Raw genomic sequence first — 57671 nt, forward strand, 5'->3', positions numbered from 1 at the left:
GTGAAATCCCACTCACTCGTTGTTCAGTTTTCAAAGATCAAGCTCGTTGTTGGCTTATATTATCTCGTCACCAGCAACTCTTATAATATATCACGTTCGTTCGAGCAATGCAAGCTTTTTTTGAAACGATTTATTCAATCGTTTCTCATTTACTCAGCTGCGCTCCAACAACGCTTATTTATAATACCCCATAGTCATATAGAAAAGCAACCCTTTAGAAAAAGAAAGATAACCCACTTAATATTTAAACGGGTTATCTCCAAAAAACTATTGTTGATCGTATATTCACTCTTCTTAGTAGAATTTCGCTGCAGAGTATTTGCTTGCTACTTTAATTAATCCGGCATCTTTGTTATTCTTGCCCAAACCGGCATCAACTGTAGTGTCGATAGTCACCCATTTACCATCAAGCAGAACTTCGTTCCAAGCATGGTATGAAGTCACATAGCTGGTATTCCCCATCACCAATTTGGCAGGTATGCCTTGACTGCGGAGCATGGTTGCAAACAATGAAGCATAATCGTAGCAAATCCCCTTCTTGGTGGCCAGTGTATTGTCATTGTTGGGAATGTAGTCAGTCGTTACACTGGAAGCCAAGCTATAATCATATTTCACATTAGAAACGATGTAGTTGTAAATTGCTTTTACCTTTTGTTCATCAGTGGTCATCCCCTGTGTGAGCTGAGCAGCTTTTAGAACCGATTTATCAGAAGAACTCCATTTCACATTCTGTACGGAGCTCAAGTATACGGCGTTTGCATCGCTCAAACTGAGGTCTACGGTTTCGGAGGATATCACTTTGTATTTGTTGCCGGTAGTATTCTCCAGAACAGAAACTTTATAAGATCCGTTACCTTGCTGCAGCGGGAAGGTTTCATTGGGCTTAGCGGCATAGAGGTTATATGTGTAGCTGTTGTTGTCCTTAGTGATCATGAGCTTAATACGCTTGTCCTTAGGAACTTCATAGGAAACAGCAACAACACCCTGATTCAATTGCGATGTATTCAACCAGCCTGTGCCGGTACTGGCAGCTTCGGCTGAGCCTGTCTGAACAGAAGTGGCAACTACAAACAAAGTTAACAACGTAAAAAAGAACTTCTTCATGGATAAAACCCCTTTCGGTAGCTGGCTGCCATCCGTATCGGGGAAGGCCCTTTAGCTTTGCGTCCCTACCTTTCGATAGGTTTGCCGTTATCGTATAAGCTTTATCTGTTCTTACTTCTAGAGTGATTTGATAGATTCATATCTAAGAACAAACAAAAAAAGCCTCTTCATTCGGTAGCTGGCTGCCATCCATAGCGGGAAGGCCCTTTAGCTTTGCGTCCCTACCTTTCGATAGGTTTGCCGTTATCGTGCTTAGCTTTTATAGTTATATAGTATCATATTTATATCTATATTCAAGACCCAAACTACTAGATTCCTGCTACTTTTTAATAAAATTTTAATATACTTTACTTTTAGCCACAGCTAATTGGAACTAAGACAATCTGGCATGAATAATCAGGCGGTGAGTGGGATTGACCAATGGATCACAGGTAATCAGAGTGAGTATCTTATCATCGTTATGTCCATTTAATACGGAAACATCCGTAGGCTCTACGATTGAAATATCATACACTACGTATTGGTAATCCTGTTCCTTGGTTTGTACGGATATAGTATCACCAATCTCAACTTCATTAAGTCTGTTAAAAAGCCTCCCTGCAGTTCTTGATCTGTGTGCGGCAATCGCAGCATTGCCAACCTGCCCGATAGCCGCGGTCTCCTTCATATGGGCGGCGGCATGCTTCATGTTGGCTTTGGTCGCCCCCTCCAGTACGGGCAGCTTCAAATTGATTTTGTCGATCTGGATAATGCCTATGATTTTGCCGCCCAGCTCGATTTCAGGGGCTGGCGGTTCAGTCGCTTTTGCCTGTTCATCCTCAGAGGATTCTTCTGCAAGAAGCTGGGTGACTTCAGCATATTGCTTGCGCAGATCTGACTGCGGAGACGGTGAAGGCGAAATCTCACTGTACGCCTGTTCAGCTTCCTCCAGCAGCTTCTGCTGCTGCCAGTCGTTATACCACTCATTTGCTTTCGGGTACAGCATCAGCAGAATCCCGGCAAGAATAATTAAGTAAGAGAACTTGCGCATGAAATCACCTCCGTAAGTTAAGATATTTACATTAGGGACTTCGTCGGGACTACGGAGAATGTTTGGACTTCCGGCCGCTGTTGTCTGCAGATTTCTTGATTGTTACCGCTGTTCGCGGTGGAAATCCGCAGACAAAGGCGGACGCATTTGCTCCTACAGTTCCAAACTTCCCCTCCATCCCTTTTCCCTTTTGTTAGTTTTTCAGGTTTACTTTATCTAGTGCTTATTTTTTCAAAACACCCACTTCCGGCTTCCAAAAAAATTGATCACTACGGTTACTACGGTAACCAGCACTTTGGCAATCAGCACCTGAATGCCAAAGCGGCCGGTTAGCAAATGCATAAGCAGCACTGATATGCCCAGCACAACCAGGTTCAGCACAATAAACCTTACCAGCTGCATCCGGTCAAAGCCATCCTTGCTTCCCCGGTCCTGATCCCGAAAGGTCACCTTCTTGTTCCAAATGAAACTGTTGGCAGTACCAGCGCTGTAGGAGATGATTTGTGCCGGGGTATTCATCATCCCCAGTGAGTGCAGGAGAGTAAATATGGCAAAATCAATCAAGGTGTTCAGCACACCTACTGCATTGAATTTCAAAAACTGGATGAATCCTGCGTTAAGTTTCTTATCTGACATAATCGCTTTCCTTCCGCACGCCCGCATTCTCTTTGCCACTTTCTGCATCGCGGTAGCCCCTAGTCTCGCGCACGATATACAGCGGTCTATCCTTGGATTCATCATAAATCCGCCCAATGTATTCACCGATTACACCAAGCAGCATCAGCACAATACCATTAAAGAGCAGGTTCACACCCACGATAGAAGCCCAGCCGGGTACAGTCCATGAGGTGAACACCTTCTGGAACAAAACAAAGAACAGATAAAGAAAGCTCGAGAAGGACAGAAAGAAGCCAATATATGAGGCTATCTTCAGCGGTTTGTGGGAAAAGGAGGTTATGCCGTCCAGCGCAAACCGGATCATTTTTTTCAGCGGATATTTGGTTTCACCGGCAAAACGCTCTTCACGCACGTATTCAACCATGGTCTGGCGAAAGCCCACCCAGCTTACCAGCCCGCGGACGTAGCGGTTCTTCTCCTTCAGACCGCGAAGCACATCGCACACCTTACGGTCAATCAACCGGAAATCACCCGTGTCCGTAGGAATCTCCACACTGGTCATGCTGCTTAGCAGACGATAGAACATCTTCGCTGTTGCTTTTTTGAAGAGAGTCTCTCCCTGTCGCTTAAGCCGTTTGGCATAGACTACCTCATAGCCCTCTTTCCATTTCGCGATCATCTGCAGAATCACCTCAGGCGGGTCCTGAAGATCTGCATCAATAACCACGACTGCCTCGCCTTCAGCATAATCCATCCCCGCCGTAATCGCCACCTGATGGCCAAAATTGCGCGAGAAATCAATCAGCTTGACATGCTCGTCGCGGCTGCTGACCTCACGCATCATCTCAGCTGTACGATCCCGGCTCCCGTCGTTAACGAAGACAAGCTCGTAAGAATCGCCGCAGCCGTCCATGACCTTTTTGAGACGTTCATACGTATGCTGAATGACTTCTTCCTCATTGAACATGGGGACAATTACACTATATCTGGCTTTCACCTTGGGTTCCTCCTAAAATTGTGTAACTGCTGTGTAGCATTCGCCACTTCACTAGAACACCCAGGAAGGGAACCAGCGCAGCACAACGTCCACATATTCTTTACTAACCTGCATGCCTGACAGCACAGGATAAAACATTACAAAAAGCAGTGCGGCAATAGCCGCATAAGCATAACGCAAATACCGGGCCTCAGGGTATTTACTGTCGATCAGCTTCATGATGTACACAATGGCAAGAATCATGAACGGCACCATGGCAAAGTAGTGGTAAAGGAATGTCTCACGCGGCACCAGCATCCATGGAACATACTGGGAGAAAAACCCGATCCAGATCATGTACAGGTTCTTATCCTTGCGTTTGACTGTAAACCAGACCGAAGCCAGCATTGCAAAGATTCCGGTCCACCAGATCAGCGGGTTCCCCATGGTCACAATGCTGCTCACCTGTCCTTCCGGCAGTCCTTCACCGCCGCTGAAAAACCATACCGGCCGTTTCATGAAGGGCCATTCCCACCAGGAAGAAGCGAAGGGGTGGGTGGCAACAAGCTGGCTGTGGTAATTGTACATGTTCTTTTGCGCATCAATCAGACCTTTGAAGGTGTAGCCATCTGCCGAGACAGACAGAACCGGGATAAAGGACAGGCTGTAAATCACGCCTGGAATAATGACAAAAAACAGCACACAGCTAAGCAAAGTAACTATGGTATTCTTCCAAAACGATCCTTCCGCGGTGCTGCAGGCGGCCTTGAGCTCCTGATCCCCCACTCTGCCCTCCGCCAGCAAACGTCCCGCCGCTTTGTATTCCCTGTAGCGTTCAAACAGGGCAAGCGCCAGCATGATGGCAAGGCCCGCTCCTCCGTAGATTACAATCCACTTGGAGGCGACGCCGATCCCAAAAAACAGCCCCGACCAGAACAGAGGCACCAGCGTCCGGCACAGCGGAACGCGATAGAAGCTCATCGTGAAATACCGCTGCATGAAATAGAACATCAGCATGATGAAAAATACACCGTAGACGTCGATGGTCGAGATGCGCGTCTGGGTGAAATGCATGAAATCCAGTGCGAATAATCCGGCGGCAAGAGCGGCGTAGAGGCTCTTTTTGAATAACCGCAAAGCCATTATATAGATCAGCGGCAGCATGGCGATCCCAAACAGGGTGCCGATAATCCGCCAGCCGAACGGATTGACGCCGAACAGCTCCATCCCCACAGAGATCAGCAGCTTGCCAAGAGGCGGGTGGGTATTCTCATACGGGACGATACCGTGGGTATACTCATATGCTGTACGGGCATGATAAATTTCATCGAAATAGGTGCTGTTCATAAACCCGGAATTCTCCGGAATGACCGATTGTTCATCAAACAGATTGGACGGCTGGCCCCTTTTGGGAGTTGCAGCATCAGGGGTAACGCTGGCGACCGGAAGCGGCGTTTTGCCTCCCCCCTGTTCATAGAAGGCCATTTCGTTCAATGTGAATCCTGGAGAAGTAACGGTCAGCTTCACATATCTTGCGGCAACGTTCAAAGGCTGGCTTTTCCAGATAAACACATTGCCGACATCCTCGTTGACATCCAGCGGGCCGCTCCAGGTATCCGGCGACTGGCTGAACTCCAGCTTGAATTTGCCGGTCCCGACACCGCCGAATATGTTCACCCGTTCCAGCTGTCTGCTCTGGCCAAGGTCCACAACAAAGCTCTCGCCGCTGGCTGCCGGTTCCCACAAGGTTTCCGGGGCTTTGGTTGAGCCCAGATGAAATAAAGCAAGCGCCGCATAGACGGCGGTAATGCCCAGCATCCAAATCCAGTCTTTGCGCTGCAGCTTAGGCAGCCCAATTCGGCTGGCGCTTTTGGGAAGAGGGCGCATCTCCTCGGCCAGTTCCAGGTCCGCGTCATATTTCTCCGCCGCCGCGGCCGGGGGAAGAACCGGCTTAATTTCTTTGCGGACATATACTGCATACCCTACATACAGCATGTACAACGCCAGAGCAATATTGGCAATTGCAGTCACCAGCACAATGCCGTCCGAAGGCGGATTATTGCCGGCGTTCAGATGGGCCAGCGTATATCCTACGTTAAGATACTGTGTCAAAGTAAATCCGAGGAACAACGTCAGGAAACGGCGGTCCCGGCTCTCGATATAGGTGAACAGGCATAGGAGCAATGCCGGGTACATGTATCGTTCATGCATTTTCGTCCCGAAGACAAACACGATTGTGATGAGAACCATGCCGATAAAAAAGGACTTCGAAAGCTCTTTGCGGTCTTTTTTGAAAGAGTAATACGCGGCTAGGGCAACGGCCACCAGGATGAAAATAAAACCCCAGGCACGATAAGTAATTCCCAGCCACATGGAATCAATTGAAGCCCATAACGGATCGGTCAGCGCATATAGATTAAAAGCATTCACCGTAGAATAGGGATAGGAGGATAAGGTTCCCTTATAAAGATCAATCAGCCCGGCAATTCCGCCGTTATTCCAGAAGAATGGAGCCGCCAGTACTGCAAAGATGCCAAGCCCGTAAAGGGCGCCAACCGCAAGCTGCTTCCAGGCACGGTGATGGTAGAAGGCAAACAGCAGTACAGGTGTGAAAATCAGCGCCTGCGGCTTAACCAGCGTAGCCAGGGCAAAGAAGATGGCCGAGCGCACAAAGCGTTGTTCTGATGCGCCCAGAATACTCAGCAGCAGAAATACTAAAAAGAAAGAGTCCGCCTGCCCCCAAGCGGCAGAATCCATCAGCACCGCCGGATTGAACAGGAACAGGAGCATCAGGCCGATGGCCGTGCCGGAACCCAGTTTCGCACGTCCTGCACGGTAAATCAGCCAGCCGAGCACCAGATCGGAAATGATGGCCGGCAGCTTGAAGAGCAGCGTTTCTCCCCCCGAGCCGTGCGCAAATCCGAACAGTCCGCGAATAAGGCTCAGCACATACAATATGTACAAATAACCTGGAGGATAATCGGCAAAATACCCCTCCTCATAGAACTTGCCCGGCCCCAGGTCCACAAGCCGCTGGCCCCAGGCGATAAAGGTATTCATGTCATTCTGATATCCCTGCGCGGTCAAGCCAATCCAGATCCGCAGGATTAATGCCGCGCCGAAAACCACATAGAGCCACCGGGTATAGACAGCATCCGGCTGCTTCAAAAGCCGTTCACTGCGGAACGCCCTATTATAGAAAAAAGCGAAAAAAACACTGAACACTGCTGACAGCAGCAACAGCTTGGCAGGTGATACCTTATGCGGGGTCTCCGCAGCCTGGCCGCCTCCGTTCTGGGCTGCTGCCGCTCCGCTGTCGAGCGAGATGACACCGGCTCCCGCAGGAGCGGCATCTACCTGTTCTACCGACAGATCATCAAAGTAGGCTTTGCCTTGAATCAGACTGGCATAGCCGCCCAAAGCTGCACCGATGCCAAGCTCTTTTTGCCCGGAGCCGGTTTGGCCGTAGAATTCAAGGTACTGCCAATCTCCGCCCGTATCCGTGGTAGCGGGATACCCCCCTCCAATGCCTACGGGGAAAATGTTTGCACCCAGTCCCTGGCCTGCGGTGCTGGCGATTTTGACGTAACCGGAGATCTTATAATAGCTGTTAGGCGAGACTGCAATCGTCTGCACCCATTTGAGGTGATTGGGTTCCAGATTCTCAATAACCGCTGCCCTGGTACCGGAATGGACTTCCTCAGACTGCACAGAGAGCAGCCCCGAGCTGTCCCCCGGAATCCACATGTCCTTGGTCCAGCCCGCAGGAGCACCTTCCTCCCCTTCCTCAAAGCCCGGATTCTGCAGTAAATTACCCGCTGCATAACTGCTTGTTACAGGAAGAATGAACAATAACAGCATTAAAACCAACATTGCGGCCGTGCGTGTACTCCTGATCATCGTTCCAACCTCACCTCGTCAATGTTAATCCAGCCATTCCCGCCGGTTATGTAAATCTCCGCCTGCTCGCCCTCCTTGAGGGACGCATCCGGAAGCGCAACAGGGTGATATGCGTCCCCTGCTGTCAGTTCAGCTTCCGCCCGCACAGAGCCGTTCACCCGGATGCCTATCCTTCCTCCTGAACCCCCGGCGCTCACCATGGCGGTTAGTTTGTAGGTCCCTGTCTGGGCACTAAAGGTCTGTTGAATGCTTTTGTCTGAACCTATGTCTAGATAGGCCTGGCTTGCTCCCGAGTATGGATGGTTACTTGCCACACCTGTTCCCGCAGAAAAGCTCCAGCCAGTGGTGCCCTCTTCAAACCCCCCATTAGGCACTTCCGCATGAACTCCTTCAACATTAGAAGCAGCATTACCTTCCGTGTTGTTATAAATAAGCACACTATAATTGGTAAATTTCTTAATCATGTACCCACTGCTCACAGCAGGCACGGGGTCGTTGTTCCCAAAGATATATGCCGCCTGTCCCGGCCCAATGCCCGGAGCGCCAAATTTATACCGCCCAAAGGAAGACACCATCTGAAAAGCATCACCGGGATTGATATATTTGACCGAATCCAGAAAGTCATGCGGATTGATTTTCTCATAAAAAAGCACATAAATATAGGGCATGTTAACTTTATCTGTGACATAGATATCGCCGCTGGCAGTTTCCGAAGCGTACTGTATCGCATCTCCCAGCGAATCATAGAAGGCCGGGCCAATCTCCTCAGGAAACTTGCCAAAATAGGCATTTGTAAAAAAACCGAACATCACAGCAAATACGGCTACCGCCAGCAGAGCGGCAAGCTTCAGCTTCTGATACAGCCAGAATACCGCTGTGGCAACCAGCATAATCAGCGGATAGAAAATGATATTGATCCGGTTGATGTTCACGTCAGTAATTAGAGCCATCAGGGTGGCGATGACCAGCCAGAGCAATACGGTTATAAACCCAAGCCCCTCACGCCTGCGCTGATACACCTCATATATCATAACAATTAGCCCAAGCAGAGCAAAGGGCAGCGCAATCGGGTAAGCATAACCGTATGGAGAAATGGCATTCCACGGCAGCCCGTCGTTCCCGCTGCGCATCAGTTCAATAAACCTGCTGAAGTTGCTGGAAGCTGTGTGCAGAAGTTCTCCGCTGAATACAGAGGAAATCTGCTCCACCCGGGGCATGGTTAATCTGGGAATCGTGAAGAGCCTGGTGGCTATCTCTTGAAACCCATAATGATTAATTACTATAAATAATAGTATAGGCAGAGCAAGGAGCACAAAGAAAACAAGGTTCCATACCAGCGTCCGGAATTTCAAGACTCTACTATACGATAGAAGAAATGCGGCACAGATAGCAAATACCGGTACAAAAAAGTAGGCTGTTCCGTACGCATATAGCGAAATGGCCATGATAACCGTAAAGCCGTAGGACCATTTGGGTGTCTTGAAGGATTTCAGCAGACAATAGACGGCAATCAGAATCAAGGTTGGGAACAAATTGGATTCCAGCGCCCAGCGGGACATCATAATATGCCAGGGATTGATGGCGATGAAGAACATGGCGAATATCCCGCCTGCCCGGGTTGGAAACAGCTGTCTCATAGTTAAGTAGAAAAAAATCATGCCAAGCAGACCCATCACCAGACTCAGCGCCCGGACAGACAGCGGCGTCAGCCCGAAGAGCCAGAGAAAAGGCATGGATAAATAGGCATACAGCGCATTCTGTCCGCTGCCCCAGGCGATAAGGTGAATAGGCAGATGGACACCGTTGCGGTCAATCCCGTAATGCAGGATTGCATAAGCATCATAGCCGATGGATGCCTCATCCTGATTAAGTCCTGCAGGAATAGATCCGAGATAGACTATCCGCACAATCGCACCCAGCACAAACAGCGCGAGCGGCCAAGGATTGTCTATACAGGACCGGTACACTCTTTTAAATAGGCCGGAAATAGGGATCACCTCTTCAACAATATAATCCAAATGCCGGATGATGAAAAGAGCGTGAGAAAAAAGCCCCGCCTAATATAGGCAGGGCTGCAGAAATAGAAAACTACTAGTTCTGGTGATTGACGATATCTAACTTAACCCTGGCTGCCAATCAGAACGTAGCGCAGCACAATCAGGACGGCGAGCACCCACATCATCCAGTGGATGTCGTATTTCTTCTTGCCGGCAAGATTGGCGACACAAGCCAGGATGACATAGGTTACAATACCGAACGAAATCCCGTTCGCAATATTGTAAGTGAAGGGCATGATGGCAAAGGTAAGGAACGCCGGAATGGCCAGAACCATATCCTGAAAATCAATTTGGCGGATGGATTGCGCCATAAGCACACCGACAATGATCAGCGCGGCTGCAGTAGCCGGACCTGGAATCAGCGCGACAACCGGAGCCAGGAATAGAGCCAACAGGAAGCAGACACCGGTAGTTACGGCAGTCAGACCAGTACGGCCGCCTTCGGCTACACCGGCAGCACTCTCTACGTAAGCGGTAGTGGTGGAGGTTCCCAACATCGCACCGCCCGCAACAGCTACTGCATCGACGAACATGGCATTTCCGACACGCTTCTTGCCTTCTTCTGGGTTCTTCATAATTCCGGCACGCTCAGCAGTACCAACAAGCGTACCAAAGGTGTCAAACAATTCTACGAAAGTAAATGTGGCAATCGCGGACACGATACCGGTGTGCATAATGCCCTCCCAGTCAAATTCCCAGAAGTTCAGCTGCGAGAAGTCAGGAACCCAAGGCGTCTGCGGATTCGACAGCGTGCTGAAGTCAACAGCGCCCATGAGAATGGCGACTACGGTCGTGCCCAGAATCCCGAACAGGATCGCGCCGCGCACGTGCAGCACCATCAGGATGGAGATCAGCAGCAGGCCGATAATCACCAATTGAACATTGGTATTCTCCAGGCTGCCCATATGAATAACCGTTTCAAAGGAGAGGACATCTGTGAACTTATTGGCGGCGATATCCTTCCCGGCTTCAACGCCGATCGTCATCAGTCCGCTGTTCTTAAGGCCGATAATGGTAATGAACAAGCCGATACCGACGGTAATGGCATGCTTCAGGCTGTCAGGAATCGCGGTAAGCAGAATCTGCCGGACCCGGGTGATTGTCAACAGGATGAAGATAATACCGGAAATAAATACGGCGGTCAGACCCATTTGCCAAGTGAATTCATGATCGGTGGTTGCCGAGGACAAAACCACGGATGCAAAGTATGCATTAAGGCCCATACCAGGCGCCAGAGCTACCGGGAAGTTGATGAACAGTCCCATGGCAATGGTGAAAATCCCTGCAGCCAAAGCTGTAGCCAGGAATACGGAGTACCAGCCCATGTCGATACGGCCAAAAGCGGTCAGCGTGCCGGGATTCACCGACAAAATATACGCCATTGCCATAAAAGTGGTCAGACCGGCCATAATCTCTGTGCGCACTGTGGTGCCGTTTTCTTTCAACTTGAAAAAGCGGTTCAAATTGTTCTCCCCCTAAGGTGTATGTTGTCTGAAAGCAACAAAAAGCCGGCATCTTGGGAGACACCGGCCCGAAAAAAGAGCAGCTTCGCATGTCCAATGGATAAAAATCCAAAGGATCGTGAAGGCCTTGCTCTTCTTAATCGTAGCCAGGTCATTACGGTGACCTCGTAGAGACTTCCGGGCCGATTCCCGGAATTATACGAATATTTATGCTGCTCTAACGCTTTATTATTTTAGGTGTACGTGACATGAATTGTCAATGGTAAATACGAACAATGAACGTTGTTTTTTTGTTATTGTTCGTAATTCAGACATTTCTTCGGATGTCCCTAGTTTCGGATATAGAAGTTCAATATTCCATATCCGCATCTGCGGATGTGTTAACGGATAATATTAAAAGGATCACCAGTATACAAAATTGACTGGAAAGGATTCAAAAACTTGATATTCTAGTCTAATTAGACTACACTAATTGATATAGTCTAATTAGACTAAATATCATGAAAAGAGGTCGTTTTTATGTTATTTATTACAGGAGCAACTGGAACCGTCGGACATCAGGTCGTCAAATTCCTTAATGAAAAAGATGTGGAATTTAAAGCGCTCACCCGGACTCCGGAAAAACTGTTGAAAGATAAAACAGATAAAATGAGCATTGTCGCTGGCGATATTAAAGATTGCTCTGCCTGGTCAAACAGCCTGGGTGATGTTGACACATTATTCTTAATCCTTTTGGACGATGCCAGAGAAATTTTACAGGCGGCAAAAACCAATGGAGTTCAAAATATCGTGTTCTTATCTTCAGCTTCGATTAATCGTTCCGATTCAGATCACAATGATAATGCAAAAAAACATAAAGAGGTTGAAGATCAAATCAAAGCGTTTGGTTTTAACTATGCTTTTATCAGAGCCGAGGCATTTATGCATAATGCCATTTACTGGAGGGATCTTTTTAGATACAATAAGGGCACTATAAAACTGCCAGCCTTAGATGCAAAATTGGCAAGCGTGCATGAAACAGATATTGCCGAAGTGATTAGTATTGTTTTAACCGGCTTTAACAAGTTTTCCGGGCAAGTATTGACGCTTACAGGAGCAAATATTCTTAGCCAACTGAACATACTGTCAGAAATTTCCAAGCAGCTGGGACAACAGATTGGCTTCGAGGAGCAAACCATTGATGAATTTCATTCATACATGAAAAATTACATCGCTGAAGAATATATTAACCTTAGAATCCAAGACTGGGAGTACACTTTAAAGCACGGTCTCAGCCTTACAAATACGGTCCTGACTATTCTTGGCCGGGAACCTCTTACGTACAGAGAGTGGGTTTCTGAGCATTTAAGTGCTTTCAAATTTTAAACAGAAAGAGGAATTCGCGATTATACCCTTATTGATACTTGGCTTACTGAAGGATTGCGGGCAATCAAGCGCTTATGAATTGTTAAATATATTTAAGGAGCGAAATTATAGGTACCTCGTACATGTTACGAAGGGATCGCTGTATTATAACTTGCAAAAGTTAGCTAATGAGGGTTTTGTACGGCTTGTTGAGGTCGTTAGCGTAAACAACTATCCCGAACAACATATCTACGAAATTACAGAACAAGGAAACGATTATTTCGATGCTTTAATGGCAAAACATTCCGTTCAGACCGATGACATTACTTTAGCCTTTTATATGACAACATTGTTTGCACATCAATATGATCCTGAACAATTTAAAAAAGCTGTATCTGTACAAATTGAAAAAACACAGAAAAAAATTGAAGAAATTGATTTTGTGCTAAATTCCAAAAAAGATATTATCTACGATACCGCAAAATCCATGATGAAAAATGTAAGGGCACACCATGAATTAAACTTGAAATGGTTTCATGAACTACTAGAACAATAAGCACGACACGGCCCCAGCGAATGCAACGGCCCGCAGTCCGATTGGAACTCGAAAGAGGCTCTGAACATGAAACGTCGAACCTTTAGCTACAACCTTGCCGCCAGATGCGGTAAGGTTGTTTTGTTTTTTTCGCTCCAGTTGATCTGCTCAAGCTCATGGACGAGTACAGAACCCTACGCAACAGCTTCATAATGTTCTTTTAGAATCTTGTTAATTCGTGAACGCCTGTTTACTTCTCTTCTTTCACACTGTTACATCCTCTATTTCAGTAACACCCGGCACTTTAGTTGTGAACCTTCTTGATTTTGGTCATAAAAAATACCCCCTTCTATTTGCTAAACAGCGCAGATAAAAGAGAGTAATTTTTTGCACTCTATAGTTACGGGTGAAAAGGAACTTTCAATGCCCTTTTATTCCCACTCAATCGTTGCCGGCGGTTTCGAGGTGATGTCGTAGACTACCCGGTTGACATTCTCAACCTCGTTAACGATACGTACTGAAATTTTCTCCAGCACCTCCCAAGGGATACGTGCCCAGTCGGCGGTCATGCCGTCGATGGAGGTAACCGCGCGGATGCCTACGGTGTACGAATACGTACGCTCGTCACCCATAACGCCCACACTCTTCATGTTAGGCAAGGCGGTGAAATACTGCCAGATCTCACGGTCGAGGCCAGCTTTGGCGATCTCTTCACGCAGGATGAAGTCGGAATTGCGCACGATCTCCAGCTTCTCTTCGGTAACCTCGCCCAGCACGCGGATAGCAAGTCCCGGACCCGGGAAAGGCTGGCGCCAGACGATGGCATGCGGCATTCCCAATTCTTCGCCCAGCTTGCGCACCTCATCCTTGAACAAGGTATTCAAAGGCTCGATCAGGCTGAATTTCATATCTTCCGGCAGTCCGCCGACATTATGATGCGATTTGATCGTCTGCGCCGTTGCCGTGCCGCTCTCCACAATATCAGTGTACAGCGTGCCTTGAGCAAGGAAGGAGAAGTCACCCAGCTTGGCCGATTCTTCGTCAAAGCAGTAGATGAACTCGTTGCCGATGATTTTGCGCTTCTGTTCGGGATCGGAGACACCTGCCAGCTTGCCCATGAAACGCTCGCGCGCATCAATCTTCACCACATGAATATCGAATTTGCCGACAAAGGTTTCCATTACGCTCTCAGCTTCGCCCTTGCGCAGAAGACCGTGATCGATGAACATACAGGTCAGCTGGTCGCCGATAGCCCGGTGAATCAGCATCGCAACTACCGAGGAGTCCACACCGCCGCTGAGGGCGCAGAGCACTTTTTTGTCACCGACTTTGGCCTGAATATCCTTGACGGCATCCTCAATAAACGATTCCATCGTCCATTTGCCTTCGCAGCCGCAAACCTCGTACAGGAAGTTCGAGATCATCTCATTCCCGTTCACGGAGTGGCGCACCTCCGGATGGAACTGCACCGCGAAGAATTTGCGGTCCGAATGGCTCATTGCTGCAATCGGAGCACTCTCTGTGCCGGCATCCAGCTTGAACCCGGCAGGAAGCTCCACCACATGGTCTCCGTGGCTCATCCATACCGTCTGGCCGCTTTCGAGGCCGGCAGCCAGCACAGCGTCCAATTCAAAATCAACGTTGGCCTTGCCGTATTCCCGCTTATCCGCACGTTCAACCTTCCCGCCCTGCTGATGAGCCATAAGCTGCATTCCATAGCAGATGCCGAAAATTGGCAGCCCCAAATCATAAATGGCCGGATCTACGTGAGGTGCATCCTCAGCGTAAACACTGCTTGGTCCCCCGGAGAACACGATCCCTTTTGGCGAAAGTGCCTTAATCTTCTCAATTGGCGTATTATACGGCAGAAGCTCGCTGTATACCCCCAGGTCACGGATTCTGCGCGCGATAAGTTGATTGTATTGTCCCCCGAAATCGAGAACGACGATTATTTCATTTGGCTTGTTCATTACGTGCCTCCCTTGATTATTGGATTCATTATACTCATGGTTAATTCTCACCGTCAAGGAAAGGAAGACACGTTGCCTCTATGGTTTTCCCCTTATCCAGTGAGCGAATACCCGCAGTTTGGCGGATGTTGACAGTATGGGGTTCTGCAAGATAAATCAGAGGGGATTTATGGTTGGCGCAGGGAGGGACATACCGGGATTATTTCAAAAACTAATCCAAGTGGAAAAAGGAAACTTAAATGACCGGATCCCGCGTCCCCGCAAGCATTAATTGGAAAAAGGATCACTAATTCGGCCGATACGCATCCTCAGCAGGAAATTCGCTTAATTTAACTCTACTTTTTCCCACTATCGCCTCTAAAAGAAGGCTCCTGCGTCCATTTAGATGTACTAATTCCACTTCGCTTTCCCGCAGATGGTAGCGATCCTACTCTTCTGTTTTTGTTCCCGGCCCCTCCTGCAAAGAAGAAGTCACAGGTTCAGCAGCACCATCAAAAGGAAATCATAGTTTCCTGTACAAGAACAAATTCACCCAGACGGGTAACTAAAAACTTGGATCTTTCGACGCCCGGATTGTTGTACAAAAGGGAATTAATCTCCTACACGATCAAAAAACAGGCCATTCTCTGCACGGGCAGCGATGGCCTGCTGATTAAGTCAGGCGAAAGGTGATCGCCAGACAGTTGCCGACAAAGGCCGCGGACTCTGCGTCGGCTTTTGGGACTAGAGCCGAGCCTCTTTGACGAGGCGGCAGGGTATCCCGGACTGCTGCTGACTGGTGCGGGGAGATGTCCGGGACCGCCGCTGACTGGGGCGGCGGGAGGCCCGGGAGCAGCGCTGGTTCACGCGCCGGGATGGCCGGGAAGCCGCGCCGGGTGGACAAGCACGGAGGTGCTGATGCCGCCGCGTGGCTGCTGTACGCCAGGGCTTCCCACTGGCGTATGAACTGCCGGACCGCGGCGCGGAGCCGCGCGTCCTCAATCGCCAGGGAGGCTGCGTACTCCCTGGCCGTTACCCCGGGCGGCGGCGGCCCGTACCGCGCAGTCAGCCCGCGCCAGGCCAGAGCGGCCGCGCGCAGCTGCCGCTCGCGGCTGACCCTGCCGGCGCGCCGCGCCGCCGGCAGCAGGGCCAGGCAACGCCGCCAGCGCCAGGCGGCGGCCAGCCCCAGCAGCGCCGCGGCAGCCGGCGCTGGCGGGTTCCCGCCCGCCTGCGGCAGGGCGGGCAGGGCGTCCGCGCCAAGCGAAGCGGACGCGGGGGTTCCCGGCGGCGCGGATGCAGCCGCCGCGGGGTCCGCCGCCGGGCCTGCGGCAGCGGCGAGGGCGGCAGCGGGCGTGGGGTCGAACGGGACCCAGCCCGTGCCGGGAAAATAGACCTCCACCCAGGCATGCGCATCGCCCTGGGTAACCTCATAGCGCGGCGGTACAGCATCTGCCGCCAGGGTCCCCGGCCCGTAGCCCTGGACATAACGGGCCGGAATGCCGGAGCTGCGCAGCAGCACAGTCATCGCTGTCGCAAAATGCACACAGTAGCCCTGCTTCGTGACGAACAGAAAATCATCCGTGAAATCAGACCCCTGTGGCGGTATCCGGGTCTTCAGCGTGTAGGTAAATCCGTTCTGCAGGTAATCCCGAACGGCGGAGACAGCGGCATAGCGCGTGTCCGCCGAAGCCGTGAGCCTCCCGGCCAGCTCAGCGACCCGGCGGGGCAGCTGAGCCGGCAGCTGCAGGTATGAATCGCGCACAGACACCGGGTCCATTCCGGCAGAAGCCCGCAGCACTGCCGGGTCGCTCTCCGGAAGTATCGATGCTACTGTGTATTCCGCAACTCTGACGGAACCGCCCGCCTCAGGAAGCCTGAAGCTGTTCTTCTGCGGATTAGCCAGCACATAGCCAAGCTGGCTGCCATCCGTCAGTGTGACATTTCCGATATCAGCCACCGTTCCGGCACTGAACAGCGGCAGTCCGCCTGAAGAGGGGACCGCGAATTGAATCCGCTGAACCAGCCTGCGGCTCTTTCCGGCCTCCTCTGCCTGGTTCTGCCCAAGACCCGGCAGAGCGGTTAGATTAAACGGCAGAAATGCTGCCCCGTCCCTGATCCAGCGGCGTCCATCATAGTAGGCAATGCTCTCTCCCCTCCAGTAGGAGGGCTGATTGGCCACAACACTGAAAACCGCTTCAGTACTGGAGGCCAGAGGAGCGCCAAGCTCTGCATCTCCAGAACCATAGCCTGTGCTCCCTGACCCGATCTGCTGCTGTTGTGAAGGTCCCTGCATTTGCCCTGCCGCCCAGTGCTGCATCTTGTCCAATATCGGCTGGAAGGTGATCGGCCCGCCTTGACGCGCTCCATACAGCTGCCCGCCTGTCCAGGCGGCCAACGTTATGATCAACGCTGCGGCCAGTGCCAGACCTCCCCAGCGCGTATAAGGGAGGGCAGCGCCCCCGGTGCCTTCTTTAAGCCGCAGCAGACGGTTCAAGGCTTGCAGCCAGAGAATCAGACCCAGAGCAACTATGACTTCCCCGGTTGTTTTCACCGTGAAGCCCATATCCAGCGCCAAAAGGTATACCATGGTCACTATAGTAAACAGCGTCGTGCTGCCTCTGTACAGCGCCAGCTGCTGCACAGAGCAAACCAGCAGCCCCCAGCCCAGCACCAGAATCAGCAAGCGGCTATTCTCGCTTAGCGCTGAGATATGTCCTGAGAAGAGCAGCGCCAGATCGTCTGGAACCTCTGAAGCATACAATCTTAGCCAGTGTCCCCCCTCATTGCCGTCACCTATATAGAACCAGGTCAGAGACATGATTATGAATTGAATCGAATATTGAACGAAAATAGGAAGCCGAAGGCTTCCCCACAACAGCAAGGCTGCGGCGCATAACAGCAGCGTGTGCAGCAGCCGCCGTGTATCCGGCTCCACGGCAATCCGGAGCAAGGGAAGCAGCCATTCCATGAATAGCCCCATAATGGCCAAAGAGAACAGCAGCCGATAATGCAGAGGACTGCTGTCCCTGCAATCAGCTTGACTGTCCTCCACATGATCCCGGATCTCCAAGGCTGCTGAGGTATCGGTCCGCAGCCTCCAGCGCTTCTTCCGCACGGGCAGCGGTCCGGCAAACTCTACTGCCGCTGCAGTCATCCTCCCCCTACCAAAGCGTTGACCGCTCTTGGAAACCATGGACTTCCACCCCCTTGTTTCCTTTGGACAGGGAACTGTCCCCAAGGCAATACAGGCAAGCTCCAAGTCTGGTCAAGCTGGCGCCGATTGTGGCTGCCGGGCTCCACTGGCTATTCACCGAACCGCCTGCCGGCCGCGGTGCGGGCTGATCCCAGACATAGTACAGTTCAACCTTCACGCCCTGCACCAGAAAACGGGCAAGCGTACGGGCGGATTCTTCCTCCAGCCTGCCGGTGATGACTACAGCTGTCATCCCGGGAATCCATCCCCGCGAAGCATCCTCCAGCAGCGCGCTTAGAGAACGCCCGCCGTCCGGGGCAATCTCGGTGAGCATATCCTGTATTCTGGACGGGATCTGCCCTAGTCCTTCATGTCTGGCCATGCCTTCCGGCCATCCGGCGCTGAAGAACTGCACATAGGAGCCGGTTCGCTCTGCAGCCAGCAATAGCCCCATTGCAGCGGAAACGGCCTGTTCAAATGGAGCAGGCGGGTCCCCGCGCTGCCCCCGCGGTGTCAGAGCTCCGCAAGGAATTTCATATTCCCCTGAGCTATTGGCAAGAACAATGCAGGACATGCGTCCTTCTTCCCGCTCCGGCACCCGGCTCTGCAGCGTTCCCTTCCGTGCACTGTTCTTCCAATGAATCCGGCTGAGCGGGTCACCCGGGGCATAATCGCGGATTTCACCGGCTTCGGCGCTGTAATTACGCGTTCGGCTGCTGCTTACCGTGTCACCCGGCTTTGCGCTGCTGTATTGCGCAGCTCTGCCTATATACAGGGGTCTTGGCCGGACTTTGAAGCTGTCGCCGCTCCCGGACTGACAGCCTCCGGTGAATAGGCCAAGCAAATCTCCCCAGCTGACACTGCACCCGTGAAGCCGGTGTACCCCGCGCTGCACCTCATGCAGCGAATAAGTATAGGCCAGCGAGCGCCGGAATCCGGGAAACAGCAGCTGCTGGTGCGTCCCGCCGCTCCATTGGTCGGCTATAACCATCCAGGGCAATGGAATCCGTGTCCTGAAGGTAACCTTCACGTCCACAGTCAGCGTATCCCCGGCTGTAGGATGGACAGCAGACAGGCTGCGGGTAACCGTCACTTTACGGGGACCCAAGAGCTGCAGCAGCAGCCCTCCAAGCATTAGAACTCCGCTGGCCGTTAAGAGAAACAGCAGTGTTTCCCCTCCACGCCAGGCATACAGCGCACCGATGACAGCCGCCACTGAGAGTATTCTTATCCATTCTCCCGCGATATTCCGGGCCCGGCGGACAGGCAGGCTTCCGGTCGTATTTAGGCTATTATGTTCTTTCCGGTCAAGCGGGTTCGGTTTCATTAAGGATGAAGAGGACAATTGGGCTACCCTTCCTTTGGCCATAGACTAGCTTCCTGCAGCCATCCTTAGGGGCATGGCTTAGAGGAGCCTGATAATGTCTATTCTTCCCACGAAAAAGAGTGCCCAGACCTCCGGCTTTGCTGCATTTCAAAGCGTTTTAACCCTGCGTTCCTCCGCAGTCACTGCTGCGGCCAGCGGCGGGTGTCCGGCAGCATCCAGCAGCCCGCGGAGGGAGACCCATAGCGAAGAGCCGATGAGCTGCACATCCGCACTGCGGACCTGCTGTCTGCCGTCCCCATCCGTTACGGTGAGCTGCTGATGCGCTGCATCCGCCAGAATGGTCCGGCCATTCCAGACCACCCTGCCGCTGCGGCTGGACACCTCCCAGCTGACCTTCCCCCCAAGCCTTTCGACTGCTGCACGCAGCGGCACCTTATATTGTCCCTCACTGATGGTGTACTCTCCGGGGAGCAGCTTGGTTTCCAGCAGGCCAACCTCCAGTGCCAGAGCCTTGCCCGGTGTGAACAGCTCACGGTTGGGAATGATATTCGCAGCAATCCACGCCTTGGAAGGCCGGGCATGACCCGCTCCGGCAGCGGAGGCAGATACTCTGAACTGGACTGGCTGCACCTCTCCGTCCAGCACGCCAAAGGCATATCCAGCTGCTTTATAGCGCTTGATAATCTCCGGCAGGGCCTTGGTGCTCTGCTCGTGGCCTCCTCCATCATGAAGCAGCAGGATCACCCGGGGAGCGGTCATATCGGCTACAGATTCCTGTACAATATCCTTTGCGGGCACCCCTTTCCGCCTGGAATCACCGCTATCTACCGTCCAGTCCATAACAGAATATCCGGCTTGGGCGAGGAGCTGGAAGTACGTCTTGTCGAAATGTCCGAACGTGCCGCCCGGTGCACGTACGAGCTGCGGGCGCACCCCTGTGATGTTTCGGACAATCTCCTCGGTTTGCTTGATTTGCGACCAAAACTCTGTAAATCTGCTATATAAATCATGGTAATTATGATTATACGTATGATTGCCGATGGCATGGCCTTGTTCCCATATGGCACGGATCAGCTCAGGCCGCAGTTTGGCCTGCTCCCCAAGTACAAAAAAGGTCGCCTTCACCCCCTGCTGGCGCAGAATATCCAGAACTTTTGGAGTGATTTTGCTGGGACCGTCGTCAAACGTTAAGTAGACTATTTTTTGTTTGGTCTGCGCAGGCAGGCGAGGTTTGGCAGGAGCTTTGGATACTGCGGCTCCACTCTTTACTGCAGCCTCTGCCCTTATTGCAGTCTTTGCTGTGGTTTGGGCGGCTGCCTGTGAAGGCGTAAGGCTCCTGGAAAACGCTGCGCCAGAAGTGAAGCTTGGCAGCGGTTGAAGCCGGCCGGCCTCAGGCGGCGCCAGAGGCACGCCTTGCATCAGGGCAGCCGGAAGATTATTCTTAAAGAGTATTGTGCGCCCCGCAAATGCAAGGACTAGAACCACCATAGTAAGCAAACCGCCGAGCACGATCCGGCGGACATTATTTTTTCGGCAACCCTTCATCTTCTCTACCTCCAGCTTCCTTTTGGCGCGTTTGCGTCTTTTGGTAGATTGTATGAAGACAAGCCCGGAAATAGAATTAGGCATGGAGCCCTTGGAGAGTGAAGACTTATGGAAATGCTGAATTGGATACAGGAATTATTCGCCAGTTATGGCTATAGTGTACTTTTTTTCGGACTTTTGCTGGAGTTCGTGGCTCTGCCTTTTCCCGGAGAAACCACCATGGCCTTTGCAGGCTTTCTCTCTTATACCGGCAAACTTGACTTCTTTGTGCTGATCGCTGTGGCTTTTGCCGGGACTACAGTTGGCATGACGGTGACTTATTTTATCGGGCTCAAGGCCGGACTTCCTTTTATTCAGCGTTATGGCAAATGGTTTCTGTTCTCAGAGAGCAAGCTGGAGAAAACGCAGCACTGGTTCGACCGTTATGGCAGCATTCTCGTTTCCATCGGCTACTTCATCCCTGGCGTACGTCATTTTACCGGCTACTTTTCGGGCATTACCGCTCTGCCGTTCCGTAAGTTTGCCCTCTACGCATACAGTGGCGCCTTGCTGTGGGTAGTGCTTTTTCTGGGAATCGGAAAAGTGTTCGGCCCCCAGTGGATGGGCATCTTCCATCTGATAGAGAAAAATGCAATCTGGATTGCCTCCGGCGTCGCAGCCGTCGCAGCAATTATCATCCTGTACCGCTACAGACACAAGATCGGGGCCCGGCTGCTCCGGCGCAAAACAGGCATTAACCTGGAAACCCAGGTGGTTAAGGTCAAAGAGCCTTCCAAGTGAAAAAATGGCGTATTTTTTCTTTTGTCACCGGTGCTGTTCCCTTGGTATCCTCTTCCGGTAATGGAGCAGCCATGCCAGCACTCCGAGCAGCAATGCCGCCCCTGCGAAGCCGGCACCGCCTGCGAAGCCCAACGTCCTTGGCTCCATGACCTCCAGCAGCCAGCCAGCGCTGAACATGGACAGCCCAATCAGTGAACCGCCCAGCGCTGATAATATCCCAAAAACAACCGGCTGCTGGGCGGCAGGCGTTTCCCGCATCACTAGCGTATCCAGACAGGCACTCCCAATTCCCCCGCATAACGACAGCAGAATATATAGCACAAAGGCCACCCCGAAATGCCTGCTGCCACTGATGCACATCAGCAGAATTCCCTCCAGCAGCAGACCGGCAAGCGCAATCCCGAGAAGCCTCCGCTTCAGCAGCCGTCCTGCAAAAAAACTGAGGCTAAGCCCGATGCCGAGTGCGGCATAGAAAGCTCCGACCCCCACATCCCCCGCATGAAACACTTGTACCGCATACACACTGATCAGCACATTGTCCCATCCATTAATCACCGGCACCAGCAATTCATAGGCCAGAATGATCTGCAGCACCTGACTGCCGCCAATCAGAATCTTAAGACTCTGCCAGCGGCCAGTCCTTTTCAGGTGGCTTCTTTCCAGAACCGGCTCTGCCGGGTTGACATCCCCAGTCCGGCCAGTGTCGCTGGCAAGGTCCGCTGGAAACGATATGCCCCAGACCAGAAGAGCAGCCATCAGGAACGAGGCGGCATTCGCTACAAAAGCCATTTCCGGCCCCCACCACAGCGACACCAGTCCGCCTGTAAATGCCCCCAGGATCAGCACACAGCCGGTCATCAGCTGCTCCAGGCTATTGATTTTGTGTAGTGAGTCAGGACCGGCCAGCAGCGGAATTGAGGATTTGCGCACCGGACTGTACAGAGCCTCGCCAGCCGCCATAATAAAGCTCCCGGCATACAGCAGCCAGAGCTTATCGGCTCCGTCTACCCAAAGAAAGGATAGGGCGACTGGCACACGCAGCAAGTCAACGGCCATCATGATGGTTTTGCGCGGCAGCCTGCCGGCCAGCATTCCGCCAAGCGGAGCCATGAACAGAAAAGGCAGCACCCTCATGCCTAGCGAGATCCCTACTGCCATCCCCGATCCGGTCACCTGCAGAATCAGTGCCAGCATGGCGACACTGCTGAACCGGTCCCCAATGCCGTTAACCAGGCCGGCCGCAAACAGCCGGGAATACCCCTTAGATTTCCGTTTCAGCGCTGCCGCGGCGCTATTTTTCGTTATATCCATGTTCACAACATAACCCTCGCATTCATTGATTATATAATAATCTAATTAGATACTATTCTAATAACAAAGAAATAGCAAGCCTTTATTCACTTTGATTCCGTGTGAGAATAAAGGATAATGAAATACGAATACTCTAGGGAAGAAGGAAGCCTGTGTGAAAATTGACCGTCTGCTCTCCATTGTCATTCTGCTGATGAACCGCCCGCTGATCCAGGCCAAGGAACTGGCCGATATGTTCGAGGTGTCTGTACGCACCATCTACCGCGATATCGACAGTATTAACGGAGCCGGCATTCCTGTCGTCACTTATCAAGGCGCAAATGGCGGCATTGGGCTTATGGAGGGATACCGGCTGGACCGCAATGTGCTTACGGAACGCGAGCTGGCCGATATTTTCACCGCCCTGCAGAGCGTATCTTCTTATGGAGGCGGAGAACACAACCTGCTAATGGAGAAAATCAGCAGCGTGATTCCTCCCTCCAAGTCGCATGCCTTCCGCAGCAAAACTACCCAGCTAATTGTCGACTTCTCCCCCTGGGGGCTGCAGGGTCCGCTGGAGGAGCGTCTGGCTCTGCTGAAGGAAGCGCTGGAGGAGAGCACTGCCGTGGCTTTTGATTATGTCAACGCAGACGGCCAGATCAGCCACCGGATGGTGGAGCCATATACGCTTGTACATAAGGGGGCGGGCTGGTATTTATACGGATTCTGCACAGAGCGCCAGGATTTCCGGCTGTTTAAGCTGCTGCGCATGAAGTCGCTGGTCAAGGAAGCCCGGAGCTTCGAACGGCTGGATATTCCCCTGCAGGATCTGCCCTGGACAGAGGGCTGGAAAGAACCGCAGAATACCCAGACCATTGTCCTGCATTTTTCGGCAGAGGGCAGACATCTGGCGGAGGACTACTTTGACTGCGAGGAGCTGGAGGCGGATGGAAACGGCGGGTATACCGTTAAAGTAGCTTATGCGGAGAACAACTGGCTGTACAGTTTTTTGCTGAGCTTCGGAACGGTTGTGGAGGTACTTGAGCCTGAACCGGTCCGCCGCAGACTGGCCGCGCTGGCCGCAGAAATTGCGGCAAAATATAACATTAGCACATTAAGCTGAAGACATGCCAGAATAGAACAAACGGCTACGCTGTCCTTTACTGGAAAATGCTCTATCATGAATCCTGCGGCAACTCTAAGTGGAAAAAGGTTAACTAATTTACTTGGGTACCCTGTTCTCCGCAGATTAAGTGGAAAGAGGATAACTAATTCAACTCTTTTCGCCCCTGACGGAGTAATCTGGCCCAATTAAGTTTCCTTTTTCCACTTCAAGCTCACGATTGTTGATTTTGGGGAGAAATAAGTTCCCTTTTTCCCACTGGTGCCTGCCCACCTGCTTCACCGCAAGCGCTAGTTGGAATCTTATCCATAAGAAAAGGAAATCACAATTTCCTGAAAAATCAAAAAAAGGACTATCCAAGCAGCCAGGTAAGGCTGACGGATAGTCCTTTTGGTTCAGACCATAATTTATGATGATGCAAATGATCTTATGCCTGCTGCGACTTCACCTTGGACGGCTGCACAGGTTCGGTCTCTTCCGTTTGCAGGAAGTCAGGCTGAGGTGAGGTCTTCTTGATGAACAAGGCCAGCACCAGTGCTACAACTGTCACCCAGGTAGCCACGGTAAATGCATGGGTAATCCCGTTGATCGTTGCGTCCTGTGTAAGCTTGAGCATAGCCGCCTTGTCGGTCTGGGATACAGACCCGCTCATCACGGCTTCTGTAATGTTGCTCTTCGTCCGGTTGGTCATCAGGCTGACGAACAGCGCCATGCCCAGTGCTCCCCCAACCGTCCGCAGGGTATTCGACATTGCCGTACCGTGTGAAGCCAGACGCTGCGGCAGCTGGTTCAGACCGGCGGTTACGATTGGCATCATCAGCATGGACATCCCGAACATCCGGGCCGTGTACGTCAGAATCAGGTGGGTATACGTAGTGGTATGGGTGATCTGGCTGAACTCCCAAGTAGTAATCGTTGTGATAATCAAGCCGATAACGGACAGCCATCTGGCGCCGATTTTATCAAAAATAATCCCCGTGATCGGAGACATTACGCCCATCAGGATTGCACCCGGCAGCAGCATCAGCCCCGATTCCATCGGTGTAAAGCCGCGGATTGTCTGCAGATAGATCGGCAGCAGGATCATCCCGGAATACAACGCCATCGTGACAATAATGTTGATAACAGTGGTCAATGAATACATATTGTACCGGAAAATGCGGAACTCCAGCAGCGGCTTGTCGGTTGTAAGCTCACGCCATACAAACAATGCCAAAGCTACAACACCCAGAATCAGGCAGGCATATACTGTCGCACTGTTCCAGCCGTCTGTTCCGGCATCACTGAAGCCGTACAGCAGTCCGCCAAAGCCAAGCGTGGACAGCACCACACCCATTTTATCCAGCCGGGGGGAAGTCAGCTTTCCGACATTCTGCATAGTCTTCATGCCAAGCAGGGTAGAAAAGATGGCCAGGGGAAGCACAATGTAGAACAGCACCCGCCAGGAATAGTTCTGAACCACCCAACCGGACAGCGTAGGTCCTACAGCCGGGGCGAAAATCATGGCGACCGCCATCAGCCCCATCGCTTTGCCGCGCTCTTCAATCGGGAAGATCCGCAGGAATACGATGTTCATCAGCGGCATCAGGATTCCTGCGCCGACAGCCTGAATCACTCTGCCGACCATAATCATTTCAAAGCCGGTCCCTATAGCACAGACCAGCGTTCCTATAGAAAATAGCATCATTGCGGTAGTAAATAATTGACGGGTAGTAAACTTCTCCACCAGATAGGCACTGATTGGAATAAGCACCCCGTTCACCAGCATAAATCCTGTTGTCAGCCATTGTGCCGTATTGGCGGCAATCTTGAGGTCCTCCATCATCTTGGGCAGTGCCACATTCATCAGTGTCTGATTCAGAAGCGCCACGAACGCGCCGATCAGGAGGGCCGCAATAATGGGACCTCTGCGTATCGTCTTCGACGGCGCAGCAGCGTTAGCAGTTATTGTGCTCATAGCTTGTTGTTCTCTCTCCCTTTTTCCAAAATTTTAATGATTTCCCGATGCAATCTAAGCAGTTCTTTGGCATCCTCCGCCGGAATGTTCGACAAGGGCTCCAGATGGCTTCGAAGCGATTGTTTGCTTCGCTCCCTGATCTCCCGGCCTTTGTCGGTCATGGCCAGCTTAAATATACGTCTGTCGCTCTCCGAGCGTTGTCTGGTTATCAGTCCAGCCTTCACCATCCGGTCAACCACACCGCTGGCAGCGCTGTTTCCCAAGTGCAGCAGATCCGCAAGCTCCGTAATTCCTACATCCGGGTGTACCTCCAACTTGCGCAAAACCATTAACTGCGTGGATGTAATGTTGAGCTTTTCTGCATCCTTCCACATAAGCTGCTGAAAATTATGGATTATGCAGCGGAATGAAGAAAAGATATCATCCAATTGCTGTTCCCTATCCTCCAACATTCATCGCCTCCACAAATTCCGTAAACTCATTAATACTTCGCATGCGAACTATTTTACTATTTACCTATTTATTCGTCAACCACTTGCTGAAACTTTCTGAAAAAATACTATGGCACCAAATCATATCCTTAGTGTGGGCCTCTGCCGTAAAACAGACACGCTTTAAAACCGACCAGCTTTGGGATTTTGTTATATAATTTAGGGCATAGCCTACATTAAAGCGGAAGCGGTGAGCCCTTTATGTCTCTTGACGCCCGGAAAATCTGGAACACCAACCACCAGCAATTGACGCGAATCATTACAAAGCCGGAAGAGCATGCTAATGCGGTGTCTCTTTTCCTGGAGCTGCATGACTGCCTGTACGCCTCGCACGGCGGCAACCCGGATCTGACCAATTATGAAGACGAGCTGCTAAAAAATCTCCGGGAGCAAACTATGCGCAGTTATCCGGTACATACGACTAACAGCAACAATTCGATCGTGTGGCACATATGGCACAGCGCCCGTATCGAGGATATTACGATGAATATCCTCACTGCGGATCGTGAGCAGATTCTTCATTCAGAACATTTTACGGATAAGCTCCATACCCCTGTTGTTCATTCCGGAAACGGGATGAGCGAACAGGAGATCGCTGAATTCAGCGCAGCTGTCGACATTGAAGCCCTGCTGGATTATCGTCAGGCTGTGGCTGCCGGCACACGATCCGTTATCGCCGGATTGCAGCCGGGGCAATTCCGCAACAAGCCCTGTTCAACCCAGATCAGCCGGATTTCTGCAGAAGGTGCAGTCAAGGAAACGGAGCAATGGCTGATTGACTATTGGGGAGGCAAAACCATTGCCGGCCTCGTACTGATGCCTGCCACAAGGCATAACTTTGTTCACCTGAATAAAGCTATGCGGATCAAGCTGAAGCTGCAAAAATAATTCCTCATCTCCTAATGAGCCTGCCTGCTTCATCCTTGGAGCATGGACTGCAAAATAAAAGAGCGTACCCCCGTCAGCTTAAGGGTACGCTCTTTGAATTTGACTAAACTGCAAGCTTACAGATCGCTTCTGATGCTTCCGGCCACTACAGGCTTTATTATACTGCCCTTTTTCACCTTTGCGGCAGAGGGGGGAGTGCTGCCCGCCAACCCGCTGGCGATGGACATCATCAGCTTGATCCGGTTCGCCTGGTTCACGACACTGACCCCGGCATCGTAATCAATGGCGGCAATGTTGGCGCCGGGATACAGATCCTTCAGCCCCTTAATCATTCCCCGTCCGGTAATATGATTCGGCAGACAGGCAAAAGGCTGGATACAAGCAATATTATTAACCCCGTTATCCAGCAGATCCATCATTTCTGCGGTCAGGAACCAGCCTTCGCCCATTTGATTGCCCACAGAGACCAGGCGGCTGGCCTTCTCGGCCAGTCCGTAAATATTCTCACGGCCTTTGGCCAGACCTGCTTCTTCCAGCGCCGCCTTGACCGGTTTGCGGTAAATTTCCAGATAGGAAATCAGCATGGGATTAAAGAAGCCCAGCTTTTTGCTTTTGCCGAACTGCTCGGCTTTGTAAATCGGATTGTAGACACAGTAGAAAATAAAGTCCAGGAAATCCGGCATAACCGCCTCGCCCCCCTCGGCCTCAATCATCTCTATGATGTGGTTGTTGGCGTCCGGGTGGAACTTGATCAGGATTTCACCGACAATCCCCACCTGCGGCTTCACGGTCTTAACCACAGGAAGCTGAACGAATTCGGCGACGATTTCGCGGGTCAGCCGTTTGTATTCCCGGAACGAAAAGGTCGAAAGACTGGACTTGCAGCGGTCCATCCCTTTGCGGAACAAGGCCTGTGCGCTTCCCGGGATCACTTCATACGGTCTGAAGCGGTGCAGCAGCCGCATCATGAGGTCGCCATAGCAGGCGGCTGCAATCAGCCGGTTAGCCAGCCTCAGGCTGATCCGGAACCCCGGCTGGTTCTCCATCCCGGAGGCATTCAGCGAAATTACCGGAATCTGCCCCAATCCGGAATCCTTCAGCGCCTTGCGCAAAAGCGAGATATAATTGGTTGCCCGGCAGCCGCCCCCGGTCTGCGACATGATTACAGCGGTCCGGTCCGGATCATAGTCTCCGCTCTTCAGGGCTGACAGCATCTGCCCGATCGTAACAATCGCCGGGTAGCAGGCATCATTGTTCACATACCGCAGGCCTTCCTCTGTCTCCTTCGGTCCGGTGCTTTCCAGGATTTTGAGCCGGTATCCGGCGTCCCGGAAGACGCGTTCGAACAGCTCAAAATGAATCGGAGACATTTGTGGTGCCAGAATGGTATAGGTCTCCTTCATTTCCTTCGTAAACGGCACGTTGGCCTGTGTTTTATAGAGGAGCTGCGGCTTCACATCCCCTTTTTCCCGCTCGCGCATAGCCGCAAGCAGCGACCGCAGACGGATGCGTGCCGCGCCCAAATTGCTGATCTCATCAATCTTGATCAAGGTGTATACCTTGTTGTTGCGCTCCAAAATTTCCTGAACCGCATCGCAGGTAATGGCATCAATGCCGCAGCCGAAGGAGGTCAGCTGTACCAGCTCCAGATCATTCCTGCTGGCGGCCAGACGGGCCGCACGGTACATCCGGGCATGGTAGGTCCACTGGTTGACCACGCCCACTTCCCCTTCACTGCGGTCCAGGTGGCAGACCGAATCCTCGGTCAGCACGGCCAGACCCATGCCCGTAATCATCTCGGCGATGCCGTGGTTAATTTCGGGATCTGCATGATAGGGATGGCCGCAGAGCAGAATGCCTTTGGTTTCGCTATGGGTAAGGAACTCCAGCGTTTCTTCGCCTTTGTTCCGCAGATCGGCTTTGGCCCGCTCAGCTTCGGCAAGTCCTGTCTGCACGGCAGCGGCAATCTCTTCCTTCGGGATATCTATGAAGGTCTTCACCAGAACCCGGGTCAGCGCCGGAATATCATCGAAGGTCAGGAACGGGCTTACGAGCGGAATATCTTTTTCCTTCAGTCCATCCATGTTGTTGCGGATCACTTCGGGATAAGAGGCCACCACCGGGCAGTTGAAGTGGTTCTGCGCCGCGTCATCTTCCTTCTTCTCATATACAACGGCCGGATAAAAGATGAAATCGACGCCTTTGCCAAGCAGGCTCTGCACATGGCCATGGGCCATCTTCGCCGGATAGCAGATGGATTCCGAAGGAATGGTGTCCATTCCGCTCTCATAGAGCTTCTTGCTGGATTTCGGAGACAGCACCGTCCGGTAGCACAGTGTGGTGAAAAAGGTATGCCAGAACGGATAGTTCTCGAACATGTTCATGGTCCGCGGAATGCCGACGGTCCCCCGCTCGGCCTGTTCCACAGGCAGCCCTTCATAATCAAAAAACCGTTCATATTTGTATTGCATCAGATTCGGCAGGTTATTCTTCTCTTTCTTGCCTCCGGCCCCGCGTTCACAGCGGTTGCCGGTGACATGGAAGCTCTTGTCGGGGAAGCGGCTGATCGTCAGCGCGCAGTTGTTGGCGCATAGTCTGCAGCGGCCCGGCGACACTTCATATTTGAAGGTTTCCAGTTCTTCGGGCCCCAAAAGGGTGCTGAACCCGTCAAGTCCGGCATGCTCTCTGGCAATCAGCGCACAGCCGTAGGCGCCCATCACACCGGCAATATCCGGTCGGACCACGATTCTTCCGGTCAGCAGCTCAAAAGCGCGAAGCACGGCTTCATTATAGAAGGTTCCCCCTTGGACAATGATGTTGCGCCCCAGATCGTCAGCGTTGCGGATTTTGATGACCTTCTGGAGCGCATTTTTGATGACCGAATACGCAAGCCCTGCCGACAGATCGGCCAGCGTAGCCCCTTCCTTCTGCACCTGCTTCACTTTGGAATTCATAAAAACCGTGCAGCGGGAGCCCAGATTGACCGGCTGAGCGGATTCCAGTGCCGCTGCGGCAAATTCCCCGATGCCGAGCTCCAGTGCGGACGCAAAGCTCTCCAGGAAGGAGCCGCAGCCCGCCGAGCAGGCTTCGTTCAGCATGAGGCTGTCGATGGCGCCGCCGCGGATCTTAATGCACTTCATATCCTGTCCGCCGATATCCAGAATGAAATCGACCTCCGGCATGAATTTGGAGGCTGCCTTGTAGTGCGCGACCGTCTCCACTTCGCCGCCGTCGGTACGCAGCGCCGCCTTGACCAGGCCTTCACCATAACCGGTTGCATATGCACCGGCAATATGGCAGCCTTCAGGCAGAATCCGGTAGATCTCCTTCAGGGCATCGCTCACGGACTGCAGGGGATTGCCTTTGTTGCTTCCATAAAAGGTATAGAGGATTTCATCCGCAGCGCCGGTAATCACCAGCTTGGTTGTGGTAGATCCGGCATCGATGCCGAGATAGCAAGGTCCCTGATAGGTATCCAGCTCCGAACGCGGAGCTGCCGCCTGGCTGTGGCGGAGGCGGAACTGCTCCAGCTCCTCCGGCGAGGCGAACAACGGCTGCAGCTCAGCATCCTCGGCACGGTCGGCCGAGAAGTCTACGGCATCCAGCCGGGCCATCCAGCCGGACAGCGGCAGAACCAGCGGATCGGTCTGCGCCAACGCTGAACCAATGGCGACAAAATACTGCGAGTGCTCCGGAAACAGCACATCGCTGTCACTGAGTCCAAGCGTCTCGGCAAACCGCTCCCGCAGCGCGGGCAGAAAGGTCAACGGCCCGCCAAGGAAGGCTACCCGGCCACGGATCGGGCGGCCGCAGGCCAAGCCGCTGATCGTCTGGTTCACAATGCTCTGAAAAATCGAAGCCGCCACATCCTCGCGGCGGGCGCCTTCATTGAGCAGCGGCTGGACATCGCTTTTGGCAAAGACGCCGCAGCGCGATGCAATAGGATAGATTCGTTCATGCTGCTCGGCAAGGACATTCAGACCCGCCGGGTCGGTCTGCAGCAGGGAAGCCATCTGGTCGATGAACGCTCCGGTGCCGCCCGCACAGGCCGTGTTCATCCGCTGCTCAATGCCTCCGCTAAGATATATAATCTTGGCGTCCTCGCCGCCCAGCTCGATAGCGGTATCGCACTGGGGGATCAGCTCGCTGATCGCCTTCGTGCAGGCGATGACCTCCTGCACAAACGGGACCTCGCCAAGCTTCGAGAGGGACAAGCCGGAGGAACCGCTTACAGTCAGAGCTGCCTCGCGATCCGGGAACCTGTCCCGCACATCCGACAGGAGGGAAAGCGCAGCTTTTTTTATATCGCTAAAATGTCTCACATAATCCTGATATACAATGACATCGCGTTCCATAACAACCAATTTGGCCGTAGTTGATCCGACGTCCAGCCCAATACGCAGCATCATCATGCCATTCATCACCATGCCTTGCTCCAAATTTGAAGTAATATGAGGCAACTATATCATGAGAGCGCCTTATGGAAGCTGTTAAAAATGTTACAGACATTTACAATTAGTTACCAGCATACTTATTTATTCATGATTTCTCCCAATAGTGCATCGACATGGCCCTTGACCCGGACTTTTCTCCATTCTTTGATCAGGATGCCCTGCTCATCAATGAGAAAGGTGGACCGCACAATGCCCATAAATTCTTTGCCGTACAGCTTTTTGAGCTGCCAGACTCCGAATAATTGGCTTACGGTATGGTCCTCATCAGAGAGCAGCGGAAACGGCAGACTGTTCTTCTCAATGAACTTCGCGTGGGAAGACAGGCTGTCCGGACTGATCCCCAGCACGACTGCATTGCCCCGGGCAATCGGGTCCCCGGCGTCACGGAAATCACAGGCCTCCTGCGTGCAGGCGGGCGTCATATTTTTCGGATAAAAATACAGCACCACCTTGCGGCCGCGGTAATCACTTAAGCTGATATTCTGTCCTGTGGAAGCAGGCAGGGTGAAATCCGGCACTTCTTGTCCGACCTTAAGTTCGTTCATTTATAGTTCGCTCCTTAATAATATGGATGAATATTCCGAAATTGCTTGTATACCTAAAAGAAATTATAATGTAGAGAATGTGAATGGGAAAGGAAGAACGAAATGCCACCAAGAAAGAAACGGCACGCAAAAGCCGGCAAGTCAAAGAAGAAACCGCTGCTCTGGACTCTGGCTATTATACTTTTCCTGATTATCGGCGGAATAGTCTATTATTTTGCAGAAATCTATAATCAGATGGACAACCTGCACAAGACCGGTGAAGACTCACCGTTTGCAGCAGTTCCCTCACCTTCAGCCGAAGCCGTTCAACCTCCCAAATGGGAAGGCACCGAACCGGTTAACATCCTGCTTATGGGTGTTGATGCGCGCGGGGTGAAGAAGGGTGAAGTTCCCCGCTCAGATACGATGCTGGTCGCCTCGCTTGACCCGGTCAAGAAGAAATTTTATGTATTCTCTATATTGCGTGATACCTATGTTTCTATTCCTGAGCATGGCAAAGAACGCATCAATACAGCGATAACCCACGGGCCCAATACGGCGATGCAGACCGTCAGCGAACTGCTTGGCATCCCGATTCAATATTATGTCTATACCGACTTTCAGGGCTTTATTAAGCTGGTGGATGCAGTTGGCGGCGTCGATTACGAGGTCGAGAAGGATATGGTGTATAAGACGAAGGCGGACGGCCCCGAATACGACATTGATCTGAAAAAAGGCTTCCAGCATCTCGACGGCAACATGGCGCTGCAATATGTGCGGTTCCGTCATGATGCCACTTCCGATTTCACCCGGACTGAACGTCAACGCGGCTTCCTTAAGGCCGTAGCAGACAAGGTCATCAGTACTACTGCCATTATCAAGCTGCCTACAATTCTATCCCAGGTTACGCCTTATATCGATACCAACCTGGACGTTAATGACATGTGGAAGCTGGCCACCGTAGGCTATGACAGCTCGATGGGCGGCAGTGCACAAATTCCGCCGATGAATCTGCTTACCGAAGAAAAAACCAGCGGCGGCTCGGCAGTGCTCGGTATCAGCAGCGAAGACAAGCTGAAAGAATTCGTTCAGGATACCCTGGCTGGTCCTGAGCCGTCTCCATCGCCGGATGCTTCTCCGGGCAGCAGTCCCTCGGCCAGCGCCGGGAGCAAATAAATCACTCATTATCAGCGGGAAATATAAGGATGCTTCACAGCGTGAACCGTTACCCATCCTTGTATCTTCAATAAAACCCATGCTTGGCATCAGGGCGGGCGAACAGCGGATGAATCCGGCGGTTCGCCTTTTCCCTTGTGCTACTATCATTGAAAGGATGATTAATTATGAACCGTTCCACTTCTGAACATTTGTATGAGGAAGCCCTGCAGCATATCGTCGGAGGCGTCAACAGCCCCTCCCGCTCCTTCAAAGCCGTTGGCGGCGGCGCTCCTGTCTTCATGAAACGCGCCGGAGGCTCCCGCTTCTGGGACGAAGACGGCAATGAATACATAGACTATCTGGCCGCCTATGGACCGATTATTACCGGCCATGCCCATCCCCATATTACGGCGGCGATTACAAAAGCAGCCGAAAACGGGCTGCTGTACGGAACGCCCACGCAGCTTGAGATCAAGCTGGCCAAGATGCTGAAAGAAGCCATCCCTTCGATGGATAAGGTACGCTTTGTCAACTCCGGCACCGAGGCCGTCATGACCACGATCCGTGTAGCACGCGCTTATACCAAGCGCAGTAAGATTGTCAAATTCGCCGGCTGTTACCACGGCCATTCCGACCTTGTTCTGGTAGCCGCAGGCTCAGGTCCTTCTACCCTCGGCATTCCTGACAGTGCCGGAGTACCTGCCAGCATCGCCCAGGAGGTCATCACGGTTCCCTTCAATGATCTGGGCGCGCTGCGTGAAGCGCTGGATAAATGGGGCGGGGATGTCGCAGCCGTAATGGTAGAGCCGATTGTCGGCAATTTCGGCATGGTCATGCCGCAGCCGGGCTTCCTCGAAGGGCTCTGCAAGCAGGCCCATGACAACGGATCACTGGTCATTTATGACGAAGTCATCACCGCTTTCCGTTTCCACTACGGTTCCACCCAAACCTATGCAGGCCTCGATCATCATGAGGACATCATCCCTGACCTGACCGCACTCGGCAAAATCATCGGGGGCGGCCTGCCGATTGGCGCTTACGGCGGCCGCAAGCATGTTATGGAGCAGGTTGCTCCGCTCGGCCCGGCCTATCAGGCCGGTACGATGGCAGGCAATCCGGCCTCCATCTCCGCAGGCATCGCCTGTCTGGAGGTGCTTGCAGCCGAAGGCGTCTATGACGAAATGGAGCGGCTGGCGATCCGCCTGACCGAAGGTCTGCAGGCATCCGCTGACCGCCATGGCATCCCGCTGACCATCAACCGGATCCGCGGCGCATTCTCCACCCATTTCTGCAAGCATCCGGTGACCAATTACGATGAAGCACAGGATACAGACGGTGAGCTGTTCGCCAGCTTCTTCCGCCACATGCTGAACCGCGGCATCAACCTGGCCCCGTCCAAATATGAAGCCTGGTTCCTGACCACGGCGCATACCGATGCCGATATTGACGCTACACTGGAAGCAGCGGAAGCCTCGTTCCGGGCCATGGCGGCGGAGAAATAATACTTCCGCAGGCAGCGGCGTGCATTTCATCTCGCTGAGACTCCTGAATTTTAAAAGCAAACCCACTGCGGATTCGCGCAGTGGGTTATTTTTGCGTTAACGCTCAGTATGGAGCTAGTGAAAGTCAATTTGCTTGTCCTGGTGAACCTCCATAAACCCTGCGGCAACTCCAAGTGGAAAAAGGGTAACTAATTTGCCCAAGCACCCTGTTCTCCTAAGATTAGGTGGAAAAAGGTTAACTAATTTTGCTCATTTCGCCCCTGACGAGGTAATTCGGCCTAATTAAGTATCCTTTTTCCACTTAAATCTCACGATTATTGATTTTGGGGAGAAATAAGTTCCCTTTTTCCAACTAGCGCTTGCTCAGCCCCTTCTTGGCAAGGACTAGCCGGAAATAGGTTATCCGATCCAACTGATTCCCACCTTTTCGGGTATTCTGCAACTCACACGCTGATCCTCCCTCAAACCACTGTCCCGCAAGACAGCGGCTGCGGACAATGGCTTAAGCACAAATGGCAGGCTTACCTGCTTACCTGCCTATCAGCTTATCTGCTTATCTGCTTATCTGATCATCTGCTTTTCTGCTCATAAAGACTGCGGATCTCCACGCCTTGGGGGAGCTTATAGGGATTCTCCTCATTGATCCGGTCGTAGAACATGATGCCGTCCAGATGATCGATTTCATGCTGGACTACAATAGCCTGATAGCCCCTGAACTTCATGACGACTTCCTTGCCGTCCATATTATAGCCTTTCACCTTCACGGATTCGTATCTCGGCACAAAGCCGTGCACCGGGCGGTCGACGGACAGGCAGCCTTCACTCTCCGGCAGATAGATCATGGCCACTGAATGGCTGATCACCTTCGGATTGACCCAGGCATGCTCCACCATGCTGCCCTTCTCATCTCTCAGGTACATTACGAACATCCGCTTCCGCAGTCCGATCTGATTCGCCGACAGCCCAACACCGGAGCGCAGCTTATATTTTGCGGAAACCTCGGGGTCCTGGCTGTTCTTCAGAAACTGCATCATGCACTGCAGCACCTCTTGATCCTCAGCCTGTAAAGGCATTTGAACAGGCTCCGCTACAGCCCGCAGCACTGAATCCCCCTCACGCACAATATCGTCCATGGTAATTATATATTCCGCCTTAAATTTTGCATTAGACAACAACATTCATCCACCTTTATATGCCGTACAGGCCGAATTTAATATTTCTCTTAGCTTATGCGCGTCTATGGATTAATGAAAGCCGTCCGAAGCTTGCTGCTGTAATTCACATCGAAGCCGAGACCGGTGGCGAGGGCGGCAAGCGGCAGATAGGTTTTATCCTCTTTGCCGACCTTTTGCAGAAATGCCGGTGTATCGATGGCTGCCGCCGCTCCGTTTACCTTGATCGTGGGGGAGCCGATCGTTATTACAACCGTTTTTCCGCCGTATACAATGGTCGCACTCTGGGTTTTATTGTCCCATTTCCCGGCGGCGCCCACAGCATTCAGGATATCCTTCAATGCCAGGAAGTTCTGCCCGTTCTTCAGAACCGGCTTGTTCGGCGTATTCAGCTCCACTCCCTTCACCACAATGGACATAGGTGCGGAAGCGGCTGTCCATGCGGAAACGGATGGAACCCGGTATTCTCCCCAATACGTTTCGGCGAAGACCCGGGCGATGGTTTCATACCCCAGCTGCGTTGGATGAAAATCCGCAGCTCCTGCGCTGATGATATGGGTCCGCGACGCTTCAACACCTGCAAAGGCCCCCGCCACATGGGCCACCTTCACCGGAGCATCCGGCTGATTCAGGCTGGCGGCCACGTTTTCCGCCGTTGCCGTGAACTGCTGGGCAGCGCTCATCAGCTTGGGATACGAGCTGCTCACCGCAATCTTGGGAGCGGGCTGATATTGGTCGGCCAGCACAATCGTGGCCTTACCATTGACCGCGCGAATGTTCTCAAGCGCGGCCTTCACATTGCTGCTGTAGCTTGCCAGAAGCTGATCCAGCTGAGCCTTGAAGGCCTCTTCCGTGAGATCTTTGGCCGTGAGCAGCAGACTGCTCACGTCATTCCCGCCAATGGTCAGCGTAACCAGGTCGGCCTCGCCAAGCTCAGTCTTGATCTGCGGAGTGAGCGCGGCAAATTGGTTGATCCGCGGATCAGGTAGACCTGCCTGAATCCCGTCGGCTGCGGTAACTGCCCCCTCTTTAATTGCTGCCGTATAATTCAGCAGCCCCGCTGTAGTAAGTCCCAGAATACCATAGTTGCTAAGAGCGCTTCTGCCATGATACCAGCCTTGCTCCAGCAGCCGCTCCGCATATCCGTAAGGCTTCACGTTCGGATCGGTCATCCCCGGCTCATAGCCCGCTGTGATGGAATCCCCCAGTGCTACGATGCGAAAAACATCCTGCTCCGGACTTTGTGCTGTTGCGGCGGCTTCAGCTGCATTAGCAGAGCCGGCTCCTGCACTGATCAACAATGTGAACAGCAGCAGGCTGCTTGTGCCAGCTGCGTACATTTTTTTCCATGCTTTCAGCATCGTATCCCTCCCAAATTGGTATAATTCCATTCTATCATCCAGTCTGCCTATACAAAAGAGCGGCTTCCCGTTATTCGGAAGCCGCTCCTGGCAGGAATCAAAATGATATCTAAGAGTTATCTCTATCCGCAGAACCTTGATCTTTCTTCGCCCGTTCCAGATATTTATCATATCTGTCATCCAGCTCATGGCCTATTTTACGGTAGCGCAGCGTTTCTTCCACAATCGGATCAAGTGTGGTCTGAATACGAATCTCATACTTGGGCGAGATTTGGCGGATCTCCTTGGCGGTCCGGTCGGCCTCCTCCATCTCGCCATCCTCCAGGAGTTCGCTCAGCTTGCGCTCCAGATCATCTTTTTCACTCATGCTTGCTTGCCGCCCTCCTTATTTGTTGTATCCCGTTGCTTCGGCTTCGGCAAGCGAGGCTACCAGGAAATCATGGATCCGCCCGTTGCTCGCCACCACATGACGGGTGCCAATATCATAGGGATTGCCCAGCGTATCCGTCACCTTGCCTCCGGATTCCAGTACCAGCAGCACGCCGGCCGCACAGTCCCACGGACTTAGGCCGACTTCCCAATAACCGTCTACCCGGCCTGCTGCCACATAGGCGAGATGCAGAGCGGCAGAGCCGCCGGCACGGACACCCCGGATCTGCGGCAAAATCTGCTGCAGTCCGGCCATATTCGCCGGCTGTGCGAAGGTACGGTCCGGAGGGAAGCCCATCGCCACGAGACTGCTTCCCGGGTCCGCTTCGGCAGACACGGAAGTAGGAATCCCATGCATATAGGCGCCTTTGCCCTTCTCAGCCACGAACATCTCATCGCGGATAGGGTCATAGATAACGCCCACGGTCAGCTCACCCTTGACTACCAAGGCTATGGAGACACAATAAAAAGGAAAGCCGTGTACAAAATTGGTCGTCCCGTCAATCGGATCAACAATCCATAAATACTCATGCTTCCGTCCTTCTTCCAGGGCGGCAGTCAAAGCGTCAGCTCCTGGCTGAACGCTTTCTTCCCCGAGAATCGCATGGTCGGGATAATGGGTCAGGATCAGCCGGCGGATCATCTGCTCCACGCCTTTGTCCACTTCTGTGACCAGATCCTGGGCTGAAGTCTTGCTGCCCAGCTCCTTCACATGGCCCTGTCTGTTCTTGATCCATTCCCCCGCTTTGGCAGCGGCATTGATCGCTGCAGCAGTATGCCCTTTACTGGTAACAACGTAAGGCTCCCGGTCGTTCCGGTTATCAGAATTTGTAGGATTCATATCTTCACTCCGCTTTCTTGAGCATAATTGTTTCCATATGTAGAACAAGGTGCACTCTTTGGAATCAGAGCGGCATCCCCCAATCGGCCAGACCAAGTGCTATCAGAGCGCCGGCCTTGCGTTTGCTCAACTTTCATTCAACGTACCCTATTTAAGGAGACTAATCAAGTCGGAGGTTAGCCCGTTTTCCGCTTCTAGCACCGGGTTATCCAGGGTTTATGGTTCTATATTGACGCTTGCCCCATCTAGTACCGTTATTCCGTTCCCGGCTTCGGCAAGCTCCTTCAGCGCCTCCATCAGACCAAACAGCGCTCCGTCCTTCGCCTTCGCTTCAATCATCGCATCCACGGCCGGAGTGTCCGCCGCGATACGTTTAAGAAAAGCCAGCAGCGGTGCAGGCTCCACACCATCAGCATGGCTGCGCGGGTCGGACGGGTTGCGCGGACTGGACACGTGAATCTTCGGGGGCAGTGTTTCACCGGGGAGCACATCCTTCAGCGCCAGTGGAGTCTGCCAGGTCTTCATAATCTCCGGCCACAGCTCCCAGGGAAGTTCGCCTTCATTATTCACCCACTGATGATGAATATCCAGCACCATGGGGACTCCCAGCCTCCGGCAGACTTCAAGCGTCTCCGGGGCATTGAACGTCTTGTCATCGTTCTCCAGCGTCGTCCGCTCCTGCAGTTCCAGCGGCAATTCCGCAAAATGCTCCAAAAAGCGCGCTGCAGCCGCAGGCTTGTCTCCATACGCGCCGCCGATATGAATGTTGTTCTTGGCGGTTGCCGGCAAATCCATGGCATTCAGCATATCCACATGATGCTGCAAATCCCGGACTGAACTGGCCAGCACCTCTGGCCGGGGAGTACTAAGTACTGTAAAGTGGTCGGGGTGAAAAGAAACCCGCAGCCCGTGCTTTTTCACATAGCTGCCTACTTCGGCAAAATCCGCAGCCAATGCGGCAAAGGGATTCCAGTCCTGCAAATCGGGATGCGTCGCCAGCGGAATCAGCTTGGAGGTTAGGCGGTATACACGGATATCCGAGCCGACATTATGCTTAAGCAGACGCAGCGTGTTGTGAAGATTGCCGCGGGCGATGGTCTCCAGCCGCCGAAGTCCGGCTTCCCGGTCATTCAGCTTGTTGAAGCTGGCCATAGTCATGGTCTTGGAGGGCGAGCAGTCCGGGATAACCGTGGACATGGCTACATAGCCAAACCGGACAATCATCCTTCTTCTCCAAAAAACATCTCATAGGCCAGCGCCGTCTGCACCCGTGATTCTTCCTCATTCAGCTTGCGCACCAAATCCATCTCGACAGCTGTCACCTCGTTGCCCTGGAAATTAATTTCCGCGATGGATGCCGAAATTTTGACAATGGCTATTGCCACATTCTCCGGTGTGTAGGCGATGACCTTCTGGCCGGTCGGATACACGCGGAAGCCCTTCTTTACCATTTTGGTGCGGCCGTATTCCAGCAGCTCGTACAGCTCCTGCTCATTCTTGAATTTGCATACGGAATTGAATTCGGACTGAAATCCCATGGTTCTCTCTCCTTCCCGGCCGGAATGATCCCGCCGCTCGCCAAATGTTATTCGTTGTCGTACTTCAGACCCTGCTTGAAATGGTAACGCTCCAGCGCCAGCTCAATCATGCGGTCCAGCAGTGCCTGATAAGATATGCCGGTCTCGCGCCAGAGCAGCGGATACATACTGTAAGGTGTGAACCCGGGCATTGTATTCACTTCATTAATGAGAATCTTTCCATCGGATTTGCGCAGAAAAAAGTCGGCACGCGTAATGCCGCTGCCCTCAATCGCCCGGAACGCCTGAATCGCCGACTCCCGCAGACGGTCAGCCACCTCAGGGTCCACAGGAGCCGGAATCAGCATCTGCGATTTGCCGTCGGTGTATTTTGCCGCATAATCATAATATTCACCAGAAGAGACGATTTCACCCGGAACCGAAGCCTCAGGCTCCTCATTGCCGAGCACACTGACTTCAACCTCGCGCGCATCGACAAATTCCTCAATAATGACCTTGGTATCATAGCGGAAGGCCACCTCCACCGCCTTAATCAGGCTCTCCTTATCCACAGCTTTGGAAATGCCTACACTGGAGCCCAGATTGGCTGGCTTAACAAATACCGGATAGCCCAGCTTATCCTCCAGGCTGATGATCAGCTCATGTTTTTTGCGTTTCCAGGCACTGATATTGAAATAGCAGTATTCACATTGATCCAGCCCGGCCTCTCCGAACAGCTTCTTCATGACTACTTTATCCATGCCTGCGGATGATGCCAGCACGCCTGCACCGATATAAGGGATATTAGCCATTTCGAACAAGCCCTGAATCGTTCCGTCTTCTCCGTTGGTGCCATGCAGCAGCGGGAACATCACATCAATCAGCTGGTCACCGCCGGTCAGTCCGCTGAATACCGCATTTAACGCCATGCTCATATCCCCTGCTTCGCCGCCCAGCTTCAGTTCCTCGATGGTTCCAAAAGGGGCCTCCAACGCCGCTCCGACCTTCCAGAGCCCCTGCTTGGAAATATAAAAAGGTATAATCTCATATTTCGCGTAGTCAAAAGCGTTCATAACTGCAAATGCCGTCTGCAGCGATACCTCGTGCTCTCCGGATTTGCCGCCGTACACCAGTCCTACGGTTAATTTTGTATCCCCCATGCCCTAACCTCTTTCTGATTTATAAGTAGTCGTTTATGTGGAAAAAACGGTAGGCCGTTCTGTCGGTCCATGCATAGGAATCGCGGTAATCCCAAAACCGGTGCCGGCTGCTGACCGTCCGCGCATTCACCAGCGGCTGCCCAGCCGCATCAAAAGCGGTAACAATCGTGCTGTGCTGATAATGGCCGTTGCCGTCCCAATCGTACAGGATAATGTCACCAAGCATTAGCTGATCCGCCCGTTCCACCGCCTCGGCCCGGAGTCCGCTGCTGCGGTCTGCACCCAAATAACGCTGCAGACTGTCCGACACGGCCCAGCTGAAGCTCCACCATTCCTGCGCGCCGTTGTAGCCTTTGTACCACCAGCCCGTTTCTCTTTTACCAGTATAGTTGATAGGCGCCCCCCCTGCAAAGAGACATTGGGACACATAATTGGTGCAGTCCACCTCAAACACTTCGAACTCCGGATTGCCGTCTTTCCACCACCGGTCTGCATAGGCTGCAGCGTCTTCGCGGCGGTAGCGCACCTCTTTGCTGCCGGTAATGCCGCGGAGAATATTCTTGTTAAGCAGCGGCTGCGACGGCTGCGGGACAGGGAGCGACTCCCCCCATTTGGACAGCCGCAGCGCCGGTTCCCCTCCTGCCACTCTGCGCATTGAATTCCGCTCCGGCACACTGCGCTCTACAGCGGCAATTTCCCAGGTACTCCCTTCAAGGACAAAAGTCAGCCGCTCCGCTTCAATGACATCCTCGCGGTGAGTGATGCCGCCCTTCTCGTAGTACAGCGCACTGTGCAGCGCTACATCCGCCACCACCTCGGACGGGTTCTGCCGGACGGTCCGGAGTGTGCGGACGCCCGTCTCCGAACGCAGCGGTGTAATGCCGCGCCGCTCATACCACTGTGCGAGCCGCCGGGAGCGTTCGCCCTGCTCCAGCAGGAACCGCGGGTCCCTGACCGTGCTGCGCTGCTGCTCGGCACCGGGCGCCACCCGCCCCTTGTTCACTTGATCTACATATACATACAGACTTTGCTTCCATTGCTGCTCCATTCCATTGATCGCCCCTTCATCCCTGTTTGGCTGCTGTTCTATGTATATGAGGAAATCCTCGCAGCTATACAGCTAGAAATTAAGAAGGAACGTTTTGGGCTTGGTGCGATGACGGGGTTAATACAACTCATCTTAGGTAATGAGTAGGCTATTGCAGCCTACTTAATTGAAAACCCAACTGTTGTCGACTATCCTCCCCTTACTATTAGGTCGAATTGTGGTGTCGGGCTTCTGCAGGGTTTGGTGTTTAGTATTTCGGGTGAGGAATGAAATCATTAGCACAATTGATGAGAAGGAGTGTTGAAAAAAACAGAGCATGCAAATGTGCACGCCGAAGTATTGGAAAAGCCATGGAACAAATCCATCGTTCTCGGCCTGCCCACTTCTGGCTGGATCAGAGGTATTTTTACCTCTCATTTGGCTCAGTAGCCGAATTCCGCCGGAATCAGAGGTATTTTTACCTCTCATTTGGCTCAGTAGCCCAATTCCGCCGAAATCAGAGGCACTTTTACCTCTCATTTGGCTCAGTTGCCCAATTCCGCCGAAATCAAAGGTATTTTTACCTCTCATTTGGCTCAGCAGCCGAATTCTGCCGAAATCAGAGGTACTTTTACCTCTCATTTACCTCAGTAGCCCAATTCCGCCGAAATCAGAGGTACTTTTACCTCTCATTTACCTCAGCAGCCAAATTCTCCGAAATCAAAGGTACTTTATCCTCGCGGGCGCTCCAGCCAATCCTCATTTTACCAAGCGCCAAACCTACATCCCGCCGGGAAATTCGGGCGTTCCAACGGCAAAAAAAACTTTACTCCCCCCATTGTAAACGTTATACTTGAGTTATATAAAATATTGAAATGTAGTTTCATTAGATGAAACAAGGAGGCGCATATATGCCAAGCAAGGACCATTTTTCGCTGGCCCGCACCCTGGAGTCAGGCGGCAAAAGCTATCGCTACTATCATCTTAACTCCCTAGAAGAGCAAGGCGCAGGCGACATTTCCTCCCTGCCGTTTTCCATCAAAGTATTGCTTGAGGCCGCTGTCCGCCAATACGACGGACGGGCGATTACCGAAGAACACGTGAAGCAGCTGGCCGGCTGGTCAGGCGGCATTGACCGCAACAAAGAAATTCCCTTCATCCCGGCCCGGATCGTGCTGCAGGATTTCACCGGCGTACCGGTGGTTGTCGATCTGGCAGCCATGCGCGATACCGTCAAGAAAGCCGGCGGCGATCCGAAGAAGATCAATCCGCTCGTCCCGGTAGACCTGGTTATTGACCACTCGGTTATGGTCGATGCTTTTGGTACCGCAGACGCGCTTGAATACAATATGAACGTAGAGTTCGAACGCAACGAAGAACGCTACCGCTTCCTGCGCTGGGCACAGACAGCCTTCAACAATTTCCGCGCCGTTCCACCGGCAACCGGAATTGTGCACCAGGTTAACCTGGAGTATCTGGCCTCTGTGGCAGCCACCAAAACAAGTGACGGTGAAACTGTAGTATACCCGGATTCCCTGGTCGGAACCGATTCCCATACAACGATGATTAACGGCCTCGGGGTAGTAGGCTGGGGCGTTGGCGGCATCGAGGCGGAAGCGGGGATGCTGGGGCAGCCGCTTTATTTTGTGACACCGGATGTGGTGGGCTTCAAGCTTACAGGCAGTCTGGTTGAAGGGGCTACCGCAACGGATCTGGCGCTGACCGTCACCCAAATGCTGCGCAAAAAAGGCGTAGTCGGCAAATTTGTCGAATTCTACGGACCGGGTCTGGCTAACATCAGCCTGGCGGACCGCGCGACAGTGGCTAATATGGCTCCCGAATACGGGGCGACCATCGGTTTCTTCCCTGTGGATGACGAGACGCTTGCCTATCTGCGCAGCACCGGCCGTCCGGATGAGCTTGTAGAGCTGGTTGGAGACTACTATAAGGCACAGGGAATGTTCCGCACCTCGGATACACCGGACCCGACCTTCACTGATACCATTGAGCTTGACCTTGCTTCGGTGGTTCCAAGCCTTGCCGGACCGAAACGTCCGCAGGACCGGGTTGAGCTGACGCACATGAAAGAAAACTTCGAAGGGATTATCCGCACACCGGTCGACAAGGGCGGCTATGGCCTGAGCGATGATAAAATCAACGAGGTTGTAGAAGTACAGCATAAGAACGGGACCACCAGCAAGCTCAGCACAGGTGCGGTTGTGATTGCAGCCATTACGAGCTGTACCAACACCTCCAACCCAAGTGTAATGCTGGGAGCCGGCCTGCTGGCCAAGAAGGCGGTAGAACGCGGACTGACCAAACCCGGATATGTAAAAAGCAGTCTCACGCCAGGCTCGCTGGTGGTTACCGAATACCTGGAAAAAGCCGATCTGCTGAAGCCGCTGGAAGCGCTCGGCTTCTATCTGGCCGGTTACGGCTGTGCCACCTGTATCGGCAACTCCGGCCCGCTGCCGGATGAAGTCAGCCAGGCGATTACAGACAATGATATGACAGTAGCTGCTGTAATATCCGGGAACCGGAACTTTGAAGGCCGGGTGCATGCCCAGGTCAAAGCAAATTACCTGGCGTCCCCGCCGCTTGTCGTAGCTTATGCGCTGGCGGGCACGGTCAACATTGATCTGAAGACGGAGCCGCTGGGCTATGATCCGCAAGGCGAGCCTGTATACCTTGCCGATATCTGGCCAACCTCCGCGGAAATCCGCGAAGCCATCGGCCTCTCCCTGAGTCCGGAGATGTTCCGCCGCAAATATGAGAATGTATTTACGGCCAACGAACGCTGGAACTCCATTCCAGTGCCGGAAGGCGAGCTGTACGAATGGGATGACAACTCTACGTATATCCAGAACCCGCCGTTCTTTGAGAATCTGGCAGACGGTGTCGGCGATATCAAGGACATCCGCAATGCCCGCGTACTCGCGCTGCTTGCCGATTCCGTAACTACCGACCACATCTCGCCAGCGGGCAATATCTCGACCTCCGGCCCTGCCGGTGAATATCTGCGCAGCCACGGCGTGGAACGTGCAGACTTCAACTCCTACGGCTCACGCCGCGGGAACCATGAAGTGATGATGCGCGGCACGTTTGCGAATATCCGTATCCGCAACGCGGTCGCTCCGGGAACGGAAGGCGGAGTCACCACCTTCCTGCCGAGCGAAGAAGTGATGTCGATCTATGATGCGTCCATGCTGTACCAATCCGCAGGCCAGAATCTGATCGTCATCGCCGGCAAGGAATACGGCACCGGCAGCTCGCGCGACTGGGCAGCCAAAGGCACACTCCTGCTGGGCGTCAAAGCTGTTATCGCCGAGAGCTTCGAGCGGATTCACCGCAGCAATCTCGTCGGCATGGGCGTACTTCCGCTGCAATTCCAGGAAGGCCATGGCTGGAGCAGCCTGGGCCTGACCGGACGCGAGACCTTCAACATCACCGGACTTGGCAACGATGTTCAGCCGGGTCAGGAACTGACTGTCACGGCGACCCGCGAAGACGGCACCCAGTTCGAGTTCCCGGTTACTGCCCGCCTTGACAGCACCGTTGATATTGATTACTACCGGAATGGCGGCATTCTGCAGACCGTTCTCCGCCAGATGCTGGCTGATGCTGCCACATCGGATTCAGCGCTGCCGGTAGAATAATTCTTTGGGAAAAACCGGATTACCGGTTCGTGTCTCTGGTAATCCGGTGCCATCCTGAAGCAAACAGCCTCCAATCACTCCCTGCGGGATGATTGGAGGCTGTTTGCTGTATAACTTGCTGTATAATTGACTTTATAGTTTGCCACACTGCAATGCAAGAAGAATCCACAACAAACGCTAAATCTCAAGCCCCTCTGAATTCAGGATTCTTTTATAGATAAGGGCAATAATCTGCGAACGGTCTGTCACGTTCATCTTATTGAAAATACGGCTCAAGTGATTTTTGACCGTATGTTCACTGATGAATAATGCAGAAGCAATTTCCTTATTGGTCTTGCCGAGGATAATCAGCTCCAGCACCTCTTCTTCGCGGGGTGAGATTCCCCACTCTTCCTTAGGCGACTTAAGGGCTGCGTTGTTCAGGAGCTTGCCAGGCGAGAATGCCTGCTCCTGCTGCTGTTCCCCGGACCGGCTGAGCATGAACGACTGGAATGACGCGAGCAGTTCCGCATCGATTGCCGCCTGTACATTACAAACCATCTTAAATCTCGAGGGATCAAGCCATTTCTCCCTGCTGTCTTCCAGCGGCTCTCCCTGCTCCTGCTCACCCGCATGATGCAGTACAAGAGCAAGTACCCGCGCCCCAATGGAGAGTAAAGGTTTCTCGATATCAAAATAAAAAGCAGACAACTGGTCCACCTGCTTCAGCAGCAGGATCTCTTCGGTAAAGAAGTCATATTCAACCAGCAGCTCCAGCTGAAAAGGGGCCAGCAGACAGCTGCGTTTAAGCCGTTCAGAATCGCTTTCCGGGATACCCAGATAACGCCCAAAATCATACGCCAGCCCGGAAGCGTCCTGCGAAACACGATGCAGCCCGGGATAGTTGTCCTGCAGAATATAGCGGAGATTATTCAAAAAAACGCCAGCATTCTTATCGTGCCTGCAGTCTTTTTCCAGAAGACGGATGGCCGTCGCAGCCAGGGTGGCGATGCATTCCGTAAATGCCCGCCATTCCCCCGCTTCGGTGCGCTGACGGAACCCGACGGACAAGATGCCCTTGAATGCATTTTCGGCAATCAGCGGACATTCCAGCAAAAAGCGCTCGCCTGCGGCTTCATTGATGATGGAGGCGGAGAGAAAGGCCTGCGGAGAATACCGCTCCCCCAGATCCTTCACATACAACCGTTCTCCCTCTCCAGTCCAGCCTCTGGAGTAATATGTACTCTCAGCATCTTCTTGGTTCTGAAAAAAGACAAGCACCGGCGAAGGCGAAAAAGGCATACTCATCATGGTATCGAGCAGCACGCTGCCCAATTCCTTATAGGAGGTGACCTGAGGCAGCAGCCGCACGGCTTCCTTCAGCCGGAGAGTTCCTTCTTTGCGCAGCTCTTCCCGCCGCATCAGCTTCTCACCTCTGTCCGAAAGCCCCACCAGGGAGGCAACAAGCTGTTCCTCAAGGTCGTAGCTTTGCACCTGTTCGTTTTTGCTGAACCCTACCGCCAGCAGAAGCGCTCTCCGGCCGCCATAGATCATGGCCGGGTAGCAGGACAAATATTCCGGTTGCGGAAGGCCGCACTTTGTGAAGAACAAGGACCTCGGGTCTTGTGCAGTGGTTCTCCAGTGCCTCGGCTCTTTGCCAAGGACCGCCTGTCCCAGATACCCGTCGCCTTGCTGAAAAACAGCATTCAGCAGCTGAGGCGCCCCTTTTCCAGCGGCATAATCCACCTGGAATCTGCCATCCTCATTCTCTTTGGCAAAAGCGTACAAGTCCCCGGCCGAGGCGCTTGCGGCCAGCTGCTGCAGAACCTCCTGAACCTTGAGGTAGTCCTTCTCCAGACCTGTTAAGAGCCGGGAGGTCATTTCTCCAATCCTCGGCATTCCCGAAGTGGCCGCACAACCGGATAGCAATTTACTGAGGATACGGCCCAGCACCGCAATCTTTTCCCGTACCTCGTCAACACGTTCCAAGCTAAGCTCAGGTTGGGCAAGCAATTCTTTCTTCAACTGTTCAAAGGCAGGATGATTTTTCATTTTCGCTTCAAAAGCAGGCATGATCAGCGCTTTGGTGCCCTCTTCCATATAGACGCCCGCCCATAGATAATAGGTCTGTCCATAACCCGGGAACAGCGGGATAATAACGTATTTTAATCCGGCAATCCATTCCTCCAGAATGACAGGATGCGACAAAGAACCCAATCTACGCAGGGTAGGCCTAAAGGGGTGGTCCAGGTTTTGCAGAGAAGTCAGAAGGATCTCATAAAACGTTCCGGTGGCCACGGGACGGGTAAAAACATTCCCTTCCTGATCCGTAAGCACGATAGCCTGTCCGGTGGCCTTGCCGAACGTTTCCTGGACCTGCTCCATCTCCTCCATTAATGAATCGGGTAGTACAGTAGCCATCCTATCACCCCATGCCCCGGAATTAACCATAATTACCTATAGATAATGACTGTATAGCTTTCACTTACTAATTACCCCCTAAATCGACTATATAACGAACCTTAATACATTAGCCCATCATCAGGCCCATTTCTGCGGCGTTTTCAGCCAATACCACGGCATAATCCTCCAGCATCTCCCGCGAGAGCCGGCTGACTGGCCCCGACAGCGAAAGCGCAGCGGTCACCTTTCCCGCCCGTCCGACAATAGGCACAGCCACCGCTGCCGCACCCGGCTCCCGTTCCTCGAAGCTTGTCGCATAACCCCGGCGGGTAATCTCCTGCAGCTGCTCCAAATATACGCCTTTATCCACGGCCTCCGGCCAGTTCGGATCGGCCAGCAGACGGGCCTGAACCTCATGGGGAGCATAGGCTGCCAGTACCTTGCTCGAAGCGCCTACCGAAAGCGGCAGCCGGGCACCAATCTGTGCGACCCGGCGAATCGCCTGGCGGCTCTGCACAGCCTGGATGCGTACACGCTCCAGATCATCGCGCAGATACAGGCTGACCGTTTCTCCGAGCCGGTCACGCAGCTTCTCCATCGCCGGAAGCAGCAGCGCCGCCGGTTCATCCAGGGTTGGCAGATGCGTGGACAGCTCCCAGATACGGATACCCAGGCGGTATTTCTCCGTGGCTTCATTGCGCAGAAGGAACCCTTTTTCCTCCAGCGTGGTCAGCAGGCGGTGCACCGTGCTTTTGTGCAGACTGATCTTGGAGGCAATCTCGGTCAGGCTCAGATCACTTTCCTGTGTAAAACACAGTAATATATCCAGCGCCCGTTCTACCGCACGTACAGTCAGTTTACGGTCCTCCACTGCAATCTCCCCTTCAACTGTTTCATTAAATGAAACCCGGTTACATTTATAAGATAACCAACTCTATCTTAGAGCAAATGCCCCGGCAAAGTCCAGCAGTTTCGGAGAGCGGAAAAGAATGGGCCGCACTTTACAGTTGCGTTACAAAAGCGGCTAATTCATTGACTTTGTAAGATCATAAACATACGATTAAACATATGAATTATATTTCCGGACTAATCTAGGAGGGGACCCTATGGATTTGGCAACCACGCATACCGGAACGCCGGTCTCCCGCATGCCCGATGAGCACAAACCAAGTGCTGCGCCCAAGCTTTCACTGCGGATGATTCGCGTTAAACATATTATTGTTGCTTTGCTGCTGTCCGTTTTTTTCTTTTTTGTCTTCTGCTTCATCGCACTGCACGGTTATATCGCCTGGGTGCTGTCCAACCCTACAGTGGCCCCGCTGTACTCCAATCCGTCACTGGCCAAAGGACTGGATTATGAGGATATCACCTTTCCGGCGCTGGACGGCAGCCGCATGATGCAGGGCTGGTACATCCCGTCCAAGGGCTCGGCCAAAACAATCGTGTTCAGCCACGGTTATGGCGCCAACCGCGAGGAAACCTGGGTCCCGATGTACGATCTGGCCCATTATGCGCACAGCCTTAATTTTAACGTAGTCATGTTTGACTACGGCTTCGCTTCCAAGACCAACAAGGATATCGCCACCGGCGGCAAAAAAGAATCCCAGCAGCTCCTTGGCGCCATTAAGTATGCCAAGGAGCAAGGAGCCAAAGAGATCGTGGTCTGGGGCTTCTCGATGGGGGCGGGTACCGCTCTGCAGGCGGGACTTGTCACCAAAGATGTCGATGCTATGATTCTCGACAGCACCTTCCTGCTTGAGCCGGATACGCTGTACCATAACATCAAGCAGAACATCGATCTGCCCCGCCAGCCCTCCCTGGAAATTATGGAATTGCTCTTTCCGGTGCTGAACGGCACAGGCTTGAACCAGATTCCTTATTCCAAGGTCAAGGCCGAGGATTACCCTTTCCCTACCCTCTTTCTGCACGGCACCAATGATGACAAGGCTCCTTACCCCATTGCCGAAGAACTAGCGGCTAATCAGAGCAACCCGTACTCGGATTCCTGGATCGTGAAGGACAGCCATCATGAACTGCTGTTCCGCGAGCATCCGCGCGAGTATCTGCGGCGCGTGTCCGCTTTTCTGGGCAATGTGCAGCTGGCCAAAGCCAAGTAGAACAGACGCGTATATCTCAAGTTCGTGTGGTAGCATTTAAGCAGGTTCTGAAACGGCTTAACCGCCTTGTTGGGAACCTGTTTTTTATATGCGCGGAAGCGGAAGCTGAATCTTAATCTAGCTTTTCATAAGGAATTTTAAGTAAGACTTGAGTTCCTTTTCCGGGAATACTGTGAATCGTCAGTCCATACTGTTCGCCGTACATTACAACTGCCCGGTCATTTACATTTTTTAGTCCGTAGCCTTTAGATTGAGATTTAAGCAAGAGAGCAAGCCGCTCCTGCTCCACTCCGATTCCATTGTCAGTGATCAGAAAAACTATACTTTGATCTTCTTTTTTACCTGAGAGATGTATGATTCCACCGCCGTCTTCCCGGTTTTCAATTCCATGAATGATCGCATTTTCGATTAAAGGCTGGAGCATTAAATTGGGCATACGGCAGGAAAGAATGGAATCATCAATCTGATAGTCGATCTCGAAACTGTTGCTGTGCATAATCAACTGGATATTAATATAGGACTGGACATTAAGAATTTCGTCCGAAACCAGTATAAGATTCTCCCCTTTATTAAGCGTAGTACGATAAAAGGTAGATAAAAGCTGTGCCATTTCACTAATATCCGTCGCATGGATCCGAAGTGCTCTCCAATTTATTAATGACAGGGAATTGTAGAGAAAATGAGGATTGATTTGCGCCTGCAGAGCTTTCATTTCGTATTCCTTGCGCGCGATTTCTCCCACATATACCGTATCAATCAGCGTCTTGGTTCTTCCCAGCATACTTCCAAACCCCCGGATCAGATCTCCAATTTCATCTTTAGAATCGCTAAAGACTTTAACCTCTAAATTCCCTTCTCCTATAAGTTTCATATTTTTGTGCAGGCGGTGGATAGGCAGCATAATCTTCCGGGAAAAGAGTGTGCCCGCCACAACGACTGCAGCGATGCAGGCGGCAATCATCAACAGGACGGTCAAAGCAATCCACCACGCGGATTTAGTGATCAGGCTTGTCGGCTTATACAAATATACTTTCCATCCTGTAATCGGGATCGAAGATTGCAGAACTGTGTAGTTCTTTCCACTCCAATGAAGCTCATCATCTGTCTTATCGGAAACGGGGATACCTGAATTTTTGCGGTCAGTGCCCGATGAGTAGATAGAATTTCCGTTGGAGTCCGTTATGAATATCTCTGCCCCATGAGATTCGAGCGGTTCAAACGTTGTAAATAGCGCATCATAGTCTACAAGTGCAAACAGAATGTTATCTTTGGGATTTTCTTGTTTCGTGCTGAGGATACGCCGGACACTATATACACTCTTCCCGCTGGAAAACCAAAGGACATCAACCGAATTCATTACAAGCGGATACCATGAGGCTTCTTTGATTTCATCGATAGGTCTTACTGTGTTACCATGTGGAGGCAGATTTGTTCCGGTATACAGGATGATTTGTTTTACCCCGGTGTTTAAGTACCGCGCTGTAAAAAAATTCTGATCGATTACGTTATTTAACTGGTCATACATTTCATACGCACTGGTATACGTGGTGTTGGAGGCATTCACAATCTCCTGGTTAAAGCTCAGAAAATTCATTACTTTATTGTAGACATCCAGCTGGTTGTTTACAGCCAGGACGCTTTGTTTTAATGTGGCATTCAGATCGGCTTTTGACTGCTGCACTAAGAGCGATCTGGTTTCTGAGAAGCAAAAACTTCCGAGAACAATAACAGGAATCATGCTGACCAGCAAAAATGAAAGCTTTATTTTAGTCTGAAATCTGAAGTCTCTGATTTTCTGTTTAAAGACCTTCCACGTTTGCATGCCGTTCCTCCCAAGCTGGGATTATTTCTGATTGTACTGCCGGAATTTCTCAGGCGTTTGCCCAAAAAAATCTCTAAAATTCTGACAAAAATAAGAAACGTTCTGAAACCCCACTGTATAGCAAATATCCGAAACCTTAAGATGTGTTTGCTGCAGCATGTCCTTCGCTATATTCATACGGACATTTTTAATATACTTGTTCAAGCCGCAGCCCGTATTTTTTTTGAAGATTGAGCTTAAATAATGGGGCGATAAATGGATCTTGGCAGCAAGAAGATCCAGGCTCAAATCCTCGCCATAATGATCCTCGATGTACTGCTTTACGGCGGCAATATCCCGGTTTAGAAATTCCGAACTGTTATACTCCTGGTCAAGTAGAGTAATTCCGGCCATTATAATCTCTTTTATTTCCTTTAATTCTTCTGACTTATATATTTTTTCGATTCCATGGCTCAATTCAATTTCAGATAGAGGGGCAGAATACGTCATAATTTCCTGATACAACGAGGAGAACATATACTTGACATATAATTGTGAGAATTGGGCCTGATTCGCATATTTTTGATACAAAAGATCTGTGTTTGCTCTAAGACTGAAAATGTCCCTTTCCTTCAAATTATTTCTGATGTGATCTAAAAGATCGCAATCTGATAACCCGGGGAGCCTGTCATTAGAGAAATAAAAATCTTTCTTCACTTCAAATACAAAATAATCCGGCGAGAAGAACCGGTATTCCATCAGTTGATCCAATTGAATCAAAGCAGCGGAAAGATCCTGCAGCATCGTGAATTCATCATTGATCGCGAGATAGCAGTGTACTTTATACTTATCTAGTATGCTATCATGCAAAAACGTGCCTAAATCACGGAAAGAACAGGGGGAACCTGCCGGCAGACGGGGAAATAACAGCAAGCTCTGACAGCCATTCAAATTCACATAATCAACAGGGTCCTCTAGTAAAGACAAGATAAACTCCTCAAACTCCGGTCCGGCATTTTCAAAAAAGTTCTTGTCAAATTCCAGCAAAAGCATTCCATGATAATGATTGGGAAGCTCAAATGAGATTTCCTTCATAGAAGGAGGTATCCCCAGGCCATTAACAAGATTAAACAGCACATGCTTTTTGACATACTCAAGTTTAATTTGCGAAGCGATGTTTTCCTGTTCCTGATCTGTGAGCTGAGCAATTACCTTTTGCATCGTATTCCGGAAAGCTTCAACATTGATCGGCTTGAGAAGATATTCAGAAACACCAAGGGAGATGGCGGTTTTTGCATATTCAAATTCAGCGAATCCGCTGAAAAGAATAACCTTTAATTTGGGGTTACGGTTTAAAGCTTCTGTTGTAAGCTGCAATCCATCCATTATGGGCATCCGGACATCCGTAAAGAGGATATCGACAGGATTCTGCTCCAGATACTCAAGCGCCTTCCGGCCGTTTTCGGCCGTCCCGATATGGAGGACAAACCCCAGTTCATGAATGAGAAATTCAATGCCTTCCCGTTCTTCCCTCTGGTCATCTGCTATTAGTATAGTTAACATCCCGGCCGCCCTCTCCATGCGCGTAATCCATTTGTTCCTATTCATGTATATTGTACCATGTTTTAATTGAGCTTTTCAGCAAGCAAAACGCTTTGCATCAAGTATGTTATTTATTTGTGTAAAACGTAATTTATTTGTATTTACGCTCAAAAGTAAAGGGTTCTACAATAAAGAAGCCAAATTAATTCTGGATTCCAAGCAAGCCGGCGCTTTGAATCCGTTATCTTAAGCACATTGACTCAACGTATCTATTAAGGGGGTTTTTGTATGTCATCCAAGCTCACAAAATCTTGCTCTATTTTATTGACAGCGCTTTTAGCCGTTTCAGTCGCAGGCTGCCAAAGTTCCAATAATTCCAATGATTCGGCTAAAAGCCCTGCGGCAAATTCCAATGATCCAGCGTGGAAGGAAGCCCAGACGACTCCTTATACCCCGTATCCTGAAACCGTTACCTACTCCATTGGACAGGTAGCCTCCAACTTCTCCGCGCTTGCGGGAACGCCGTATGAAAAGGATAATGCAACCGATAATGTGTGGACCAGATATTTCAAAGAAAAACTCAACGTGCAAAACAAAGTTGCATTTGAAGCAAATGACGGCACGGACTATAACCAAAAGGTTTCAATGGCCATTGTAGGCGGTACGATTCCTGATATCATGGTTGTTCCTGACCTCTCTACTCTGCAGCAGCTTTATGAAAACGATCTTATTGCGGATATGACAGATGCTTATAATCAATGTGCCAGCGACCAAATTAAGGAGATTTACGACTCCTATAAGGGCCGTGTGCTGGACACCGCAAGGTTCGACGGAAAACTGATGGCGCTGCCGACTACGGAAATTTCACACGGCCCGGGGGTGCTTTGGCTGCGCAAAGACTGGATGGATAAACTGGGACTTGCAGATCCCAAAACGATGGAGGATGTAGAGAACATCATCACCCAGTTCGTTGAAAAAGACCCTGGCGGCAATGGAGCGGGAAACACGGTCGGTCTTGTGGTCGACAATGAAAATACCGCTGGTGTTTCCGGCGGCCAGTATGAACTGAACAACATCTTTACGCTGTATGGCGCATTCCCGAAACAATGGATGGATGATGGAAGCGGCAAGGCAGTGTATGGTTCCGTGCAGCCCGAAATGAAGCCGGCCCTTGCAAAGCTGGCGGATATGTACAAAAAAGGCTTGATCGACCGGCAGTTTGCCGTACGCACAGCCGATGACCGGAAGGCGCTGCTTACCAGCGGAAAGAGCGGATCGTTCATGGACAATTGGTGGGGAAGCTGGACAGTAGCGGATTCAATTAAACTGAATCCAAAGGCCAAGTGGGCTTCTTATGTGGCTCCGCAGTCGGAGGATGGTTCTGTGACGATGTTCACCGGCAATCCTTCAAGCAGTTACCTTGTGGTCCGGAAAGGGTTCGAGCATCCGGAAGCCGCTATAAAAATCGCCAGCCTTCAGTTTGATTATCAGCGCTATCAGGAAAAAGATGAAGCGGTCTTAAAGAAATTTGAGGATTACGCCAGCCTTAACGTTGGGGGATCTCCGATTGCTATCAATATCGATTACTATGATGCATTTTACCGTAATGTCGGAATTATGGAAGAGGCGCTGAAAACAGGGGACAGCAGCAAACTGCTCACCAGCAACGATAGAAACGCCTATCGCTCCTACAAGAAGTATCTGGATAACGTAAAAAACGGGGAGAAACTGGATTCGAATGGATGGGCTGGTTATACTTCGAGCATCACGACGGCCAACCTGGTCAAGAATTCAAAGATCAAGGAAGTGAACCCTGTATTTTTTGGAACGACGCCTTCCATGGCACTGAAGTGGCCGACGCTTACGAAAATGGAGCTGGAAATGTTCCTGAAGATCATTACCGGAGAGCAATCTCCTGACGCTTTTGATAGCTTTGTCAGCAGTTGGAAAAAAACAGGCGGCGATACGATTACGGACGAAGTCAATAAAGAAATCACCTCCAAATGATAGAAAGAGATGATTCTAAATGAACAATAAAAAAGATCAGGCGGCGTTCCACCTTATGCTTGCACCAAGTATAATTTTCCTGATTATCTTCTCGTTTATCCCAATGTTCGGTATCGTGATGGCTTTCCAAAATTACATTCCCGCTAAAGGGATGAGCGGATCGGCGTGGGTGGGACTTGATAATTTCAAATTTATGTTTCAAATTCCCGACAGTAAGCAAATATTAATCAATACTATAGTCATTGCCTTGTGGAAAATTATAGTAGGTACTTTCGTTTCCATTGTGTTCGCCCTGCTGTTAAACGAAATCCGTGTACGATTTGTCAAAAAGTTCATGCAGACTGTTGTTTATCTGCCGAATTTTCTGTCATGGGCCGTACTGGCTACTGTCGTAATGAATATTTTTTCTTACGAAGGTCCGGTTAACGCATTTCTGGGATGGTTTGGCATTGATCCGGTTTTGTTTATGGCCAGTAACCACTGGTTCAGACCTATGCTGGTATTAACAGATGTCTGGAAAGGTTTCGGATATGGCTCTATCATCTATCTGGCCTCCCTGACGGCCATTGATCCGGGACTTTATGAAGCGTCATCCATTGACGGCGCCAACCGGTTTAAACAGCTGTGGTATGTCACGCTGCCCGGCCTGATGCCTACCATCCTGCTGGTTACCACTTTAAATCTGCCCAACGTGCTCAATGCCGGGTTTGACCAGATTTTCAATCTTTACAACCCGTTGGTTTACGCAACGTCCGATATTATTGACACCTATGTATACCGGGTGGGCCTGGTGCAGAGACAATACAGCCTGGGAACAGCGATAGGGCTCCTGCGGTCGGTTGTCGGAATTGTTCTCATCCTATCCGCCAATAAACTGGCACAGAAGCTTACTGATTACAGAATCTTCTGAACAAGGAGGTGTTATTCATTATCACTCATTCCATCAAAAGCCGAATTGCGGATACTATAATCTGGATATTTGTATTGGCTTTTACTTTATCCTGCCTTATACCCTTAATTAATCTGGTTGCCATTTCTTTCAGTGACAACGCGGCGGCTTCCGCAAATATGGTAAGTATTTTCCCGGTTAATTTTACGTTAAGCTCCTATGAAAAGTTGTTGTCGGACTCCCAGTTCTGGCGCTCCTTTATGATCTCGGTGGAACGGGTTGTCCTTGGTCTGATCGTCAATATGATGCTGATGATTCTTGCTGCTTATCCGTTATCCAAAAGCTCAAAGCAATTCCGCGCACAGAAGGTGTATATGAATATTGTAATTTTCGCCATGCTGTTTTCCGGTGGTCTCATTCCAACCTTTATGGTTGTCAAACAGCTTCATCTTCTGGATTCCATCTGGGCTTTGATTCTGCCGGGAGCTGTGCCGATTGCCAATGTCATTCTGCTGATGAATGCGTTCCGTGCCGTACCGAAATCTCTGGAAGAGGCCGCAAC

General features: G+C 51.7%; 40 protein-coding genes and 3 riboswitches (1 of these 43 running past the window's edge). Of the genes, 12 read left to right on the forward strand and 28 right to left on the reverse strand.

Annotation, left to right across the window (positions count from 1 at the left end):
• Positions 1-294: 294 nt before the first annotated feature.
• From BLQ82_RS25535 to BLQ82_RS25565, 7 genes are all read right to left on the reverse strand, one after another.
• Positions 295-1104, reverse strand: a complete 810-nt coding sequence (locus tag BLQ82_RS25535) for a transglutaminase-like domain-containing protein (RefSeq protein ID WP_062522524.1) — start codon at positions 1102-1104, stop codon at positions 295-297.
• A gap of 13 nt (positions 1105-1117) precedes the next feature.
• Positions 1118-1200: riboswitch (cyclic di-GMP riboswitch) on the reverse strand.
• Positions 1201-1274: 74 nt separating this feature from the next.
• A riboswitch (cyclic di-GMP riboswitch) is annotated at positions 1275-1356 on the reverse strand.
• A 121-nt stretch (positions 1357-1477) separates the two neighbouring features.
• Entirely contained in the window at positions 1478-2134 is a 657-nt protein-coding gene (locus tag BLQ82_RS25540; RefSeq protein ID WP_062522522.1) for a class D sortase, read from the reverse strand.
• Positions 2135-2365: 231 nt separating this feature from the next.
• Positions 2366-2770, reverse strand: a complete 405-nt coding sequence (locus BLQ82_RS25545) for a GtrA family protein (protein WP_062522520.1) — start codon at positions 2768-2770, stop codon at positions 2366-2368.
• Complete coding sequence (locus BLQ82_RS25550; RefSeq protein WP_074648642.1) at positions 2760-3749, reverse strand: glycosyltransferase family 2 protein; 990 nt, start codon at positions 3747-3749, stop codon at positions 2760-2762. The genes BLQ82_RS25545 and BLQ82_RS25550 overlap by 11 nt, the downstream gene beginning before the upstream one ends.
• Positions 3750-3800: 51 nt before the next feature.
• Entirely contained in the window at positions 3801-7628 is a 3828-nt protein-coding gene (locus BLQ82_RS25555) for a glycosyltransferase family 39 protein (RefSeq protein ID WP_062522518.1), read from the reverse strand.
• Positions 7625-9646 (reverse strand): glycosyltransferase family 39 protein, encoded by a 2022-nt coding sequence (locus tag BLQ82_RS25560; RefSeq protein WP_062522516.1) that lies wholly within the window; start codon positions 9644-9646, stop codon positions 7625-7627. Before BLQ82_RS25560 ends, BLQ82_RS25555 begins: the two co-directional genes overlap by 4 nt.
• A gap of 101 nt (positions 9647-9747) precedes the next feature.
• Positions 9748-11148: an NCS2 family permease gene (locus BLQ82_RS25565; RefSeq protein ID WP_062522514.1), complete on the reverse strand. Its 1401-nt coding sequence runs from the start codon at positions 11146-11148 to the stop codon at positions 9748-9750.
• A 123-nt stretch (positions 11149-11271) separates the two neighbouring features.
• Positions 11272-11371, reverse strand: a riboswitch (purine riboswitch).
• A gap of 296 nt (positions 11372-11667) precedes the next feature.
• Between BLQ82_RS25565 and BLQ82_RS25570 the strand changes: the two genes are divergently transcribed.
• Both BLQ82_RS25570 and BLQ82_RS25575 read left to right on the forward strand, forming a co-directional pair.
• Entirely contained in the window at positions 11668-12513 is an 846-nt protein-coding gene (locus BLQ82_RS25570) for an NmrA family NAD(P)-binding protein (protein WP_062522512.1), read from the forward strand.
• A complete protein-coding gene (locus BLQ82_RS25575; protein WP_062522510.1) occupies positions 12497-13048 on the forward strand; it encodes a PadR family transcriptional regulator in 552 nt (183 codons plus the stop codon). The genes BLQ82_RS25570 and BLQ82_RS25575 overlap by 17 nt, the downstream gene beginning before the upstream one ends.
• Positions 13049-13458: 410 nt before the next feature.
• Here BLQ82_RS25575 and guaA read toward each other — a convergent pair whose 3' ends face one another.
• The 4 genes from guaA to BLQ82_RS25595 form a co-directional block, all read right to left on the reverse strand.
• A complete protein-coding gene (guaA, locus tag BLQ82_RS25580; protein ID WP_062522507.1) occupies positions 13459-14997 on the reverse strand; it encodes a glutamine-hydrolyzing GMP synthase in 1539 nt (512 codons plus the stop codon).
• A 652-nt stretch (positions 14998-15649) separates the two neighbouring features.
• Positions 15650-18130: a DUF4129 domain-containing transglutaminase family protein gene (locus BLQ82_RS25585; protein WP_062522505.1), complete on the reverse strand. Its 2481-nt coding sequence runs from the start codon at positions 18128-18130 to the stop codon at positions 15650-15652.
• A gap of 7 nt (positions 18131-18137) precedes the next feature.
• The gene (locus BLQ82_RS25590) at positions 18138-19538 is read right to left on the reverse strand and encodes a DUF58 domain-containing protein (protein WP_062522503.1); all 1401 of its coding nucleotides are present in this window, start codon (positions 19536-19538) and stop codon (positions 18138-18140) included.
• A gap of 105 nt (positions 19539-19643) precedes the next feature.
• The gene (locus BLQ82_RS25595; protein WP_062522501.1) at positions 19644-21041 is read right to left on the reverse strand and encodes a polysaccharide deacetylase family protein; all 1398 of its coding nucleotides are present in this window, start codon (positions 21039-21041) and stop codon (positions 19644-19646) included.
• A 108-nt stretch (positions 21042-21149) separates the two neighbouring features.
• On the opposite strand from BLQ82_RS25595, the gene BLQ82_RS25600 reads away from it, so the two are divergent.
• The gene (locus BLQ82_RS25600; protein WP_062522499.1) at positions 21150-21821 is read left to right on the forward strand and encodes a DedA family protein; all 672 of its coding nucleotides are present in this window, start codon (positions 21150-21152) and stop codon (positions 21819-21821) included.
• A 24-nt stretch (positions 21822-21845) separates the two neighbouring features.
• On the opposite strand, the gene BLQ82_RS25605 is transcribed toward BLQ82_RS25600, so the two are convergent.
• Positions 21846-23132 carry an MFS transporter gene (locus tag BLQ82_RS25605; RefSeq protein WP_074648644.1) on the reverse strand — a complete coding sequence of 429 codons (1287 nt, stop codon included), beginning with the start codon at positions 23130-23132 and terminating at the stop codon, positions 21846-21848.
• Between the two features lie 154 nt (positions 23133-23286).
• On the opposite strand from BLQ82_RS25605, the gene BLQ82_RS25610 reads away from it, so the two are divergent.
• Positions 23287-24234, forward strand: a complete 948-nt coding sequence (locus BLQ82_RS25610; RefSeq protein WP_062522494.1) for a helix-turn-helix transcriptional regulator — start codon at positions 23287-23289, stop codon at positions 24232-24234.
• A 427-nt stretch (positions 24235-24661) separates the two neighbouring features.
• Here BLQ82_RS25610 and BLQ82_RS25615 read toward each other — a convergent pair whose 3' ends face one another.
• Together BLQ82_RS25615 and BLQ82_RS25620 are read right to left on the reverse strand one after the other, a co-directional pair.
• Positions 24662-26191 (reverse strand): DHA2 family efflux MFS transporter permease subunit, encoded by a 1530-nt coding sequence (locus BLQ82_RS25615; protein WP_062522492.1) that lies wholly within the window; start codon positions 26189-26191, stop codon positions 24662-24664.
• On the reverse strand, positions 26188-26643 hold the full coding sequence (locus tag BLQ82_RS25620; RefSeq protein ID WP_062522490.1) for a MarR family winged helix-turn-helix transcriptional regulator: 456 nt from the start codon (positions 26641-26643) through the stop codon (positions 26188-26190). Before BLQ82_RS25620 ends, BLQ82_RS25615 begins: the two co-directional genes overlap by 4 nt.
• A 240-nt stretch (positions 26644-26883) precedes the next feature.
• Between BLQ82_RS25620 and BLQ82_RS25625 the strand changes: the two genes are divergently transcribed.
• Positions 26884-27570, forward strand: a complete 687-nt coding sequence (locus BLQ82_RS25625) for a hypothetical protein (RefSeq protein WP_062522488.1) — start codon at positions 26884-26886, stop codon at positions 27568-27570.
• Positions 27571-27686: 116 nt separating this feature from the next.
• Here BLQ82_RS25625 and BLQ82_RS25630 read toward each other — a convergent pair whose 3' ends face one another.
• Both BLQ82_RS25630 and bcp read right to left on the reverse strand, forming a co-directional pair.
• The gene (locus tag BLQ82_RS25630) at positions 27687-31976 is read right to left on the reverse strand and encodes a 2-hydroxyacyl-CoA dehydratase (protein WP_244281009.1); all 4290 of its coding nucleotides are present in this window, start codon (positions 31974-31976) and stop codon (positions 27687-27689) included.
• 125 nt (positions 31977-32101) lie between these two features.
• On the reverse strand, positions 32102-32569 hold the full coding sequence (bcp, locus tag BLQ82_RS25635; protein WP_062522486.1) for a thioredoxin-dependent thiol peroxidase: 468 nt from the start codon (positions 32567-32569) through the stop codon (positions 32102-32104).
• Between the two features lie 102 nt (positions 32570-32671).
• On the opposite strand from bcp, the gene BLQ82_RS25640 reads away from it, so the two are divergent.
• Both BLQ82_RS25640 and BLQ82_RS25645 read left to right on the forward strand, forming a co-directional pair.
• Positions 32672-33724, forward strand: coding sequence for an LCP family protein (locus BLQ82_RS25640; protein WP_062522484.1), 1053 nt, complete (start codon positions 32672-32674; stop codon positions 33722-33724).
• A gap of 167 nt (positions 33725-33891) precedes the next feature.
• Positions 33892-35208 (forward strand): glutamate-1-semialdehyde 2,1-aminomutase, encoded by a 1317-nt coding sequence (locus tag BLQ82_RS25645; RefSeq protein WP_062522482.1) that lies wholly within the window; start codon positions 33892-33894, stop codon positions 35206-35208.
• 569 nt (positions 35209-35777) lie between these two features.
• On the opposite strand, the gene def is transcribed toward BLQ82_RS25645, so the two are convergent.
• The 8 genes from def to BLQ82_RS25685 form a co-directional block, all read right to left on the reverse strand.
• Complete coding sequence (def, locus tag BLQ82_RS25650) at positions 35778-36341, reverse strand: peptide deformylase (protein WP_244281010.1); 564 nt, start codon at positions 36339-36341, stop codon at positions 35778-35780.
• A gap of 104 nt (positions 36342-36445) precedes the next feature.
• On the reverse strand, positions 36446-37741 hold the full coding sequence (locus tag BLQ82_RS25655) for a stalk domain-containing protein (protein ID WP_062522478.1): 1296 nt from the start codon (positions 37739-37741) through the stop codon (positions 36446-36448).
• A gap of 109 nt (positions 37742-37850) precedes the next feature.
• Positions 37851-38108 carry a hypothetical protein gene (locus tag BLQ82_RS25660; protein WP_062522476.1) on the reverse strand — a complete coding sequence of 86 codons (258 nt, stop codon included), beginning with the start codon at positions 38106-38108 and terminating at the stop codon, positions 37851-37853.
• Between the two features lie 18 nt (positions 38109-38126).
• Positions 38127-39011: an inositol monophosphatase family protein gene (locus BLQ82_RS25665; RefSeq protein WP_062522474.1), complete on the reverse strand. Its 885-nt coding sequence runs from the start codon at positions 39009-39011 to the stop codon at positions 38127-38129.
• 216 nt (positions 39012-39227) lie between these two features.
• A complete protein-coding gene (uvsE, locus tag BLQ82_RS25670; RefSeq protein WP_062522472.1) occupies positions 39228-40235 on the reverse strand; it encodes a UV DNA damage repair endonuclease UvsE in 1008 nt (335 codons plus the stop codon).
• Positions 40232-40549, reverse strand: a complete 318-nt coding sequence (locus BLQ82_RS25675; protein WP_062522469.1) for a hypothetical protein — start codon at positions 40547-40549, stop codon at positions 40232-40234. The genes uvsE and BLQ82_RS25675 overlap by 4 nt, the downstream gene beginning before the upstream one ends.
• A gap of 47 nt (positions 40550-40596) precedes the next feature.
• A complete protein-coding gene (locus BLQ82_RS25680) occupies positions 40597-41688 on the reverse strand; it encodes a D-alanine--D-alanine ligase (protein WP_062522466.1) in 1092 nt (363 codons plus the stop codon).
• Between the two features lie 19 nt (positions 41689-41707).
• Positions 41708-42736, reverse strand: coding sequence for an amidase domain-containing protein (locus BLQ82_RS25685; RefSeq protein ID WP_062522464.1), 1029 nt, complete (start codon positions 42734-42736; stop codon positions 41708-41710).
• 890 nt (positions 42737-43626) lie between these two features.
• Here BLQ82_RS25685 and acnA point away from each other — a divergent pair.
• Positions 43627-46371: an aconitate hydratase AcnA gene (gene acnA / locus BLQ82_RS25695; protein ID WP_062522461.1), complete on the forward strand. Its 2745-nt coding sequence runs from the start codon at positions 43627-43629 to the stop codon at positions 46369-46371.
• 177 nt (positions 46372-46548) lie between these two features.
• On the opposite strand, the gene BLQ82_RS33010 is transcribed toward acnA, so the two are convergent.
• Together BLQ82_RS33010 and BLQ82_RS25705 are read right to left on the reverse strand one after the other, a co-directional pair.
• The gene (locus BLQ82_RS33010) at positions 46549-48771 is read right to left on the reverse strand and encodes a helix-turn-helix transcriptional regulator (RefSeq protein WP_280117276.1); all 2223 of its coding nucleotides are present in this window, start codon (positions 48769-48771) and stop codon (positions 46549-46551) included.
• A 109-nt stretch (positions 48772-48880) separates the two neighbouring features.
• A complete protein-coding gene (locus tag BLQ82_RS25705) occupies positions 48881-49624 on the reverse strand; it encodes an IclR family transcriptional regulator (protein ID WP_062522457.1) in 744 nt (247 codons plus the stop codon).
• Between the two features lie 277 nt (positions 49625-49901).
• On the opposite strand from BLQ82_RS25705, the gene BLQ82_RS25710 reads away from it, so the two are divergent.
• Positions 49902-50870, forward strand: a complete 969-nt coding sequence (locus tag BLQ82_RS25710; protein WP_143013554.1) for an alpha/beta hydrolase — start codon at positions 49902-49904, stop codon at positions 50868-50870.
• 112 nt (positions 50871-50982) lie between these two features.
• Here BLQ82_RS25710 and BLQ82_RS25715 read toward each other — a convergent pair whose 3' ends face one another.
• Both BLQ82_RS25715 and BLQ82_RS25720 read right to left on the reverse strand, forming a co-directional pair.
• Positions 50983-52692 carry a sensor histidine kinase gene (locus tag BLQ82_RS25715; RefSeq protein ID WP_062522452.1) on the reverse strand — a complete coding sequence of 570 codons (1710 nt, stop codon included), beginning with the start codon at positions 52690-52692 and terminating at the stop codon, positions 50983-50985.
• Positions 52693-52713: 21 nt separating this feature from the next.
• Positions 52714-54234: a response regulator transcription factor gene (locus tag BLQ82_RS25720; protein WP_062522450.1), complete on the reverse strand. Its 1521-nt coding sequence runs from the start codon at positions 54232-54234 to the stop codon at positions 52714-52716.
• Between the two features lie 267 nt (positions 54235-54501).
• Between BLQ82_RS25720 and BLQ82_RS25725 the strand changes: the two genes are divergently transcribed.
• The 3 genes in view from BLQ82_RS25725 to BLQ82_RS25735 are tightly spaced (at most 20 nt apart) and all read left to right on the forward strand, a layout consistent with a single transcriptional unit that may run on beyond the window.
• Positions 54502-56220 (forward strand): type 2 periplasmic-binding domain-containing protein, encoded by a 1719-nt coding sequence (locus tag BLQ82_RS25725; protein WP_062522448.1) that lies wholly within the window; start codon positions 54502-54504, stop codon positions 56218-56220.
• A 19-nt stretch (positions 56221-56239) separates the two neighbouring features.
• Positions 56240-57130: an ABC transporter permease gene (locus BLQ82_RS25730; RefSeq protein ID WP_062522446.1), complete on the forward strand. Its 891-nt coding sequence runs from the start codon at positions 56240-56242 to the stop codon at positions 57128-57130.
• Between the two features lie 20 nt (positions 57131-57150).
• Positions 57151-57671, forward strand: partial view of a carbohydrate ABC transporter permease gene (locus tag BLQ82_RS25735; RefSeq protein WP_167529904.1) — the 5' portion only. Its footprint extends 355 nt past the window's final position; the window shows 521 of its 876 coding nt (coding positions 1-521); its start codon is at positions 57151-57153; the stop codon falls past the right edge of the window.

It is taken from the genome of Paenibacillus jilunlii (assembly GCF_900102965.1).
Classification (GTDB): Bacteria; Bacillota; Bacilli; order Paenibacillales; family Paenibacillaceae; genus Paenibacillus_AQ; species Paenibacillus_AQ jilunlii.

Coding starts and splice junctions, on each gene's coding strand:
- BLQ82_RS25535 (WP_062522524.1), bottom strand. CDS start 1,104: ATGAAGAAGTTCTTTTTTACGTTGTTAACTTTGTTTGTAGTTGCCACT.
- BLQ82_RS25540 (WP_062522522.1), bottom strand. CDS start 2,134: ATGCGCAAGTTCTCTTACTTAATTATTCTTGCCGGGATTCTGCTGATG.
- BLQ82_RS25545 (WP_062522520.1), bottom strand. CDS start 2,770: ATGTCAGATAAGAAACTTAACGCAGGATTCATCCAGTTTTTGAAATTC.
- BLQ82_RS25555 (WP_062522518.1), bottom strand. CDS start 7,628: ATGATCAGGAGTACACGCACGGCCGCAATGTTGGTTTTAATGCTGTTA.
- BLQ82_RS25570 (WP_062522512.1), top strand. CDS start 11,668: ATGTTATTTATTACAGGAGCAACTGGAACCGTCGGACATCAGGTCGTC.
- guaA (WP_062522507.1), bottom strand. CDS start 14,997: ATGAACAAGCCAAATGAAATAATCGTCGTTCTCGATTTCGGGGGACAA.
- BLQ82_RS25585 (WP_062522505.1), bottom strand. CDS start 18,130: ATGACTGCAGCGGCAGTAGAGTTTGCCGGACCGCTGCCCGTGCGGAAG.
- BLQ82_RS25590 (WP_062522503.1), bottom strand. CDS start 19,538: ATGGCCAAAGGAAGGGTAGCCCAATTGTCCTCTTCATCCTTAATGAAA.
- BLQ82_RS25595 (WP_062522501.1), bottom strand. CDS start 21,041: ATGAAGGGTTGCCGAAAAAATAATGTCCGCCGGATCGTGCTCGGCGGT.
- BLQ82_RS25600 (WP_062522499.1), top strand. CDS start 21,150: ATGGAAATGCTGAATTGGATACAGGAATTATTCGCCAGTTATGGCTAT.
- BLQ82_RS25605 (WP_074648644.1), bottom strand. CDS start 23,132: ATGGATATAACGAAAAATAGCGCCGCGGCAGCGCTGAAACGGAAATCT.
- BLQ82_RS25615 (WP_062522492.1), bottom strand. CDS start 26,191: ATGAGCACAATAACTGCTAACGCTGCTGCGCCGTCGAAGACGATACGC.
- BLQ82_RS25620 (WP_062522490.1), bottom strand. CDS start 26,643: ATGTTGGAGGATAGGGAACAGCAATTGGATGATATCTTTTCTTCATTC.
- BLQ82_RS25625 (WP_062522488.1), top strand. CDS start 26,884: ATGTCTCTTGACGCCCGGAAAATCTGGAACACCAACCACCAGCAATTG.
- BLQ82_RS25630 (WP_244281009.1), bottom strand. CDS start 31,976: ATGCTGCGTATTGGGCTGGACGTCGGATCAACTACGGCCAAATTGGTT.
- bcp (WP_062522486.1), bottom strand. CDS start 32,569: ATGAACGAACTTAAGGTCGGACAAGAAGTGCCGGATTTCACCCTGCCT.
- BLQ82_RS25640 (WP_062522484.1), top strand. CDS start 32,672: ATGCCACCAAGAAAGAAACGGCACGCAAAAGCCGGCAAGTCAAAGAAG.
- BLQ82_RS25645 (WP_062522482.1), top strand. CDS start 33,892: ATGAACCGTTCCACTTCTGAACATTTGTATGAGGAAGCCCTGCAGCAT.
- def (WP_244281010.1), bottom strand. CDS start 36,341: ATGGACGATATTGTGCGTGAGGGGGATTCAGTGCTGCGGGCTGTAGCG.
- BLQ82_RS25655 (WP_062522478.1), bottom strand. CDS start 37,741: ATGCTGAAAGCATGGAAAAAAATGTACGCAGCTGGCACAAGCAGCCTG.
- BLQ82_RS25660 (WP_062522476.1), bottom strand. CDS start 38,108: ATGAGTGAAAAAGATGATCTGGAGCGCAAGCTGAGCGAACTCCTGGAG.
- BLQ82_RS25665 (WP_062522474.1), bottom strand. CDS start 39,011: ATGAATCCTACAAATTCTGATAACCGGAACGACCGGGAGCCTTACGTT.
- uvsE (WP_062522472.1), bottom strand. CDS start 40,235: ATGATTGTCCGGTTTGGCTATGTAGCCATGTCCACGGTTATCCCGGAC.
- BLQ82_RS25675 (WP_062522469.1), bottom strand. CDS start 40,549: ATGGGATTTCAGTCCGAATTCAATTCCGTATGCAAATTCAAGAATGAG.
- BLQ82_RS25680 (WP_062522466.1), bottom strand. CDS start 41,688: ATGGGGGATACAAAATTAACCGTAGGACTGGTGTACGGCGGCAAATCC.
- BLQ82_RS25685 (WP_062522464.1), bottom strand. CDS start 42,736: ATGGAGCAGCAATGGAAGCAAAGTCTGTATGTATATGTAGATCAAGTG.
- acnA (WP_062522461.1), top strand. CDS start 43,627: ATGCCAAGCAAGGACCATTTTTCGCTGGCCCGCACCCTGGAGTCAGGC.
- BLQ82_RS33010 (WP_280117276.1), bottom strand. CDS start 48,771: ATGGCTACTGTACTACCCGATTCATTAATGGAGGAGATGGAGCAGGTC.
- BLQ82_RS25710 (WP_143013554.1), top strand. CDS start 49,902: ATGCCCGATGAGCACAAACCAAGTGCTGCGCCCAAGCTTTCACTGCGG.
- BLQ82_RS25715 (WP_062522452.1), bottom strand. CDS start 52,692: ATGCAAACGTGGAAGGTCTTTAAACAGAAAATCAGAGACTTCAGATTT.
- BLQ82_RS25720 (WP_062522450.1), bottom strand. CDS start 54,234: ATGTTAACTATACTAATAGCAGATGACCAGAGGGAAGAACGGGAAGGC.
- BLQ82_RS25725 (WP_062522448.1), top strand. CDS start 54,502: ATGTCATCCAAGCTCACAAAATCTTGCTCTATTTTATTGACAGCGCTT.
- BLQ82_RS25730 (WP_062522446.1), top strand. CDS start 56,240: ATGAACAATAAAAAAGATCAGGCGGCGTTCCACCTTATGCTTGCACCA.